Annotated in this window: 47 protein-coding genes and 2 tRNA genes (1 of these 49 running past the window's edge); 24 read left to right on the top strand and 25 right to left on the bottom strand. The window is 55.3% G+C overall.

The window, feature by feature from the left end:
* Positions 1 to 115, top strand: the final stretch of a protein-coding gene (locus EV680_RS01165) for an O-methyltransferase (RefSeq protein WP_165870884.1). Its footprint begins 470 nt before the window's first position; the window shows 115 of its 585 coding nt (coding positions 471-585); the start codon falls outside the window, past its left edge; its stop codon occupies positions 113 to 115.
* A 512-nt stretch (positions 116 to 627) separates the two neighbouring features.
* Here the strand turns inward: EV680_RS01165 and EV680_RS01155 are convergent.
* Together EV680_RS01155 and EV680_RS01150 are read right to left on the bottom strand one after the other, a co-directional pair.
* Entirely contained in the window at positions 628 to 1,662 is a 1,035-nt protein-coding gene (locus EV680_RS01155) for a hypothetical protein (RefSeq protein WP_132952354.1), read from the bottom strand.
* A gap of 420 nt (positions 1,663 to 2,082) precedes the next feature.
* Positions 2,083 to 2,325 carry a hypothetical protein gene (locus tag EV680_RS01150; RefSeq protein WP_132952352.1) on the bottom strand — a complete coding sequence of 81 codons (243 nt, stop codon included), beginning with the start codon at positions 2,323 to 2,325 and terminating at the stop codon, positions 2,083 to 2,085.
* Positions 2,326 to 2,631: 306 nt separating this feature from the next.
* On the opposite strand from EV680_RS01150, the gene EV680_RS12075 reads away from it, so the two are divergent.
* The 3 genes from EV680_RS12075 to EV680_RS01130 all read left to right on the top strand — a co-directional run bounded on the left by EV680_RS12075 (position 2,632) and on the right by EV680_RS01130 (position 8,791).
* Positions 2,632 to 6,048, top strand: coding sequence for an ATP-binding cassette domain-containing protein (locus tag EV680_RS12075; protein WP_243650315.1), 3,417 nt, complete (start codon positions 2,632 to 2,634; stop codon positions 6,046 to 6,048).
* Between the two features lies 1 nt (position 6,049).
* Entirely contained in the window at positions 6,050 to 7,174 is a 1,125-nt protein-coding gene (locus EV680_RS01135; protein WP_132952350.1) for an ABC transporter permease, read from the top strand.
* Positions 7,175 to 7,321: 147 nt separating this feature from the next.
* On the top strand, positions 7,322 to 8,791 hold the full coding sequence (locus tag EV680_RS01130) for an efflux transporter outer membrane subunit (protein WP_132952348.1): 1,470 nt from the start codon (positions 7,322 to 7,324) through the stop codon (positions 8,789 to 8,791).
* A gap of 85 nt (positions 8,792 to 8,876) precedes the next feature.
* On the opposite strand, the gene EV680_RS01125 is transcribed toward EV680_RS01130, so the two are convergent.
* From EV680_RS01125 to EV680_RS01100, 6 genes are all read right to left on the bottom strand, one after another.
* The gene (locus EV680_RS01125; RefSeq protein ID WP_132952346.1) at positions 8,877 to 9,410 is read right to left on the bottom strand and encodes an RDD family protein; all 534 of its coding nucleotides are present in this window, start codon (positions 9,408 to 9,410) and stop codon (positions 8,877 to 8,879) included.
* Between the two features lie 153 nt (positions 9,411 to 9,563).
* Positions 9,564 to 10,508 carry a tRNA (adenosine(37)-N6)-dimethylallyltransferase MiaA gene (gene miaA, locus EV680_RS01120; RefSeq protein WP_132952344.1) on the bottom strand — a complete coding sequence of 315 codons (945 nt, stop codon included), beginning with the start codon at positions 10,506 to 10,508 and terminating at the stop codon, positions 9,564 to 9,566.
* A 141-nt stretch (positions 10,509 to 10,649) separates the two neighbouring features.
* Positions 10,650 to 11,153 (bottom strand): hypothetical protein, encoded by a 504-nt coding sequence (locus EV680_RS01115; RefSeq protein WP_132952342.1) that lies wholly within the window; start codon positions 11,151 to 11,153, stop codon positions 10,650 to 10,652.
* Between the two features lie 9 nt (positions 11,154 to 11,162).
* A complete protein-coding gene (locus EV680_RS01110; RefSeq protein ID WP_243650314.1) occupies positions 11,163 to 12,098 on the bottom strand; it encodes a CsgG/HfaB family protein in 936 nt (311 codons plus the stop codon).
* Positions 12,099 to 12,112: 14 nt separating this feature from the next.
* Positions 12,113 to 12,709, bottom strand: a complete 597-nt coding sequence (locus EV680_RS01105; protein WP_132952338.1) for a hypothetical protein — start codon at positions 12,707 to 12,709, stop codon at positions 12,113 to 12,115.
* Positions 12,710 to 12,895: 186 nt separating this feature from the next.
* Entirely contained in the window at positions 12,896 to 13,240 is a 345-nt protein-coding gene (locus EV680_RS01100) for a hypothetical protein (RefSeq protein WP_132952336.1), read from the bottom strand.
* Between the two features lie 603 nt (positions 13,241 to 13,843).
* Here EV680_RS01100 and EV680_RS01095 point away from each other — a divergent pair.
* From EV680_RS01095 to EV680_RS01070, 6 genes are all read left to right on the top strand, one after another.
* Complete coding sequence (locus EV680_RS01095; protein ID WP_132952334.1) at positions 13,844 to 14,860, top strand: AI-2E family transporter; 1,017 nt, start codon at positions 13,844 to 13,846, stop codon at positions 14,858 to 14,860.
* A 505-nt stretch (positions 14,861 to 15,365) separates the two neighbouring features.
* Positions 15,366 to 19,832 (top strand): glutamate synthase large subunit, encoded by a 4,467-nt coding sequence (gltB, locus tag EV680_RS01090; RefSeq protein ID WP_132952332.1) that lies wholly within the window; start codon positions 15,366 to 15,368, stop codon positions 19,830 to 19,832.
* A 114-nt stretch (positions 19,833 to 19,946) separates the two neighbouring features.
* Positions 19,947 to 21,377 carry an FAD-dependent oxidoreductase gene (locus EV680_RS01085; protein WP_132952330.1) on the top strand — a complete coding sequence of 477 codons (1,431 nt, stop codon included), beginning with the start codon at positions 19,947 to 19,949 and terminating at the stop codon, positions 21,375 to 21,377.
* 136 nt (positions 21,378 to 21,513) lie between these two features.
* Positions 21,514 to 22,122 carry a DUF4230 domain-containing protein gene (locus EV680_RS01080; protein ID WP_132952328.1) on the top strand — a complete coding sequence of 203 codons (609 nt, stop codon included), beginning with the start codon at positions 21,514 to 21,516 and terminating at the stop codon, positions 22,120 to 22,122.
* Positions 22,123 to 22,143: 21 nt separating this feature from the next.
* Positions 22,144 to 22,638 carry a thiol peroxidase gene (tpx, locus tag EV680_RS01075; RefSeq protein WP_132952326.1) on the top strand — a complete coding sequence of 165 codons (495 nt, stop codon included), beginning with the start codon at positions 22,144 to 22,146 and terminating at the stop codon, positions 22,636 to 22,638.
* 192 nt (positions 22,639 to 22,830) lie between these two features.
* Complete coding sequence (locus EV680_RS01070; protein WP_132952324.1) at positions 22,831 to 23,829, top strand: agmatine deiminase family protein; 999 nt, start codon at positions 22,831 to 22,833, stop codon at positions 23,827 to 23,829.
* Between the two features lie 115 nt (positions 23,830 to 23,944).
* Here EV680_RS01070 and EV680_RS01065 read toward each other — a convergent pair whose 3' ends face one another.
* The 5 genes from EV680_RS01065 to EV680_RS01045 form a co-directional block, all read right to left on the bottom strand.
* Positions 23,945 to 24,739, bottom strand: coding sequence for a basic amino acid ABC transporter substrate-binding protein (locus EV680_RS01065; protein WP_132952322.1), 795 nt, complete (start codon positions 24,737 to 24,739; stop codon positions 23,945 to 23,947).
* 376 nt (positions 24,740 to 25,115) lie between these two features.
* A complete protein-coding gene (gene mfd, locus EV680_RS01060; protein ID WP_132952320.1) occupies positions 25,116 to 28,577 on the bottom strand; it encodes a transcription-repair coupling factor in 3,462 nt (1,153 codons plus the stop codon).
* 123 nt (positions 28,578 to 28,700) lie between these two features.
* Positions 28,701 to 29,705, bottom strand: coding sequence for an FUSC family protein (locus tag EV680_RS01055; protein ID WP_132952318.1), 1,005 nt, complete (start codon positions 29,703 to 29,705; stop codon positions 28,701 to 28,703).
* An 83-nt stretch (positions 29,706 to 29,788) separates the two neighbouring features.
* Positions 29,789 to 30,745 carry an AEC family transporter gene (locus EV680_RS01050; protein WP_132952316.1) on the bottom strand — a complete coding sequence of 319 codons (957 nt, stop codon included), beginning with the start codon at positions 30,743 to 30,745 and terminating at the stop codon, positions 29,789 to 29,791.
* An 89-nt stretch (positions 30,746 to 30,834) separates the two neighbouring features.
* Positions 30,835 to 32,475 carry an NAD-dependent malic enzyme gene (locus EV680_RS01045; protein WP_132952314.1) on the bottom strand — a complete coding sequence of 547 codons (1,641 nt, stop codon included), beginning with the start codon at positions 32,473 to 32,475 and terminating at the stop codon, positions 30,835 to 30,837.
* A 285-nt stretch (positions 32,476 to 32,760) separates the two neighbouring features.
* Here EV680_RS01045 and EV680_RS01040 point away from each other — a divergent pair, with 285 nt between their 5' ends.
* Complete coding sequence (locus EV680_RS01040; RefSeq protein ID WP_132952311.1) at positions 32,761 to 33,117, top strand: helix-turn-helix domain-containing protein; 357 nt, start codon at positions 32,761 to 32,763, stop codon at positions 33,115 to 33,117.
* Positions 33,118 to 33,167: 50 nt separating this feature from the next.
* Here EV680_RS01040 and EV680_RS01035 read toward each other — a convergent pair whose 3' ends face one another.
* Together EV680_RS01035 and plsY are read right to left on the bottom strand one after the other, a co-directional pair.
* On the bottom strand, positions 33,168 to 34,694 hold the full coding sequence (locus EV680_RS01035) for a patatin-like phospholipase family protein (protein ID WP_132952309.1): 1,527 nt from the start codon (positions 34,692 to 34,694) through the stop codon (positions 33,168 to 33,170).
* 131 nt (positions 34,695 to 34,825) lie between these two features.
* Positions 34,826 to 35,431 (bottom strand): glycerol-3-phosphate 1-O-acyltransferase PlsY, encoded by a 606-nt coding sequence (gene plsY / locus EV680_RS01030; protein WP_132952530.1) that lies wholly within the window; start codon positions 35,429 to 35,431, stop codon positions 34,826 to 34,828.
* 57 nt (positions 35,432 to 35,488) lie between these two features.
* On the opposite strand from plsY, the gene folB reads away from it, so the two are divergent.
* Positions 35,489 to 35,851 carry a dihydroneopterin aldolase gene (gene folB, locus EV680_RS01025; RefSeq protein WP_132952307.1) on the top strand — a complete coding sequence of 121 codons (363 nt, stop codon included), beginning with the start codon at positions 35,489 to 35,491 and terminating at the stop codon, positions 35,849 to 35,851.
* Between the two features lie 463 nt (positions 35,852 to 36,314).
* Here the strand turns inward: folB and rnr are convergent, their stop codons facing one another.
* Positions 36,315 to 38,762: a ribonuclease R gene (rnr, locus tag EV680_RS01020; protein ID WP_132952305.1), complete on the bottom strand. Its 2,448-nt coding sequence runs from the start codon at positions 38,760 to 38,762 to the stop codon at positions 36,315 to 36,317.
* Positions 38,763 to 38,849: 87 nt separating this feature from the next.
* Here rnr and EV680_RS01015 point away from each other — a divergent pair.
* Positions 38,850 to 38,936 (top strand) — tRNA-Leu (locus tag EV680_RS01015).
* Positions 38,937 to 38,987: 51 nt separating this feature from the next.
* Positions 38,988 to 39,074 (top strand) — tRNA-Leu (locus EV680_RS01010).
* Positions 39,075 to 39,273: 199 nt separating this feature from the next.
* Here the strand turns inward: EV680_RS01010 and purE are convergent.
* The 4 genes from purE to EV680_RS00990 all read right to left on the bottom strand — a co-directional run bounded on the left by purE (position 39,274) and on the right by EV680_RS00990 (position 41,489).
* Positions 39,274 to 39,765 (bottom strand): 5-(carboxyamino)imidazole ribonucleotide mutase, encoded by a 492-nt coding sequence (purE, locus tag EV680_RS01005; RefSeq protein WP_132952303.1) that lies wholly within the window; start codon positions 39,763 to 39,765, stop codon positions 39,274 to 39,276.
* A gap of 70 nt (positions 39,766 to 39,835) precedes the next feature.
* The gene (locus EV680_RS01000; RefSeq protein ID WP_132952301.1) at positions 39,836 to 40,516 is read right to left on the bottom strand and encodes a tetratricopeptide repeat protein; all 681 of its coding nucleotides are present in this window, start codon (positions 40,514 to 40,516) and stop codon (positions 39,836 to 39,838) included.
* A 14-nt stretch (positions 40,517 to 40,530) separates the two neighbouring features.
* Positions 40,531 to 41,199, bottom strand: coding sequence for an O-methyltransferase (locus EV680_RS00995; protein WP_132952300.1), 669 nt, complete (start codon positions 41,197 to 41,199; stop codon positions 40,531 to 40,533).
* Positions 41,200 to 41,300: 101 nt separating this feature from the next.
* The gene (locus tag EV680_RS00990) at positions 41,301 to 41,489 is read right to left on the bottom strand and encodes a DUF3460 family protein (protein WP_132952298.1); all 189 of its coding nucleotides are present in this window, start codon (positions 41,487 to 41,489) and stop codon (positions 41,301 to 41,303) included.
* 224 nt (positions 41,490 to 41,713) lie between these two features.
* Between EV680_RS00990 and EV680_RS00985 the strand changes: the two genes are divergently transcribed.
* Positions 41,714 to 43,093: a polynucleotide adenylyltransferase PcnB gene (locus EV680_RS00985; RefSeq protein WP_132952296.1), complete on the top strand. Its 1,380-nt coding sequence runs from the start codon at positions 41,714 to 41,716 to the stop codon at positions 43,091 to 43,093.
* Between the two features lie 175 nt (positions 43,094 to 43,268).
* On the opposite strand, the gene EV680_RS00980 is transcribed toward EV680_RS00985, so the two are convergent.
* The 3 genes from EV680_RS00980 to EV680_RS00970 all read right to left on the bottom strand — a co-directional run bounded on the left by EV680_RS00980 (position 43,269) and on the right by EV680_RS00970 (position 46,477).
* Entirely contained in the window at positions 43,269 to 44,060 is a 792-nt protein-coding gene (locus EV680_RS00980; RefSeq protein WP_132952294.1) for a 1-acylglycerol-3-phosphate O-acyltransferase, read from the bottom strand.
* Between the two features lie 525 nt (positions 44,061 to 44,585).
* Positions 44,586 to 45,032: a dihydroneopterin triphosphate diphosphatase gene (nudB, locus tag EV680_RS00975; RefSeq protein WP_132952292.1), complete on the bottom strand. Its 447-nt coding sequence runs from the start codon at positions 45,030 to 45,032 to the stop codon at positions 44,586 to 44,588.
* Complete coding sequence (locus tag EV680_RS00970; RefSeq protein ID WP_207894262.1) at positions 45,029 to 46,477, bottom strand: mechanosensitive ion channel family protein; 1,449 nt, start codon at positions 46,475 to 46,477, stop codon at positions 45,029 to 45,031. The genes nudB and EV680_RS00970 overlap by 4 nt, the downstream gene beginning before the upstream one ends.
* Before the next feature lie 330 nt (positions 46,478 to 46,807).
* Between EV680_RS00970 and rpsF the strand changes: the two genes are divergently transcribed.
* The 7 genes from rpsF (at position 46,808) to EV680_RS00935 (ending at position 51,997) form a co-directional block, all read left to right on the top strand.
* Positions 46,808 to 47,194, top strand: a complete 387-nt coding sequence (gene rpsF / locus EV680_RS00965) for a 30S ribosomal protein S6 (RefSeq protein WP_132952290.1) — start codon at positions 46,808 to 46,810, stop codon at positions 47,192 to 47,194.
* A 2-nt stretch (positions 47,195 to 47,196) separates the two neighbouring features.
* Complete coding sequence (gene priB / locus EV680_RS00960) at positions 47,197 to 47,493, top strand: primosomal replication protein N (protein WP_132952288.1); 297 nt, start codon at positions 47,197 to 47,199, stop codon at positions 47,491 to 47,493.
* A gap of 6 nt (positions 47,494 to 47,499) precedes the next feature.
* Positions 47,500 to 47,730: a 30S ribosomal protein S18 gene (rpsR, locus tag EV680_RS00955; RefSeq protein ID WP_132952286.1), complete on the top strand. Its 231-nt coding sequence runs from the start codon at positions 47,500 to 47,502 to the stop codon at positions 47,728 to 47,730.
* An 18-nt stretch (positions 47,731 to 47,748) separates the two neighbouring features.
* Positions 47,749 to 48,201, top strand: coding sequence for a 50S ribosomal protein L9 (gene rplI / locus EV680_RS00950; protein WP_132952284.1), 453 nt, complete (start codon positions 47,749 to 47,751; stop codon positions 48,199 to 48,201).
* Positions 48,202 to 48,398: 197 nt separating this feature from the next.
* Positions 48,399 to 49,469 (top strand): lytic murein transglycosylase B, encoded by a 1,071-nt coding sequence (gene mltB / locus EV680_RS00945; RefSeq protein WP_132952282.1) that lies wholly within the window; start codon positions 48,399 to 48,401, stop codon positions 49,467 to 49,469.
* An 11-nt stretch (positions 49,470 to 49,480) separates the two neighbouring features.
* A complete protein-coding gene (dnaX, locus tag EV680_RS00940) occupies positions 49,481 to 51,580 on the top strand; it encodes a DNA polymerase III subunit gamma/tau (RefSeq protein WP_132952280.1) in 2,100 nt (699 codons plus the stop codon).
* A gap of 81 nt (positions 51,581 to 51,661) precedes the next feature.
* Entirely contained in the window at positions 51,662 to 51,997 is a 336-nt protein-coding gene (locus EV680_RS00935; protein WP_132952278.1) for a YbaB/EbfC family nucleoid-associated protein, read from the top strand.
* A gap of 502 nt (positions 51,998 to 52,499) precedes the next feature.
* On the opposite strand, the gene hemA is transcribed toward EV680_RS00935, so the two are convergent.
* Entirely contained in the window at positions 52,500 to 53,753 is a 1,254-nt protein-coding gene (hemA, locus tag EV680_RS00930) for a glutamyl-tRNA reductase (protein WP_132952276.1), read from the bottom strand.
* Between the two features lie 205 nt (positions 53,754 to 53,958).
* On the opposite strand from hemA, the gene pdxH reads away from it, so the two are divergent.
* Positions 53,959 to 54,591: a pyridoxamine 5'-phosphate oxidase gene (gene pdxH, locus EV680_RS00925; RefSeq protein ID WP_132952274.1), complete on the top strand. Its 633-nt coding sequence runs from the start codon at positions 53,959 to 53,961 to the stop codon at positions 54,589 to 54,591.
* A 77-nt stretch (positions 54,592 to 54,668) separates the two neighbouring features.
* Positions 54,669 to 55,493, top strand: a complete 825-nt coding sequence (thiD, locus tag EV680_RS00920; protein ID WP_132952272.1) for a bifunctional hydroxymethylpyrimidine kinase/phosphomethylpyrimidine kinase — start codon at positions 54,669 to 54,671, stop codon at positions 55,491 to 55,493.
* A gap of 426 nt (positions 55,494 to 55,919) precedes the next feature.
* Here thiD and EV680_RS00915 read toward each other — a convergent pair whose 3' ends face one another.
* Positions 55,920 to 57,230 (bottom strand): sulfate adenylyltransferase subunit 1, encoded by a 1,311-nt coding sequence (locus EV680_RS00915; RefSeq protein ID WP_132952270.1) that lies wholly within the window; start codon positions 57,228 to 57,230, stop codon positions 55,920 to 55,922.
* Between the last annotated feature and the right edge of the window lie 441 nt (positions 57,231 to 57,671).

The following is a 57,671-nucleotide window of genomic DNA, read 5'->3' as shown; positions in this document are numbered from 1 at the left end:
GTTGTCGCATGCCGATGAAGTGCAGGCATTTATCGCGCTGGTGGAAGCGGATAAAAACTTCAGCAGCATGGTGTTGGACATTGGTGCGGGTTTGTTGTTGGCGAGTAGTGTTTGAGGCCGTCTGAAAAGGAAAAACAATGAAAGCTTTATTAATCGGTGCGACCGGCGTGACGGGCAAAGAATTGTTGCTGTTGCTGCTGGCCGATTCAAGCTTTAGCCGCCGCGCCGGTGAAGTGTGGCGTTGAAAGTGATTAAAGGCTTGAACAAACTGGGTTTGTTGCGCAAACAAAGCCCTTTGCCCACACCGCAACTGACGCAGGCTTTGCTTAAGGCGTTTCAGACGGCCTCAAAGGGTGAAACCGCTTATGAGGCGGCGGATATTTTTGCTTTGTTGGCAAAATAAGCAGATTGGTTATAAGGCAAAGCAACGCCGTTATACCCATTCTAAAAAAATAACCTTACAAAATAAAAGCGCTTCGGCAGCATCATCCGCGTAGGTCGGATTCTTGAATCCGACGTTTGGCCAACGGCCAAAGCGATGTGCGCGCCTTGTTCTGCGAACAAGTGTCGGATTCGAGAATCCGACCTACAGGCTGCCTGTTTGTATATTATTTTTTTGAATGGCTATTACGGCAATTCAAAATAGCTCAAACCGTATTGTTGTTCGTTTAATTGGCCGATGCGGGCGGTTTCGAGATAGTCGTCAATGATGATTTGATCGGGTGTGGCCGGGGGCGCGGCTCGGCTGGCTTGTTGTGCAAGGGTGAATTGCAGCTGCGTGTTGTTGTTGCGGTAGGCGGCAAGATGGCGTCTGAAATCATAATGTTGCAGTTGGCGGTAGCTTTCGGGGGTGCCAAACACGGTGATGCGGTAATGATAGAGCGTCCAGCCATCGGCGGTTAGCGGCATACGGTTTCCATCTCTGAGCAGGCCGTCTGAATGATTGTCGAGCCGGTAAAGATTAGGTGCGGTGGCGGTGCTGCTCCAGAGATTGCGGTTGACATTGCTCATATCAAAGCCGGCTGCATCGAATTGCTGCTCAAGGTCTGCCTTGATTTGTGTGTAAAGCTGCTGCCCCAAAACGTATTCGTAAGGCTGGTGATCTATTGCGTTATCTTCATTGCTGCCGTGAAACACGGCCACCGAGGGCAAATCGATATGGAAAAAATATTGAAACGGCTGAACTTCGCTTTGCTGGTAAACCCACACGTTTTCTTGTGCCTGCAAGCGGGTGAGCCTGGCCAGATAGGGCGCTTTCGGCTCGCCATATGTGCTTTTGCTAACCAGCGGCTGCGCATGCTCGGGCAGGCTGCCGGCGTCGAAATCCCGGTATATCCGCGCCTGCATAGATTTAATCAGGCGGCGGTGCTGAAACAGATAAAGCTTACGCTGATCACCACCCTCACCGGGCAACATGTTGAGCCAAACATGAGGCTCGGCACGCAACACTTGCTCGTGTGCCTGCAAAATGTCCTGTTGCGCCACCAGCGAAGCTTTGCCTTCTTTATCGACGATAACCAGTGCATAGCCGCCTTGCCGCCAATCCGTGCCGCTCAGAAAATAATTGGGTTGGCTGTTTTCAGGCGCATTGCATCCCGTTGCCGACAGCAACAGAAACAGGCTGATTAAAACAAGCCGGCAATGATGTGCATATTTTTTCATGAGTGTTCCCTTTTATGCTGATTCATATCCATTCTAAAAAATCAGATACAAGGCGGGCCAATGCAGTTAGGTTATTTTTTAGGATGGGTATAACCCAATCCCCGCTCATGTAGGAGCGCTTGTCCCGACTTGTCGGGTAAAGAAGAGGGCTGCAAGCTGCAAGGCTTATACCCATTCGAAAAAATAACCTAACTGCGTTGGCTCGCCTAGCCGTACTAGGTGTACTGTCTTCGGCTCGCCGCCTTGTTATCTTATTTTTTCGAATGGGTATTACTAAAGATTTGTTTGTCGGATATGGCTATCCGACAAACACCAAGGCTACCTGAAACGTTGGATAAAACAGCTAGGTTGGCAAGGCTTTCTGAAACCGGAGGAAAGCTCGGATAGTTGTATCCGGCGCTTGTTCGCAGAATAAGCTGCTCATTTATCCGCTTCGTCAAACGGCGTTTTGCCTTGCTCTTTGCGGGTGAGGTAAGTTGCCACAATGGGGAATACCGCCGCCAGCACGCAACACATGCCGATGCCGATAAGTGCCAAGCCGCCGATGGGCTCGTCGAGCAATTCGTGCACCCACGCGCCAAGCCCGACCAGCACCATCAAACCGGGAATCAGGGCGGTGAGCCCGCACACCAAAATGATAATCGAACCGATAGGCAAACGCATGGTACTCCTCCTTTTTCAAGAGTTGGTGCACTTATTCTAACATGATGTGTTATTTATAATTATTTGATTTATTAATATAAAAATAAAAAGCTATCGCAATCGTAGGTCGGATTCTTGAATCCGACATTTGGCCGCTAGGCCGAACATAGGCTGCAATCTTGTTCTGCGAACAAGCGTCGGATTCAAGAATCCGACCTACAGGCTGCATGGTGTCCAGTAAGTTGTTTTTGCAATAACAACGGAACACCAGCTCGATTTTTAAACCCTTATTGCAAACTAAGGCCGTCTGAAAATAAACCGATGGATATGAACAAACCAACCCCTGCTGTGATTGTTAAGGCCGTTTCCCACCGCTACGGCAAAACCGAAGCCTTGCGCGATGTTTCGTTTGCGCTGCCTGCGGGCGCCACCGTGGGCTTGATCGGGCCTGATGGCGTGGGCAAATCCACGCTGCTTTCGCTGATTGCGGGCGTGAAGATCATTCAGGCAGGCTCGGTAAACGTGCTTGGCGGCGATATGGCCGATAAGCAAGCGCGCCAGGCGTTGTCGCACCGCATTGCCTTTATGCCGCAGGGTTTGGGGCGCAATCTTTATCCCACTTTGTCGGTGTATGAAAACATTGATTTTCATGCGCGCCTGTTTGGCTTAAACGCGCAAGAGCGCAAAGCGCGCATTCAGCGTTTGCTTGATGCCACGGGTTTGGCGCCGTTTCCCGAACGCGCCGCCGGCAAGCTTTCGGGCGGCATGAAGCAGAAGCTGAGCCTTTGCTGCGCTTTGGTGCACAACCCCGATTTGCTGATTCTCGACGAGCCGACCACCGGTGTCGACCCTTTATCGCGCCGCCAATTCTGGGCGCTGGTGGACGAGTTGCAAAAAGAAAGCCGCGGCATGACGGTAATCGTGGCCACCGCTTATATTGAAGAAGCGGAGCGTTTTGCGCATTTGCTGGCGATGGACGACGGCAAATTGCTGGTCAACGCGCCCACTCAAGAAGTGATGCGCCAATACGGTGTGAACACGCTGGAAGAGGCCTATATCAAAATGCTGCCGTCTGAAAAGCAGCAAGGCTCGGGCGGATTGGCCATCACCCCGTTTGTGCCCGACCCCGCTTCGCCGCCGGCGATGGAAGCGCACGGGCTCACCAAGCGTTTCGGCGACTTCACTGCGGTAGACAATGTGAGCTTCCGCATCGAAAAAGGCGAAATTTTCGGCTTTCTCGGCTCCAACGGCTGCGGCAAATCCACCACCATGAAAATGCTCACCGGCCTTTTGCCTGCTACGGAGGGCGAGGCCGAATTGCTCGGTAAACCCATCGACGCGGGCGGCATGGCGGTGCGCATGCGCGTGGGCTATATGTCGCAGGCGTTTTCACTATATGAAGAATTGAGCGTGCGCCAAAATCTACTGTTGCACGCGCAGCTTTACCAAATGCCGGATGCGGCGGGCAAACAGGCCGTGGCCGATGCGCTGGCGCAGTTTGATTTGGCCGAAGTGGCCGACACCCGCCCCGCCGATCTTTCGCTGGGTATGCGCCAGCGCCTGCAATTGGCCGCCGCCTGCCTGCACAAGCCCGAGGTGCTGATTCTCGACGAGCCCACTTCGGGTGTCGACCCTGCCGCGCGCGATATGTTTTGGCGCCATCTGCTCAAGCTTTCGCGGCAAGACAAAATCACCATTTTTATTTCCACCCATTTTATGAACGAAGCCGCGCGCTGCGACCGCATTTCGTTTATGCACCGCGGCCGCGTGTTGGCGGTGGGCACACCCGCCGAATTAACCGAGCGCCAGCATGCGCCCGATTTGGAAGAGGCGTTTGTGCAATATCTGCTGGATGACGAACAAGCGGAACACGCTGCACGTTCAGACGGCCTCAATCTTTCCGGCAAGCCCGAAAACGCGGGCAGGCCGTCTGAAACAGCGGCAGCCGAACAAAGTTTGCCGGAAAGCGGAAAAGCGCTTTCAGACGGCCTTGGTGCAGAAAACAGGCCGTCTGAAACAGCGGCAACATTCCGCACAGACGATGACAAAGCCAAGCAAACGCTGCCCGCAAGCGAGGGCTTGGCTGCCAAAGCCGCACGCATTGTCCGCGCCGATCAGCAAGCCGATGGCCGCCAAGCGCTGCCAAGCGCCGCTGCCGATGCGCAAGATAAATTATTTTCAGACGGCCTTCACGAAGAAAACAGGCCGTCTGAAGAAGTTTCTGTTCATCAACAATATTTATCTGAAAACGAAGCAGCGCTTTCAGACGGCCTTCACGAAGGAAACAGGCCGCCTGAAGAAATTGCTGTTCGTCAACAAAATGTATCTGAAAACGAGGCGGCGCTTTCAGACGGCCTTCACGAAGAAGGCAGGCCGTCTGAAGAAGTTTCTGTTCATCAACAACATTCATCTGTAAACGAAGCAGCGCTTTCAGACGGCCTTCGCGAAGAAAGCAGGCCGTCTGAAGAAGTTTCTGTTCATCAACAACATTTATCTGAAAACGAAGCAGCGCTTTCAGACGGCCTTCGCGAAGAAAACAGGCCGTCTGAAAAATCAGCAGTCAAACCAAGCCAATTTGAAACCAATCAAGCGCCTGCGCCGCACACCGACTCGCTGAAATATTGGTTTGCCACCGTGTTTACCTTTGCCATGCGCGAGGGCAAGGAATTGCTGCGCGATAAAATCCGCCTTTTCTTTGCGGTGTTGGGGCCGGTGATTTTGATGTCGGCTTTGAGCTGGAGCATTTCGTTTGACGTGCAAAACCTCACTTTTGCCGTGCTCGACCGCGACCAAAGCAGCGAAAGCCGCGCGCTCACTGAATATTTTGCCGGCTCGCGCTATTTTGTCGAGCAGCCGCCGCTCGATTCGGCCGCCGATATCGACCGTGTGCTCAAAAGTGCGCAAACCAAGTTGGTGATTGATATTCCGCCCGGCTTCGGCCGCGATTTGCTGCGCGGCAATAAGCCTGAAGTGGGCTTTTATGTGGATGGCTCGGCGCCGTTTAATGCGGAAAACATCAAAGCTTATGTGGGTGGCATTTTAAGCCTTTATGCGCAAGACCAAATCCGCGCCACCGGCCTGCCGATTGCATTGCAGCCGGCTGCGGGCGTGGAAGCGCGCTTTATGTATAACCAAGATTTCAAAAGCATGTATGCGGTGGCGCCGGGCATTATGATGCTGGTGTTGATGCTGATTCCGGCGATGATGACGGCCATCGGTGTGGTGCGCGAGCGCGAAATCGGCTCTATTGCCAACCTTTATGCCTCGCCCGCCAGTGTGCCGCAATATTTAATCGGCAAGCAGCTGCCTTATATTGCGGTGGGGTCGGTGAATTATCTGGCTTTGTTGCTGATGATGCTTTTTTGGTTTCAAGTGCCGCTCAAAGGCTCGTTTATGGCTTTGAGCCTGGGCACATTGCTGATTGTGTGTGTGTCTACCGCGCTGGGCTTATTGGTGTCGAGCTTTGTGCGCTCGCAAGTGGCGGCGATTTTCGTGACCGCCATCATCACGCTGATTCCCACCATCAATTATTCGGGCTTTCTCTACCCGATTTCCACCATGACCGGCAGCGCTTATTGGATAGGCACCATTTTTCCCGCTTCGTGGTATTTGAAAATCAGCGTGGGCACGTTTACCAAAGGGCTGGGCATGGCCGATTTGCAACAGGAATTTTGGGTGCTGGCGGCGGCTTTTTGCGTGCTGCTGTTGGCCGCCTGCATGCTCTTGAAAAAGCAGGAGAAATAAAATGCGCACTCTGAAAACCATTTGGCATCTCACCGTGAAAGAATGGCGCAGCCTCTTTGGCGACCCGATGCTGGTGCTGATGATTGTGTTTGTGTTTTCCGCCACGATTTATTCGGTGGCCAAAGGCGTGAGCAGCGATGTGAAAAACGCCACCGTGGCGATTATCGATGCCGACCGCTCGGCGCTTTCCTACCAAATCCGCGATGCCATACAAGCGCCGTTTTTCAAGCCGCCGGTGGATATCCGGCGCGAAGAGGTGGATAAAGCGATGGATGCGGGCGACTATATTTTCGTGCTCGATATTCCGCCCGGTTTCCAGCGCGATGTGCTCGCCGGCCGCAGCCCTGATGTGCAATTGCTGATTGATGCCACCACCATGACGCAGGCGGGCGTGGGCGCGTCTTACCTCACGCAGATTTTCCAGCGCCAAATCAGCAGCTTTTTGCAGCAGCAGGGCGCGGCTGCGATGATGCCGGTGCAGCCGGTGATCAATATCGAATTCAACCCCAATAGTTTAAGCGAATGGTATATGCCGGTGATGGAAGTGGGCAATATGATTACTCTGCTCTCGCTGGTGCTGGTGGGTGCGGCGGTGATACGCGAGCGCGAGCGCGGCACCATCGAGCATTTGCTGGTGATGCCGGTGAACGCGTTTGAAATCATGATGGCCAAAGTGTTGGCCAACGGCGTGGTGATTTTGGCCGCTTCGCAGTTGTCGATGTGGTTTATGGTGCACAAAATCATCGGCGTGCCGATTAACGGCTCGCTGGCAATGTATGCTTTCGGCGTGGGCGTGTATTTGTTTTCCATTGCTGCGCTGGGCATTATGCTGGCCACCATCGCGCCCACCATGCCGCAATTCGGCCTTTTGATGCTGCCGGTGTTTATGGTGTTGCTGCTGTTTTCCGGCTCGGCAGCGCCGCGCAGCAATATGCCCGGCGCTGCGCAAGGCATCAGCGAATATTGGCCCACCACCCAATTTGCGGCCTTTGCGCAAAACGTGATTTACCGTGGCGCGGGGTTGGATATTGTGTGGCCGGAATTGCTGGTGATGGCCATCACCGGCGCCGTGTTTTTATTGTTTGCGCTGTTTCGCTTCCGCAAAATGCTGGAGCAGCAGGGGTAGGATATGTCCACATTCTGCTTTGCTGCCCAATCAAATGTGAATAAATTTCAGGCCGTCTGAAAAGTTGGGTAGCGTGGGCAGAATCCGACCTACGAACTGAATGGCATTGTTAAGTTTTTTAGTTAGAGCAAAGAAAAGAAATCAATCATGAACAAACAAATTAAAGCCTGGTCGTTCAGTCTGATGGCCGCCTGCACCTTGGCGGCCTGCCAAAACACCACCGTGTCGCTCGACGGGCGCATTGATGTGCCGCCACAATTCAGCCAAGCCGAAGCGGCACGCGGCAGCGTGGATATCGGCCATTGGTGGCAAAGCTGGCACGATCCGGTGTTGAGCGCTTTAGTCGAACAAGGTTTGCAGCAAAGCCCTGATGTGCAGATTGCCGTGAGCCGCCTCAACGAAGCGCGCGCCACCAGCCGCATGGCGCGCGCCGATTTGGGGCCGCAAGCCGGTTTGAGCGGCTCGGCAGGCATTGTGCGCGGTAATGTGGATAATCCGCTCAACGACAACACCCGCGCCTTGCTCGGCCAATTCCCGCAAACCGCCGGCTTGACCGATGGTAGCCAAGATATCAAGGGCAACAGCTTGCTCGGCGGCGCATCGGCTTCGTGGGAGCCGGATATTTTCGGCGGCAAACGCAGCGATGCCGATGCCGCCGCTTATGCCGCGCTGGGCGTGCAAGAGCAGCTTTACGGCGCGCAAATGCTGGTGGCGGGCGATATTGCCGATCATTATTTCAGCGCCCGCGCCGCACAAAAACGCCTTCAGACGGCCTCGCGCAATATCGCCACCATGCAGCGCATGGCGCAATATGTGCAAGGCCGCTTTCAAGCCGGGCAGGCCACGCGCTATGAAGTAAACGAAGTGCAAAGCCGGCTGGCCGCCGTGCGGGCGCAGCAATCTACCATTCAATCGGAATACGATGCCGCCGCGCGCGCCATTGCCGTGCTCACCGGCCAAACCCCGCAAAGCTTCAGGCTACCTGAAAGCAGCGTAAACGTGTTGGCACAGCAGCCCGCCGCGCCCGAGGGCCAAACCCCGCAAGGTATGCTCGAGCGCCGCCCCGACATCCGCGCCCATGCCGCGCAAGTCAACGCTTATGCCGCCAAACTCGCCAGCGCCAAAGCCGATTTGCTGCCGCGCTTTACGATTAACTTTTTGGGGCAGGGCGGCCGCATCGAAGTGGATGGCGACAGCGCGCTCAAAGGCTGGGGCAGCCTCTTGAGCGTGGGCATTCAAATGCCGATATTCACCAACGGGCGCATCCAAGCCAATATCGCCGCGGCCGATGCCCGTCTGCAAACGGCGCTGCTGCAATACGACCAAACCGTGTTGCGCGCGCTGGGCGAAGTCGACAACGCCTATCAGGCACAAGCCGCACTCGAGCGCCAAAACCGCCTGCTGGCCGATGCGCAACAACAAGCCGCGCGCCAAGCGGCCGACGCGCAAAAACTGTTCCGCCACGGCAATAAAACCCTCGATGAAGCTCTGCGCGCGCAATTGGGCGAGCAAGAAATGGCCGACAGCCTCACCCGCTCGCAGCTCGCCCGCGCGCAAATGACGGTGAACCTTTATAAAGCGCTCGGCGGTGGTTGGAACGAGATGCAAACACCGTAAATGTAAATACTTTAAAAAAGGCCGTCTGAAAGCTTTCAGACGGCCTGAATATGATTTTCATCATGCTTTGATGTAATCGGTTTGCTTAATCGGCATCGGCCGATTTGCGCGGCTTTTTCACATCCACCAGCCGTGTGCCGGCCAGATAATCGTATAAAAACCGGCGTTCCTGATTGAGCAGGGCAAAGCCCCAGGGCAATATCCACCAAATCAGCGCTGCGCCGAAGGCGGCTTTGGGCGGCACGCCGCCGAAGTGGCGCAGACCGACATAGGCCAGAAGCGGCACAAACACCACAAACACGCAGGCCCACATAAAGCGCAGGCGCAGCTGCGGCAGCGGCGGGCGACGGCCTTGATCGTCGGCCAGTCCGATCTGCCACACCCGCATCGGCAGCGTTTGCCCCTGCCGCGCCCAATTGAGTTTGAAATAAAACCACCAAGCGGCCAACATCCACACGCTCACCGCCAAGCTGGATAAAAGCGGCGAGAGCGTGTTGAGCACGGTGGCGATGATGCCGGCAATAAGCGCGGCCACGGCGGTGACGGCGCCGATAAGCAGCGCTTCGTAAACCAGTGCGGCCAGGCGGCGTTTGAGAGGAGCGGTGGGCAATGTGTGCATAATGTGGGCTTTGGCTGAAGTTGCGCGGATATTATCAGAAAGCGCTTATTGAGGCAGCTTCTTTCAGACGGCCTTTGAGAACCTGTTCACATTTCATCACGCGGCAATCTTGCCGTTTAAAATTGCATTCTCGGTTGAAATATAAATAAGCGCTCATTCAAACATAAAATGCCGTTTGGTTAAACTGATGGCCGTCTGAACCCAATCGCTGCCGGCATAAGGGTCGAGGCTGTGCGCCAGCGGCAATTTGCGCAACCAGGTGAGCTGGCGCTTGGCGAGCTGGCGGGTGGCGGCAATGCCTTTTTCGGTGAAATCGGCGTAATCGCCCGCGCCGGCCAAATAATCCCAAGCCTGGCGGTAGCCGACGCAGCGCATCGAGGGCATGTCGGCGCTAAGCGCGGGATAAGCGGCTTGCAGCTGCTGCACTTCATCCAAAAAACCTTGAGCGAGCATGGCGTGGAAACGCTTGGCAATCTGCGCATGCAGCAGGGTGCGATCGACGGGAATGAGCGCGAGGGTGCATAAATCGAGCGGCGCTGTGTGCGGCGTGTGTTCGGCAAAATGCGCGCTCAAAGGCCGGCCGGTGAGCTGCCACACTTCGAGCGCGCGCTCGATGCGCTGGCTGTCGGCAGGCTTCAGGCGCGCGGCGGTGGCCGGGTCGATTTCCTGCAAACGTGCATAAAGATGGGCCAAACCATGCGCGGCTTTTTCGGCCTGCAAAGCGGCACGGGTGGCGGCATCGGCTTCGGGGAGCGCATTGAGCCCCTGCGTGAGCGCATGAAAATACATCATGGTGCCGCCCACAATCAGCGGCAATCGGCCGCGCGCGTGGATTTCGCCCGCCAGGCGAGCGCAATCGGCCACAAATTCGGCGGCGCTGTAGGCTTCGAGCGGTGAAATAATGTCGATTAAATGATGCGGGCAGGCCGCGCGTTCGGCCGCGCCGGGCTTGGCGGTGCCGATGTCCATGCCGCGATACACCAGCGCCGAATCGAGGCTGATGATTTCCACCGGCAGATGCGCGGCGATTTCAAGCGCCAGGCCGGTTTTGCCGCTGGCGGTGGGGCCGAGCAGGGCGAGGGCTTTGGGTGGGTGCATAAAAGTTTTAGACGGCCAAAGAAAAGGAATATTATAACGTATGAAATGGATAACAGGCCGTCTGAAAAAAAGTAGGAAAGCTTTTCAGACGGCCTGTTGATGACGATGGGTTCGGCCGGGCAATATCGGCATGGCAATGGTTTAATCGCCGGGCAAGCTTGCCGGCTCGGACGGGCTCGGGGAAGGTGCCGCGGCGGAGAGTGCGGCCGATTTTTGTTGGAGCGCGGTCAGCAGGGCCGCATTTTCCTGCTCTGCCTGATAAAGCTGCTTGAATTCGGGCAGGGTAAAGGGCGATAAAAATGCCAACGATTCTTGCGTGGCTGCTTGCAGCTGCCGGATTTGCCCGTCCAGCAGGGTGAGCGTTTGCTGATCGGTGCCGCTTTGCGCCAAAGTGTCTATTTGTTGCGCCAAATTCATAATGGTTTGGCGGCGGTTTGCAACGGCATCCTGGCGTTCGCTGTAGTGGTAGTATTCAAGCTGCACGGCGCGGTTGGCTTTTACATCGCTCAGAGAATGGCCGCCGCCGGTGCCCAGTTGCTCCGGGTCGAGGGTTTGGGTGTTGATAATGTAAACTTGAGCCTGTGCGGCATGAATGCTGAATAAGCAGCAGGTCAATAGCGCGGATTTTATTGTTTTTGAAGGCATTTCCGGTTCCTAGCAAGTTTGTTGGCTGATTTGGTAGGGGCGTAGGAATTTTTCCAGCAACTGATATACACCTTTGTCCACCATTTTTTTCACGGCGGCGGTTTTCGGGTCGCCCACTTCCACTGAATAATCAATACCGTAATCTTTGGTGCCGATCAGGCGGAAAAAATTGTTGCCGGTTTTGATGGTGTAAAAAGTGTTGGTCATGCTCACGCTGGCCAAATCGTTGCTTTCGGGCATTCGCACCACGGCGCCGGTCCACGAATCAATCAGGCGCAGGTTGACGGTGGCGGTGATGGCCTGGGTGTTGTGCGAAAACTGATATTGGTAAATGTCGATGCCGATGTCTTTATTAGTAGGCAATACGTTGGTTTCGTCGTATTGGGTAACGGCGCCGCTGATGTAATAGTTGGACGGAAAAATCGTGCCCACCGGCAAATGCTGCAAGGTGGTCATGGTGGCGGAAAAATTCTGAACGATGCCGTTGGGCATAATATAGCGCGGATCCAGAAAATTGTTGCGCGAATCAATGAGGCCGTCGGGATAGAGCGGGGTTTCCACCACATCGAAATATTTGAAGTGCGCCAGCGAATCCATCACCATATCCGATAACACGGTGGAATTAATGTCGAACACTTTGCCGGTTTTGTCGCGAATCGGTGCTACTGCCATGCGGAACCAACCATCGCCTTTGGCTTCGCCCGATTTCACCAAAGCTTCGCGCTGCGCCAAAAAGAAATCTTTGTGCAAATCACTCAAACATTGCAATTTTTTGCCGTAAAAAGTGCTGCCGTCGCTGATTTGTTGGGCGCGGGCATCGGCCACACGTTGGGCTTTCTCGCGGCTGTGTTCAGAAGCATAATACGAACGCGTGGCTTGCAGCGTGGCGGTGCTGCAAGCATTGAGCGTGAGCAGGGCGCCGCAAACGGCAGCCAGGGTTTTCAAGATAGGCCGTGCGCTCATTTGGAGATGGCCTCGAAAGTATTGTTGCCGCGGATATGCACGGTCATGTTGCTGTCGTCATCATCACCGAAACCGGTGCACACCACACCCGCACAGGCGCTGCCGCCGCTGGTGGATTGGGCGCGTATGGTGCTGTTGCGCGCTTCCACACGCACATTATCCACCTGCACGCGCGAGTGGCTGTTGCCTGCTTGCTTTTGATTGTTTTCAATCACCACGATGCCTGCGCTGCCGTTTTTATTGTTTTGCGTAACGCCGTCTGAAAGAATGCGGGTGTTTTGAATCAAAATCTGCTTGTTTTGTGGGTTTTCAATGCGGATAGCAGGCTCTTTATCGCCTGCTTTGGAAACGATGGTGCCGCCTTGCACGATGATTTTATTGCCTTTGGTGGTGATTTTGCCGCCTTGCAGGCCGTTGATTTTTACCTGCTCGGTGTTGATTTTGTTGTGTTTGTTGGCCACAACGCTGGATTTTTGGCTGACAGAGCCTTTGTCGGTAATGGGGTTGGGGGCAGAGATTGCGGTGTAAGCCGTAACAAGCAGAGCGCCGCCTAAGGCGCTTAAAGCCAGTTTGCGTCGGAAATTCATACTCATGATTTACTCCTGCGAAACGGAAAGGGGTTAGCCGGAATGTTTATCCGAACCACATCAATCATGCCGAATCGGAAAAAATACGGCGCAAGCCGAGGCTAAGGCAGACAATGCCCGGCCTGCAACGTATTGATAGTTCAGATAAAGATAAACAGAGCGGCTGCGGCAGATGCCGGAAGCCTGTTGAAATTATTTGGAAATGACGCCGCCTGCGTAGGCGCCACTACCTTTGCCGTCGGCTCTTGCTTTGGCATTGATGGTGGAATTTTCGATAACACCGACAGTTGCTTTGGCATTGATGCCCTGTTGGCCTTTCGGGGTGGCAGAAATCACACCACCAGCCATGGCTTCCGAATCTTTGCCGGTTGCTTCTGCATCAGCATTGATTTCTGAATCTTTGATAACGCCTACGGTGGCAGAGCCATTTATGCCACCGGCCGCACCTACTAATTTAATTGCCTCACCTACACCGCCAGCCTGCGCACCGGCAGCCGCCAGCATCAAGCCTACAAACAAAATAGAACGCTTTTTCATGATTCAAACCTTTCTTGCTGTTTAACCAGTTTGGAAAACGTTTCGTTTAAAATGAAAAATGTCACTTAATTGAAACGTGTATCCACTCATCAAAGCAAGACTGCTGCACCCCGAATGGCAGAGCTATGGTTAGAAAAATCTTCCAACTTATTTTTAGTAATCATAAGTTTATAAAAATACAATTACCGCCTTGCAGGTTGATTTTTCTGTTTGTATGAGTGAGGGCGGTTAAGAAAAGTTCAGAAAAAATTGCTAAAAGGCAGAAAACAATAAAATATTATTTTCAAATAAATATTGGGATTTTTAGAGGATTTATTGTCGGCATGGCCATTGTAGGCGGGTTGATAAAAAGAGATAGAATAGCCATTCGGTTTATCGGAATGATGTCGATATGGGCATTAAAATTTCAGGTTGCCGTTGAAACACGGCTGAGTGGCAGGCCGTCTGAACAGGATGCAAATGCCGGCCTGGCGATGTGTGGTTTATATTTTATTGGCACCAATATCTTGCTCTGCAAATGATTTTTTGTTCAAAATTTACTTGAATAGCCAAGGCAGATAGAGTCACAAATCAAGCCGGCGGCAAACATAGAAAGCAAAATGTATGGATAAAACAGAAAAATTCAGCTTCGGCACTTTTTTGGCGGCCTTGGGCGGTGTGTTGGCCGTGTGGCTGCCGGTGTTGCTGCTGCATTTAACGGTGGTGCTTTTCAGCGCGCTGATCACTTATGCGGCCGCGCGCGCGGCGGCTTCTTGGCTGAGCCGCCGCCGGCCGGATATGCCGCGTGCTGCTTTGTGGGGGCTGTTGCTGGTGTTGGTGCTGATGGCCGCAGCGGCGGGCTTACTCGGCTTTTGGCTGGAGCACCGCGCAGACGGCCTGGCCATCGGCAGCCTGTCGGAAAAAGCTGCTGCCGTGCTCGAGCAGCTGCACACCACGTTGCCGGCGGGCGCGGCCGAATATGTGCCGGCTTCGGTGGCAAACTTGAAAGAAAGCTCGGTGCATGTGCTCAAATCGCATGCGTTGGCGCTGCAAACGGCGGGTGCGCACACTTTGCGCGCCATCGGCTATGCGTTGGCGGGGGTGATTATCGGCGGCATTGCCGTGTTGCAGGTGCCGACCGTGCCGCCGGCCGGTGCGCGGCCTTTGGCGCAAATATTGCGGGGGGGCTTTGATGAATTGCTGCGCAGCTTTACCGATGTGTTTTTTGCGCAAATCCGCATCGCCGCCATCAACACCGCGCTGACCTCGGTTTATCTGCTGGTGATTTTGCCGTTGATGGGGCGGCCGCTGCCGATGACTGATTCGCTGGTTTTGCTCACTTTTTTGGCGGGGCTGATTCCGGTGGTGGGCAATTTGGTGTCCAACAGCTTTATTGTGGTGCTGAGCCTGGGCGACAGTATGGGCATCACTTTGTTGTCGTTGGCTTGGCTTATCGGCATACACAAGCTGGAATATTTTCTCAATGCCCATATCATCGGCCACAAAATCAAGGCGGCGGCATGGGAATTGCTGATTGCCATGCTGGTGATGGAAGCCGCATTCGGCTTGGCCGGGCTGGTGAGTGCGCCGGTGGTTTATGCGCAAATCAAGCGGGTGATGGCTGATAAAGGCTGGGTGTGATATCCGTTTTCTTACTGAGGCCGTCTGAAACTTTGCTTTCAGACGGCCTGTTTTTTAGCAGGAAAAAGAATGTATCTTAATTACAAAAGCGATGGGCTCTGATTTTGAACCGAGCCGATTTCGGTGTTTGGGGCATGCGGTTTCGGGTGCCTCGGCCTGCCGGGCGGGGGAATCTGGAAAACGTGTGGTTTTTGAGAAATTTCAGCATGTTGTTAATTACTGTTAATTTGAAAAGATATTCTATATTCTTGCCAATTTTGGAAATCAAAATCCAATAGCGGTTAAATATAAGAAATATAGCGCTATTTAATAGTGGTTAACACTTGTTTCCTGTTGTGTAAAATTAAAAAAAATCTTTGACGATTGCCAACAATTTCCGTATTTTAGTCAGACCTAAAGCTTAATATAAGATTGCCCCGGGCGCGCGAAGATAAGCGAGTATTTTTACTACAAGCGCCGCCGGAAGCGCCTCTACCAAAATCGTTTTTGCAGGAAAGGTTTTATCATGTCTAAGCTGTATGATCGCACGCTGGAAAAAGAAAATTGCGGTTTCGGCCTTATCGCCAATATCGACGGCGAGCCGAGCCATAAAGTGGTGCGCACCGCCATTCTCGGTTTGTCGCGTATGCAACACCGCGGCGCTATTTTGTCTGACGGCAAAACGGGCGACGGCTGCGGCCTGCTGCTGCAAATGCCGAAAACCTTTTTTCAGGCGGTGGCGGCCGAAGCGGGCTTCACCTTGGCGCAAAACTTTGCCGTCGGCCAGATTTTCCTGCCGCAAGACGAAGCTTTGGCGCAAGAATATATCGACATTATCAATGAAGAGCTGATTAACGAAACCTTGGGCATTGCCGCTTGGCGCGATGTGCCGGTGAGCGTGCCGGTGCTCGGCTCGATTGCGGCGGCCGATATGCCGAAAATCAAGCAGGTGTTTATCAATGCGCCCAGCGGTTGGCGCATTCAGGATATCGAGCGACGCTTGTTTGTGGCGCGCCGCCGCATTGAAAAACGCATCGAGCACGATGATTTTTATATTTGCAGCTTGTCCAACCGCACCATTATCTATAAAGGCTTGTGCATGCCGAAAGACTTGCCCAAGTTTTACCTTGATTTGGCCGATTTGCGCATGCAGTCTGCCATCTGCCTGTTTCACCAGCGCTTTTCCACCAACACCATGCCGCGTTGGAAGCTGGCGCAGCCTTTTCGCTATCTGGCGCACAATGGCGAAATCAACACCATTTCCGGCAACCGTGCCTGGGCGCGCGCGCGCGCCTATAAATACCGCACGCCGCTGATTCCCGATTTGGCCACGGCCGCACCGTTTGTGAACGAAACCGGCTCCGATTCGAGCTCGCTCGACAATATGCTCGAATTGTTTGTAAACGGCGGCATGGATTTATTCCGCGCCATGCGCCTGTTGGTGCCGCCGGCCTGGCAGCAAAACCCGGACATGAGCGATGATTTGCGCGCTTTTTACGATTTCAACTCTATGCACATGGAGCCGTGGGACGGCCCCGCCGGCATCGTGCTTTCAGACGGCCGCTATGCTGCCTGCAACCTCGACCGCAACGGCTTGCGTCCGGCGCGCTATGTGATCACGCAAGACCGCTTAATCACCATTGCTTCGGAAGTGGGCATTTGGGATTACGCGCCTGACGAAGTGGTGGAAAAAGGCCGCGTCGGCCCCGGCCAATTGCTGGTGATCGACACCAAAAAAGGCAAGCTGCTGCATTCAGATGAAATCGACCAAGAGCTGCGCACCCGCCACCCTTACCGCGTTTGGTTGGATAAAAACGTGCAGCGGCTGATTCCGTTTGAGCAGCTGCCTGAAGACGAAGTGGGCGAGGCGGCGATGGATGCCGAAGCGCTGGCCGTGTATCAAAAGCAGTTTCTGTATGACCGCGAAGAGATTGAAAGCGTGGTTCGCGTGATGGGTGAAAACGGCCAGGAGCCGGTGGGCTCGATGGGCGATGATGCGCCTTTTGCCGTGCTCAGCGAGCGCCCGCGCCTGATTTACGATTATTTCCGCCAATATTTCGCGCAAGTCACCAATCCGCCCATCGACCCTTTGCGTGAAGCGCATGTGATGAGCCTGGCCACCAGCATCGGCCGCGAAATGAGCGTGTTTTTCGAAGCCGAGGGCATGAGCCACCGTGTGAACTTCAAATCGCCGGTGCTGCTTTATTCCGATATGCAGCAATTGCTGCGCCTGCCGCAAGAGCATTACAAACATGTGGTGTTCAACGCTGTGTATAACCCCGCCGAAACCGGCCTGAAAGACGCCATCGAGCGCTTGTGTAACGAAGTGGAAGCCGCCGTGCGCAATGGTGCGGTGTTGTTGGTGTTGTCGGATAAAGCCATCAGCAAAGAAATGCAGCCGATTCCGGCGCCCTTATTTGTGGGCGCGGTGCAAAAACGCTTGGTCGACACCAATCTGCGCTGCGATGCCAATATGATCGTGGAAACCGCTTCTGCCCGCAACCCGCACCATTTTGCCGTGTTAATCGGCTTGGGCGCCACGGCGGTGTATCCTTATTTGGCTTATGAGAGCCTGGCGCACATGGTGAATGTGGGCGCGATTACCAAGCCGATGCGCGTGGTGATGGCCAATTTCCGCAACAGCGTGAACAAAGGCCTTTACAAAATCATGTCGAAAATGGGCATTTCCTGCGTGTCGTCTTACCGCTGCGCGCGCCTGTTTGAAGTGGTGGGGCTCAATAGCGAGATTGTGGGCTTGTGTTTCCCCGGCATCACCAGCCGTGTGGAAGGTGCATCGTTTGCCGATTTACACGACCAATTGTGCGCCATGCGCAAACGCGCCTGGCAGCGCAGCAAAGAGGTGGATGCCGGCGGCTTGCTCAAATTCAAGCCGCAGGGCGAATACCATGCCTACAACCCCGAAGTGGTCAACACCCTGCAAGCTGCGGTAAACAGCGGCGACTACAGCCAATACCGCCTTTACGCCGATGCGGTCAACAAGCGCCCCGTGGCCACCATCCGCGATATGCTGTGCGTGAAAACCGCAGAGCGCACACCGATTTCTGTTGACCAAGTAGAGCCGGCGGAAAACCTCTACAAACGCTTCGACAGCGCCGCCATGTCGATCGGCGCGCTCAGCCCCGAAGCGCACGAAGCCTTGGCTGTGGCGATGAACCGCTTGGGCGGCTATTCCAACTCGGGCGAAGGCGGTGAAGACCCGAAACGCTACGGCACCGAAAAAGTGTCGCGCATCAAGCAAGTGGCTTCCGGCCGCTTCGGCGTGACCGCCGCTTATCTGATGAGCGCCGATGTGATTCAGATTAAAGTGGCGCAAGGTGCGAAGCCCGGCGAAGGCGGCCAATTGCCGGGCGACAAGGTTACACCTTATATCGCACAGCTGCGCTATGCCGTGCCCGGTTCCACGTTGATTTCACCGCCGCCGCACCACGATATTTATTCCATCGAAGATTTGGCGCAATTGATTTTCGACTTGAAGCAAGTCAACCCCAAAGCCTTGATTTCAGTAAAACTGGTGTCGCTGCCCGGCGTGGGCACCATTGCCACCGGCGTGGCCAAAGCTTATGCCGACCTGATTACCATTTCCGGCTACGACGGAGGCACGGGCGCATCCCCGCTCACCAGCGTGAAATATGCGGGCAGCCCGTGGGAATTGGGCTTGGCCGAAGCGCAACAAGCCTTGGTGGAAAACAATCTGCGCCACAAAATCCGCCTGCAAGTGGATGGCGGCCTCAAAACCGGGCTCGACATCATCAAAGCGGCCATTCTCGGCGCCGAGAGCTTCGGCTTCGGCACAGGGCCCATGGTGTCGCTCGGCTGCCGTTATTTGCGCATCTGCCATCTGAACAACTGCGCCACCGGCATCGCCACCCAAGACGACACTTTGCGCAGCAAGCATTACCACGGCCTGCCCGAAAAAGCGATGAATTACTTTAAATTTATCGCTCAAGACGTGCGCGAATTGATGGCCGGTTTGGGCGTGGAAAAGCTCACCGATCTGATCGGCCGCACCGATTTGCTGGAAATCATCGAAGGCAAAACCGCCAAACAGCGCGGGCTGGATTTGAGCCGCCTTTTGTATGCGCCCAAAGTGCCCGAAGGCAGCGCGCGCTTCTGCACCCAAAACAACGCCCCGTTTGACAAAGGCTTGCTCAATAAAGCCATTGTCGAGCAGGCGCAGCAGGCATTCGAGAGCGGCGGCAATGCCGATTTGAGCTTCGACATCAGCAATCTCGACCGCTCGGTGGGCGCCACCTTGTCGGGCATGATTGCTCAAGAATACGGTAGCCGCGGCAATGCCGGCCAAACGTTCAACATCGACCTCAACGGCACTGCCGGGCAGAGCTTGGGCGTGTGGCTGGCCGGCGGCGTCAACCTCAACCTCACGGGCGATGCCAACGATTATGTGGGCAAAGGCATGAGCGGCGGGCGCATTGTGATTAAGCCGCATAACGGCGCGGCCTTCAAAGCCGAAGAAGCCACCATTGCGGGCAACACCTGCCTTTATGGCGCCACCGGCGGCGAATTGTTTGCCTCGGGGCGCGCAGGCGAGCGCTTCGGCGTGCGCAATTCGGGCGCCACCACCGTGGTGGAGGGCATCGGCGACAACGGCTGCGAATACATGACCGGCGGCGTGGTGACGGTGTTGGGCAAAACCGGCATCAACTTCGGCGCAGGCATGACCGGCGGCTTCGCTTATGTGCTCGACACCGACGGCCGCTTCAAAGGGCGCATCAACCCCGAAATGGTGGAAGGCTTGAGCATCGCCGATCTGCCCATGCACCAAGAGCATTTGCGCGGCCTGATTTCCCGCCATGTGGAGCTCACCCACAGCCCCATCGGCGAGCGCATCCTGTCGCATTGGGAAGACTATGTCGACCGCTTTGTGCTGGTGAAGCCCAAAGCCAACGATGTGAACGCGCTGCTCGGCCACAAGCGCCGCACCGTAACCGAATTGCGCGCTGTTACCCAATAAGCCTGAGGCCGTCTGAATGTTTCAGACGGCCTGAAGAAGCCACAACAAAATGTTTCAGACGGCCTTTTCAATAAAGGCCGTCTGAAAGGAAAAATCAGTTTGTAAGGACCTGCCATGAGCCAACATGAAAATGTATACCAATTTATCGACCTGCCGCGCGTAGATCCGCCGAAAATTCCCTTAACCAGTCGCAAAACCACGTTTGTGGAAATTTATCAGGCCTTCACCGACACGCAGGCGCAAGCACAAGCCGATCGCTGCTTAGGCTGCGGCAACCCTTATTGCCAAAACAAATGCCCGCTGCACAACAACATCCCCAACTGGCTGCGCCTGGCCAACGAAGGCCGCATTATCGAAGCGGCGGAGCTGGCACATTCCACCAACAGCCTGCCCGAAGTGTGCGGCCGCGTGTGCCCGCAAGATCGTTTGTGTGAAGGCGATTGCACGCTCAATGCCGAATTCGGCGCCGTAACCATCGGCAATGTGGAAAAATACATCACCGAAACCGCCTTTGAAATGGGCTGGCGTCCCAATCTGCACCATGTGCCCAAAGCCGGCAAAAAAGTGGCCGTCATCGGCGCGGGGCCGGCCGGCCTGGGCTGCGCCGATGTGCTCACCCGCAACGGCGTGGATGTAACCGTGTATGAGCGCCAGCCCGAAATCGGCGGCCTGCTCACTTTCGGCATTCCCGCCTTTAAGCTGGAAAAAGAAGTGATGGTGCGCCGGCGCGAAGTGTTCGGCGAAATGGGCATTCAGTTCAAACTGGGCGTGGAAATCGGCCGCGATGTGAAGCTCGATGATTTGGCCGCCGAATACGATGCCGTGTTTCTCGGCGTGGGCACTTATCAGGGCATGAAAGCCGACATTGCCAATGAAAACGCCCAAGGCGTGTATTCGGCGCTGCCGTTTTTGATCGGCAACACTCAAAACCTGCTCGGTTTCGACAGCCCCGATTTCGTGAGCATGGCCGGCAAGCGCGTGGTGGTGCTCGGCGGCGGCGATACCGCCATGGATTGCGTGCGCACTTCCGTGCGTCAAAATGCCGCCGAAGTGACTTGCGTTTACCGCCGCGATGCCGCCAATATGCCCGGCAGCCGCAAAGAATTCACCAATGCGCAAGAAGAGGGCGTGGCATTCCAATTCAACGCTCAGCCCGTGGCCATCGAAGCCGAGCCGGTAGCGGTGCAAACCGATAGCGAAGGCAAAGTGGCGGGTTTGCGCATCGTGAAAACCCAAATGGGCGAGCCTGATGAACAAGGCCGCCGTCGCGCCGAAATCATTCCCGGCAGCGAAGAAGTGATTGCCTGCGATGCCGTGATTGTGGCCTTCGGCTTCGCCCCGCACGCCATGCCGTGGCTGGAAAGCGTGGGCGTAACCACCGATAACCGCGGCCGCATCGAAGCGCGCGGGCAATATAAGCAGCAAACCGCCAACCCGAAAATCTTCGCCGGCGGCGACATCACCCGCGGCTCCGATTTGGTGGTTACCGCCATTGCCGAAGGCCGCGATGCCGCCGAGGGCATTTTGGATTATCTGGATATTTGATGGTTGCCAGCTGATGACTGATTCAAGGCCGTCTGAAAAGTTTTCAGACGGCCTTTATTTTATTTGGCGCTTGAAATATTCAAAATAAACGCCAACTGCAAATTGATTTAATCTTTTTTGAACAAACAGCCCGCACATGAAAACCTTATTCCGTTTACTCGTTTTAATCATCGTGCTGCTCGCGGCAGGTGCAGGTGTGTGGTATGTTAAGCAACCCGATCATGCCCGGCCGCAGCAAGCGCTCACCCGCGAGGGCGTGCTCACGCAGATTCAAAATCTAAACCGGCTGGAGAGCACCGCTTTTTATATCGACACCATCATCAAAACCGAAAAGCCCGGCAATTGGTATGCGCTGTGGCAAGATGCGCAAAGCGGCCTTTTTATGGCAAAAGGGCAGGTGGTGGCCGGCATCGATTTGAATAAATTGAGCGCCGAAAATGTGAACGTGGTCAACAATAAAGTGATCATCAGCCTGCCGCCGGTGGAAATTCTGAGTGTGAATCTCGACAATATCGAAGTGTACGACCTCAAAACCGGCTCGCTCGGCCTGCATCCCATCGATAAAAGTGTGTTTGAAACCGTGCAGCAGGCGGCCAAAAAGCAGGTGTTGGAAAGCGCCTGCAAAGCCGATATTTTAGCGCATGCGCAAAATCAGGCGCAGCAGCAGCTCGAAACCCTGTTTGCCTTGGCGCAAACCCAAGCTTCCGTTTACCCCGCCGCCTTGCCGCCGTGCAAAGCAGCCTAACCCGTAAAGAGAGGAAATAAAATGTCACAAGTTACCCTGCAAGGCAACCCGGTTGAAGTGGGCGGCCGCTTTTTAGAAGCCGGCCAAAGCGCGCCCGATTTCAAGCTCACCGCCGGCGATTTGTCGGAAAAAACCTTGGCCGATTTTGCCGGCAAACGCAAAATCCTGAATATTTTCCCCAGCGTAGACACCGGCGTGTGCGCGAAATCGGTGCGCACATTCAACGAAAAAGCCGCCGCGCTCGACAACACCGCCGTGCTGTGCATTTCCGCCGATCTGCCGTTTGCCCAAGCACGCTTTTGCGGCGCGGAAGGCATCGACAATGTGGTGATGCTCTCCACTTTCCGCAGCGGCTTTGCCCAAGATTACGGCGTGGCGCTGCAAAGCGGCCCGCTCGCCGGCCTCACCGCCCGCTCGGTGGTGGTGCTCGATGAACACAATCAAGTGCTTTATAGCGAATTGGTGCCCGAAATCGCGCAAGAGCCGGACTACAATTCGGCATTGGCAGCTTTGTAATCGAACTGTAAGCCTGATAAAAAAGGCCGTCTGAACGCTTTAGAGCTTTCAGACGGCCTTTTGTGTGAATAAAAGTAATTGCATGTAATTTTGATGCGAAAGGCATATTCACCCGGCCTGCCGCGCTTGACGTATCAATAAGCCGCCCCTAGAATCGGCGCCGCCACTTCGGACACTTTTTACGGATAATATATGCAATATTGCTACCCTAGCGAGCACGAGCGCCATCATGCCACTTGGCTCTCATTTTGCGCCAACCATGCCGTGTGGCAAGACCTGCGCATCACCGCCGCCATTCAAGCCAATATCAGCCGCTTGGCGTTAAACATCGCCCGCTTCGAGCCGGTGAAAATATTGGTGCGGCCGGAAGAAATGGTGCAGGCCAAAAACCTGATGGGCAGCGATGTGGAATACATCGAAGCGGCGCTCGACGATATCTGGCTGCGCGACAGTGGCGCGGTTTTTGTGAAAAACAGCCACAGCGGCGAGAAAACCGCCGTGAACTTCAATTTCAACGGCTGGGGCAACAAGCAGGCGCACCGGCAAGATGCGCATGCGCCCGCCATTATGGCTGAGGCCGCCGGCGTGCCGCTGGTTCGCGCCGACATCTGCTTGGAAGGCGGTGCGCTGGAAGTGGACGGGCGCGGCAACGCGATTTTAAACGAAAGCTGCATTCTCAACGACAACCGCAATCCGGGCATGAGCAAAGCCGAATGCGAAAAAGCCTTGGCGCGATTTTTGGGCATCGAGCACATTATTTGGCTGCCCGGCATGAAAGATGCCGACATCACCGATTCACACATCGACTTTTATGCCAAATATATCAACGGGCAAACCGTGTTGATCAATCGGGAACACAATAGCACCAAGCCCGACCACATCATCACCCGCCAAACGGCTGCGGCATTGGCCGAGCATTTCGAATTAAATGAAGCGAATATTCTCGACAACCCGCAATCCGTGCGCGTGGATACCGATGAATTTCCCGATTTTGCCGCCAGCTACATCAATTACTATGCCTGCAACGGCGGCGTGATTGTGCCGGAATTCGGCGATGCACACACCGATGCCGCCGCCAAAGAAAAATTGCAGCTTTGGTATCCCGATCGGGAAATCGTTGCCATGAATATCGATTGGATTGCCATCGGCGGCGGCGGCATTCATTGCGTGACGCAACAGGAATTTGGCTGATGCCGGTTTGAAAAACACGTTTTGCAAGCATGGCAAACCAAAGGCCGTCTGAATATTTTTTCAGACGGCCTTTGGTTTGTAAACAAAGCGGCTTTAAGCAAAACAGCTTTCAACTTTAATGTGCAAAATATTTTTTGGAAATAGCCTCATATTCGCCGCTGTCGCGCACTTTCTGCAAGGCATCATCGATTTTTGCCAGCAATTCTGTGTCTTCCGGGCGCAGGGCGATGCCGTATTCTTCCACCGGGAAATCGGGCACATCGATGACGGTGAAATTTTGCTTGCTGTTGTTTTTCACATAATTGCCCACCACCGCGCTGTCGCTGATCATCGCCTGCGCGCCGCCGGTTTCCAGCGCTTTGATGGTGAGCGGCAGGTTTTCAAAACGCGCTACTTTCGGGCTGGTGGCACCAAAAAGCTTTTGCGCCGCATAATCGCCCGTGGTGCCTGTGCTCACCGCGATTTTGTCTAATTTAGTCAAATCGTTAACCGATTGGATATTTTGGCCGTCTGAAACCAACACCACTTGTTTCACCTCAAAATAAGGCCGGCTGAATGCCATGGTTTGGCGGCGCTCATCGGTGATGGTGATGCCAGAAATCAGAATATCGTTGTCTTTGCTTTTCAGCGAAGCAAACAGGCCGTCCCACGGCTGGTTTTTATAGCGGATATTCAAATCACCCGCCTTGGCAATGGCGTTCATCAAATCCACATCAAAGCCGTGCACATTGCCGGCGCTGTCGGTGAATTCAAATGGTGCGAAATTGGCATTCATCCCCACGTTGTAAACCGTGGCTGCATGATGAGTGTCGCTGGCGGCGTTTTGTTGGCTTTGGGCATCGGGTTGGCAGGCTGCGAGTAGGGCAGCAGCGGCAAGCGTGGCAAAGCGGGCGGTGTGTTTGGCAAACATGGCGGGTTTCCTTTCGGCGTGGATAAGCGGATGGGAATAGTGTATGCCGATTGTTGACACAATGATAGTGCGCAGGCCGGATTTGAAAATCCGATGCTTGTTTGCGGCTGCGTAGTTACGATTAGTTTTGTTAAAACAAAGCGTAATCGTCGGTATGATTCCTACGGCAAATGTCGGGGGCAAGTATTCGAGCCACCACTTAAAATCTGAATCCGTGGCCGTTTGAAAGCTTTTAGGTGCTTTTGTATTTTATGCTGTGTGGATTTTCATGCGTACGATTACGCCGTAAAAGCGCGGCTAATCGTACCTACGGCCTGCTTCAACTTTCTTGGCCGTCCGAACATATTTTCAGACGGCCTTTATCATTCAAGCACACTCACTTCCCCTGCAATTTCTTCAACACCGCCTTCACCGTTTGAATGCGTGTTTCCACATCTTCCATCACCGCGTTTACCCGCAATTTATCCGGCCCGGCGAGGCGGTAGTTTTTGTTGGTTTGCATCAGCAGAATAATTTCGGCGGGGTCGATGCTGTGGCCTTTGCCGAAGGTGAAGGTGGCGGCTTCGGCGGTAGCGTCGATGGCGGCGATGCCCAGCTCTTTGGCGGCCAGGCGCAGGCGGTGGCTTTCGAGCAGGGTTTTCACCGGCTGCTCGGGCAGGCCGAAGCGGTCGACCAGCTCTTCGTGCACGGCGTTGATTTGCTGCTCGGTTTCGCAAGTGGCCAGGCGCTTGTAGAGCACCAAGCGCTCGTGGATGTCGGGGCAATAGCCGTCGGGCAAAAGGGCGGGGCTGTGCAGTTTGATGTCGGTGGTCACGCCCAGCGGCGCATCGAGGTCGGGCACGCGGCCTTTTTTGAGCTCGCGCACGGCTTGTTTGAGCATTTCGGTGTAGAGGCTGAAGCCGACCTGCATCATTTCGCCGCTTTGGCCTTCGCCGAGAATTTCGCCGGCGCCGCGGATTTCGAGGTCTTGCATGGCCAGCGTGAAGCCGGCGCCCAAATCATCGGCGGCGGCAATGGCATCGAGGCGTTTTTCGGCATCTTTGGTGATGTATTCGGGCGTGAGCAGATAGGCATAAGCCTGATGGTGGCTGCGGCCGACGCGTCCGCGCAATTGGTGCAGCTGCGCTAGGCCGAATTTATCGGCGCGGTTGATGATGATGGTGTTGGCATTGGGAATGTCGATGCCGGTTTCGATAATGGTGGAACACAGCAGCACATTAAAACGCTGTTGCAAAAAGTCGCGCATCACTTGCTCGAGCTCGCGTTCGCGCAATTGGCCATGCGCCACGCCGATGCGGGCTTCGGGCAGCAATTCGGCCAAGCGCTCGTGCATGTTTTCGATGGTGTCTACTTCGTTGTGCAGGAAAAACACTTGGCCGCCGCGCTTGAGCTCGCGCAGCATGGCTTCGCGGATGCTGGCTTCGCTGAAAGGCTTCACAAAGGTTTTCACGGCCAGGCGGCGGCTGGGTGCGGTGGTGATAAGCGAGAAATCGCGCAGGCCTTCGAGCGCCATACTCAGCGTGCGCGGAATCGGCGTGGCGGTGAGAGTGAGAATATCCACATTGGCGCGCAGGCGCTTGAGCTGCTCTTTTTGGCGCACGCCGAAGCGATGTTCTTCATCGATAATCACGAGGCCGAGGTTTTTAAAAGTGATGTCGGGCTGCACCAATTTATGCGTGCCGATTACGATATCCACCGTGCCATCGGCCATGCCTTTGAGCGTTTGCTGGGTGGCTTTGCCGGTGTTGAAACGGGAAAGCTGCGCCACTTTCACCGGAAAGTCGGCGAAGCGGTCGGCGAAGTTTTGCGCATGCTGCTCCACCAGCAAGGTGGTGGGCGCGAGCACGCACACTTGTTTGCCGCCCATCACCGCCACAAAGGCCGCGCGCAAGGCCACTTCGGTTTTGCCGAAGCCCACATCGCCGCACACGAGCCGGTCCATCGGCTTGCCTTGGGTGAGGTCTTTGAGCACCGCGCCGATGGCGGCGGCTTGGTCTTCAGTTTCTTCATAGCCGAAGCCGTCTGAAAAAGCCTGATAATCCTGCTCGTTTAAATCGAATTTATGACCTTGTTGGGCGGCGCGTTGGGCATATAAATTCAACAATTCGGCGGCGGTGTCGCGCGCTTTTTCGGCGGCGCGGCGCTTGGCTTTGCCCCATGCGCCGCTGCCGAGTTTGTGCAGGTGCACATTGTCGGCGGCGTGGCCGGCATAGCGGCTAATCAGATGCAGCTGCGACACGGGCACATATAATTGCGCTTCATCGGCATATTCGAGCAACATCATTTCGTTGCCGCCTTCGCCTAAATCCATGTTCACCAAGCCCATATAGCGGCCGATGCCGTGCTCTTCGTGCACCACCGGGTCGCCGATATTGATTTCGGCCAAATCGCGCAACAGGCCGTCTGAAACGGCATTGTGTTTGCGCCGCGCTTTGTTGCGGCTGCGGGCAACATATTGATAAAGATCAGATTCGGTAATCACGGCGATATTGCTGATTGGCATATCGGCTGCCGCAAGCCCGTTCCCTAAGCCTTTCCCGCAAGCGGAGGCGGGAAGCGTGGCATCTGCCAATTGAAAGCCGTAGGCCAGCGGGGTAACGGTGAGGCAAAGCGGCGCATCGCTGCTTAAAAATGCCTGCCAGCCGGCCACGGTTTGCGGCTTCAAGCCGTGCTGCTGCATAAAACCGAGCATGGTTTCGCGCCGGCCCAGGCTTTCGGCGCACAATAATATTCTGCCGTTAAAGGCCGTCTGAAAATCTTGCAGCGCCTGCAAAGGCATTTCCGCCTGGCGGTTTACCGCCACATCGGGCAAGGTGTGCGTCGGGCTGCTGAATTCGGGCAACACTTGCGGATAAGGTTTCAGACGGCCTGAGAATTCGCTGTCGTTTAGATACAGATGCTGTGGCGGTAAAGGCGGGTAGGTTTCATCGCCTTGCGCCATGGCAAAGCGGGTTTTCACATCGCCCCAAAAGCGCGCGGCTTCGGCGTGCACATCGCCGATGCACACGGCTACCGCGTTTTTGCCGATATAGTCAAACAGCGTGGCGCATTCTTCTTCAAAGAAAAGCGGCAGATAATATTCCACCCCCGCGCCGAAATGCCCTTTGCTCACCGCTTTATACACGGCGGCATCGGCGGGGTTGGCTTCGATTTCTTCGCGAAAGCGCGCGCGGAAGATTTTTTGCGCATCTGCATCGGTGGGAAATTCGTGCGCAGGCAGCAGGCGGATTTCGCTCACCGGCGCGAGCGTGCGCTGGCTGTCGGGGTCGAAGGTTTTGATGCTGTCGATTTCATCGTCAAACATATCGAGCCGATAAGGCGCTTCGCTGCCCATCGGGAAAATATCCAAAATGCCGCCGCGCACCGCAAATTCGCCCGTGGCCACCACATTGGTGACGCTGCTGTAGCCCGCTTCCACCAGGCTTTCGCGCAAAGCCTCGATATTGAGCGTTTGCCCCGCTTTGAGCCAAAACGTGCGCGCCGCCATAAAAGGCAGGGGCGCGAGCTTCTGCATGGCGGTAGACACGGGAACAAACAACACATCGGCCTGGCCGCTTTTCAATTGCCACAAGGCCGAGAGCCGCTCCGACACCAAATCCTGATGCGGCGAAAAGCGCTCGTAAGGCAGCGTTTCCCAGTCGGGCAGAAACACGGCATGCTCTTGCGGGCGGAAAAACTGCCATGCCGTTTGCAGGCGCAAAGCTTGCTCTACATCTTGGGTGAACACCACTTTAAGCGTGCCGGCCGGCAGATTTTCGGTGAGAAAAAGCGGCAGGCTGCCGCGCGAAAGGCCGGGCCAAACGGCTTTTTGGGCAGGGGCGGGAAGAATGGGTTTCATAAAGGGCACGCGCAAGTATGCCGTCTGAAAAGGTTTCAGACGGCTTGGGATCATGAATAAGAGCGGCTATTTTAGCAGAAACAGCGCCGGCGTGTTCAGGCCGTCTGAAACCCTGTGTCTTCATCACAGGCGAAACACACGTCCCAGTGCGATTGCCACGGCGCCGCCGAGAAAAGTGGCTGCCAAACGGTGCTCGGTGGTGGCGAGCGGGTCGCCGTGGCCGATGGCGAGCAGAAACACGATAGAAGCGGAAATCATGCTGGTAAGCAAGGCATAATGGGCTTTTTGCATGGAAAAAGCAGCGGCAGAAGTGAGGGTGAGACACAGCACCAAGGCGTGTGCTGATTCGTGAAAGGCATACACCAGCAGCGTGGCCAGCGCGCAGCCTGCCAGCGTGCCGATCAAGCGGCTGCTGCCGCGCACCAAGGTGTCGTGCGCCGCCGGGCGCAGCACCAGCAGCACCGTCATCGCCGCCCAATAATTGTTTTTCAGCCCCATGCTTTCGGCGGCATAAAGCGCCAGCGCCACCGCCAACGCCGTGGCCAGGCTGAAACGGAATAAATGGCCGTCGGGCAGCGGCGTGGCGGCAGCCGGCGGCAAAGGTTGGGCGCTGGCGGGGGTGAGGCGGGCAAGCGCCATAGTGATGGCGATTTGCAGACCGCCGCCCAGCAGCACCAGCAAGCCGCGCAGCGCGGCAAATTCAAAGCTGTTGGGGTAATAGCCCGCCACCAAAAAAGCAATCACGATTTGCAGCGCCACCCACCACCAGTCGTTATTGTAGCTGCTCAAAGCGGCGCAGCCGGCCGCCAACAGCGCCGCCACGGCCAAGGCTGTCGGCGGATGGATGCCGATAAGAGAGCCGCCGAATGCGGCCAGCGCCATGCCCAAAGTGGCCATGCCCATGGCGCCCCAGCGGCGGCCGGTGAGCGTGCGCGCCGCGCCAAAGCCCACCGAAAAAGCCGCGCTCACCATAATCACGGCGATAATGGGCTTGAGCTTGAGGCTCACGGCCAGCACAATCAAAATCGCCGGTGCGCTCAGCACGGCCTGGCGCCAATAAATGGTGCCGCAGCTTTGTTGCAGGCGTTTGAACCAAATATGGAGATGGGAGCTGGGTAAAGGCTGCATGGTTGCCGCTATAGCTTATTTCAAATTGGATGTGAGCGGCCGTCTGAAACTTTTCAGACGGCCTGAGGATTAATAAAACCTGCTTAAAACATTTGCAGCAGCGTATCCACCAAAGGCACCACAATCATAAACAAAATGGTGCTGGTGGTGACCACATTAGTGGCAAAGCGCACATCGCCCTTGGCTTCGTTGGCCAAAATCGGCAACACCGCCAAGGCCGACACGGAAGATTGCACAATCAGGGTTTTCGCTTCCAATGAGGGCAGCGGCAAAATAGAGTGGCCGGCCGCAATCAGCGCCACCATAATCACCGGCGCGAGCACGAATTTGCCCAGCAGCGCGGCGGTGGTGTCTTTATCGAAGCGGATGCTTTTCAGCCCCGCATCGGCCAGCGTGATGCCGATATAAAGCAGCGAGAGCGGGGTGACGATGCTGCCCACATAACCCAGCGTGGAATGGATAAACGAGGGCACGGGAATATCGGCCAGCAAAAACACCAGCGCCACCAAAAAGCCCAGCAGCGGCGCGGGCAAGAGTTTTTTCCAGTTGAATTGCTGCCGGTGCGCCGGCTGCGGCTCGGTGCTGTCGTTGGCAATCAGAAAAGCGCCGAATGCCCAGGTGGATACGGTGTTGAGCACGTAATACACCAAAAAATAAGGCATGCTGGCCTCGCCGAACAAAGCGATATTGAGCGGCAGGCCGATGAAAATGGTGTTGGCGTTTACAATAGTGTTGATAAACACACCGCGCCGCCCGCGCCGCACTTTCAGCACTTTCACCATCAGCCAGGCAATGAAATAGCCAAACACGATAGAGAGCGCGCCGTAGATGAGGCCGTCTGAAAGCGCCATTAATTTGTCGCGGGTGAGATAAGTGAGCACCGACACAAAAATCGAAGCGGGCAGGGCGATGTTCATAATCAGCTTGGAAATATTGCCGGCGAAGCTGTCGGCAAACCAGCCTTTATTGCGCAGGTAAAACCCCAGCGCGATAATCAGCACGATAGAAAGCACGCTTTCCACAGCGGTGAGAAAAATCATAGGAAGCTCCTTAAAAAGACAAAAGGCCGTCTGAAACAATACGATGGTTTTTCAGACGGCCTTTTGCGTATCACCGATAAGCGTTTGGCTTAATCGCGGTAAACCGGCTGCCACATCGCGTCTTGCACCGCCTGAATCAGATTCGGGTGCTCGATGGTGGCCACGCCGTCGGCTTTGGCCTGCTTGGCCACAGCCACGGCAACGGTGGCCGAGCTGGCGCGCAGATTGTCTACCGGCGGCAGCAATGATGCGCCCGGTGCCGACACATCCACCTGGCCGGCCACGGCTTCGGCAGCGGCCAAAAGCATGCCGTCGGTAACGTGTTTGGCGCCCGACACAATCACGCCCAGCCCCAAGCCCGGATAAAGCAAGGCATTGTTGCCCTGGCCGATGTGGTAGCGCACGCCTTGGTATTCCACCGGCGCCACCGGAATGCCCACCGCAATCAGCGCACGGCCTTTAGACCACGGCACCAAATCGGCGGGCATCACTTCGATGCGCTCGGTGGGGTTGGAAAGCGGCAGCACAATCGGGCGCTCCACGCCGGCGCACAAGGCTTCCACCACTTCTTGCGTAAACGCGCCGTGATCGGTGGAAGTGCCGATTAAAATAGTGGGCTTCACCTGCTGCACCACGGTGAGCAAATCGATTTTGCCGTTGCGGCGCGGCCAATCTTTCACTTCGGCGGCGGGGCGGGCATAGGCTTGCTGATAATCGGGCGCGTCTTGCATGTCGTCGCTCACCAAGCCGTTGATGTCCACCAGCCACACGCGCTGCTTGGCTTCTTCGGCGCTCAAACCGCTGCGCATCATGGCCGCGTGGATTTGATCGGCCATGCCGGTGCCGGCGGTGCCTGCGCCATAAACCAGCAATCGCTGCTCGGCAAAGCTTTGTTTCGTTACTTTGAGGCCGGAAATCACCGCCGCCATCACAATCGCGCCGGTGCCCTGCATATCGTCGTTGAAAATGCGGTATTTATCGGCATTGTTCACCAAAATGCGGCGGGCGTTGCCGGGGCCGAAATCTTCAAAATGCAGCAAGGCATTCGGGTAAAGCTCGCTGGCGGTTTTGAGGTATAAATCGATAAAATCGTCATACGCTTTGCCGCTCACGCGGGCATGGCGGTTGCCCAGATAGGCCGGGTCGTTGAGCAGCGCTTCGTTATCGGTGCCCACGTCCAAATTCACCGCAATCACGCGCGCGGGGTCGATGCCGGCAGCGGCGGTGTAAACGGCCAGCTTGCCCACGGAAATATCGGTGCCATTCACGCCCCAGTCGCCGATGCCGAGAATTTCCTGCGCATCGGAAACCACCAGCAAATCAATATCCTCGGGGCCAAAGCCCAGCGTTTCAAACGAAGCGCGCACGTCTTCGGGGCGGTCGATCGATAAATACACCGCGCGCGATTGGCGGTAGTCGCCGCTCCATTTTTTAATCGCCTCGCCGATGGTGGGGTCGTACACAATCGGCAGCATTTCGGCCAAATGGTCGGTAATCACGCGGTAATACAACACTTCGTTGCGGTTTTGCAGCTGGTCGAGATAAATGTATTTTTCCAAATCGGTTTCATATTCGCTGATTTGCTTATAGGCACGGGCCGCTTGTTGATCGAGCGTTTCCACCGCAGCGGGCAAGCGGCCGACCAAGCCGAGTTGGGCACGCTGTTCATGCGTAAAGGCGGTGCCTCGGTTGGTGAGCGGGTTGGTGAGTATTTGCGGTTTTTGCGGCATAACAAACTCCTTGGATTAAGTTGATAAAGCAGCGGAAAAGTTTTTGTTTGCGTGCGTAGCGTTTCTGATGTTTGTGTGTTTGGAAATATTATTGATATTCATGTGCTTATATTTGTATGTATAATGAATACACGCACATTTTGCCCGAATTTTCTTCAATCGGGTGAATATTGCCCGATTCATGGAATTATACACATAATTCTTATTGATAAGAATTTTACGCTCTTTTTATTGTGGTTCGAATGTTTGATAGTAACCACCTTTTATTAAGGCAAGACGAGTGTTGTGAAAAATCAAAATAAAACGCACAAGTTCGGGGCGGTGATTGCTAAATACCGCAAAGCAGCAGGCATCACGCAAGCCGAATTGGCCGAAAAGCTGGAATTGAGCAATGATGCGGTATCCCGGCTCGAGCGCGGGCATATTGCGTTATCGGTGTCGCGCCTGTTTGAGCTGGCGGAAATTTTCGAATGCGATGTGGCGGATTTGCTCAACACCGGCAGCCACCGCATCCAAGATCACGAACGCCAGCTCATGGCCATGCTCAATAAACTCGACAGCAAAGAAAGAAAAAAATTGTTCGATCTGATCGAGCATCTGATTCAGTGGAAAACCAATACGCTGGAGCAAGAGCCGGAATAAAAAAGGCCGTCTGAAAAAAGTTTCAGACGGCCTTTAAATAAACCCTTCGATTATTGAACCGTTTCCACCTGCTCAAACAATTCATGCGGCTGCGCAGCATCGGCATCCGGTTTGGGCAGCGGCCCCTCGCCCACAAACCACAATGCACCCGCCGTGGCTTCCGGTGCGGCGGCCGGCGCAGCCAGTGCATTTAGCAGGCGCTTGTATTCGCCCGATTGGCGCATCAGCACGCCGGCGGCTTGCTTGGGGTCGTCCACCCGATAATGGGGCAGGTAAAAGCTGGTGGGTGTGTTGAGGGTGTTTTCGCGCAGCTGAGATTCGGGCAAGTCGCGCAGATTGAGGCTCACGAAAAACATATTCACTTCATGGCCGCCCACGCGCGCGCGCGCCTGCTCGTTCCAATAATCCACAAAGGCGCGGAAGCGGCGCAGTGATTCTTGCGAATATTGGTCGATGGGGATATTGATAATCGCATTGAGCACTTCGCTCACACCCGGCACGGCAGCGGATTTGTCGATATGGGTGTCGATTTGGTTTTGCGCATTCACATTGATAATCACCACTTTGTTGACTTTGCCTTCGCTGAACTGGCGGTAAACCGAATTGCCGGAATACACTTCGGTGCCATCCAGCAGGCTGCGCAAGCCGAGCTTGTCGGTGAGGCCACCGTCAAGCAGATGGATATAGCGGCGGTTGGGGTCTTCGTAGGTTTTGAAGCTGCTGCTGATTTCGCGCTGGGTTTGGCTCTGCAGCCGGTTATGATCGGCCGCCGCCTGCTCCGCTGCCTGGCGGATTTGCACAGGCAAAGTGTAGCCGCAATTGCCGCCATTGTTGTTGAGTGTAACCGGTGCAAATAGCAAAGGCACCGCGCTGGAAGCCGCCACGGCGCGCGCCAGCGGCAAATCAGAAAGATTCAGGCACATCGCATCAAAATATTCCTGTGTGAAATCGAGCCGCCGCCCTTGCGACATATCAGTGGCGCTGATCACAGCAAACGGGCCTTTGCGGCGCGCGGCCAAATCGCCGAAAGTGGCATCGCGGAACAGGCCGCTTTCAAACTGCTCTTGCAGCAAATCGCCGCGGCCGAATTCGGGCGAGCTCAAGCGCGGCAGGTTGGCAAACGAAAACACTTGCTTGGCCACTTGGCGCTGGAAATTCTGCTTTAAAAAGCGTTGCTCGAAAGAGGGAATGGTGTCGGCGCCGTAGAGCGAGAAATACACGGCCAGCACCGAGCCGCCCGACACGCCGTAAACCAAGTCAATTTGGTCTATCAAGCGGGTTTCCTTGCCGTTCATCCAGATTTTCTGCCGCTCCAATTCTTCCAGCACACCATAGCCCAGCGCTGCCGCGCGCGTGCCGCCGCCGGAAAACATCAAAATTACCATCATATCGCTGGTGCCGGAATCGCGCTTGTGATCCAACGCCGTCTGAAAACGGTAGCCGCTGTTCAAATCTACCTCGGAAATGGTTTCCAAAGGTTGATATTTCACCAACGAGCAGGCCGACAGAGCCAGCGCCGTGGCGGCAACCAGGCTTTTTTTAAACAGGCCGTCTGAAGAAAAGAAGCATGTTTTCATCGATATAAACTTTCAAGATGGGTTTGTAAAAAATAATTAATGCTATTTGAATGGAAAATGCCCATTCAAATAGCAAACCGGCCAAACGGTTAACGCAGCCGAGTTGCTTTTTTGATTTTTTTGAATGGGCATTATTCGGTTTTACTGCCGATTTTGCCTTCTTTGCCGCCCAGCAGATTTTTGATGTTGCTCTGATGCCGGTAGAGCACCAGCAGCGCAATGATCATCGTGGCCACCACCCAAGAGCCGTGCGGCATCAGGAAATAAGCGGCAATCGGGCTCACCAGCGTGGCCGCCAGCGCCGCGAGCGACGACACTTTAAAGCCAAACGCCATCACCAGCCACACCAGTGCGCAAATCAGCGCCACCGGCCACGATAAAGCCAAAAGCACGCCCAGTGCCGTGGCCACGCCTTTGCCGCCTTTAAAGCCGAAAAACACCGGCCACATATGCCCCACCAGCACCGCCACCGCCACCGCAGCAATGGTGGCATCGCTCAAGCCCAGCGTGTCTTGCAGCGCGCGCGCCAAAAGCACCGCCACCAAGCCTTTGAGCGCATCGCCCAACAGCGTGAGCGCCGCCGCTTTTTTCTTGCCGCTGCGCAATACATTGGTGGCACCGGGGTTGCCCGAGCCGTAGCTGCGCGGGTCGGCCATGCCGTAAAATTTAGACACAATCACGGCAAACGAGAGCGAGCCGATTAAATAAGCGGCCGCCACAGCCAATAAATTTAGCAACATAAGCATACTTTTGATTTAGAATGAGGCAACAATTCTAACGTGAAATAAAACAAAATGGATAAAATCTTTTTGCACGGTATGAAAGCCGATACCTTAATCGGCGTGTATGACTGGGAGCGCGAGCAAATGCAAACGCTGCTGCTTGATCTCGATATCGGCGTGGCCGAGCAATCTGCTGCCTCGGATCATATCGACGACACCATTCATTATGGTGATGTGTGCGAAGCGGTGCGGCAAAGCCTGCGCGAGCAGAGCTTTTTGCTGCTCGAAGCGCTGGCCGAGCACATTGCCGAATTGATTTTGCAGGATTTCGGCGCCTTATGGGTGCGCGTGCGCGTGGTGAAGCCGGGCATTTTGGCTAATGTGCGCGAAGTGGGCGTGGAAATCGAGCGGCGTGCCGATGCGGATGGCGAATAAACACACAAGCACCCGTAAAATTAATGCAGAATAGGCCGTGCCGGTGCAAGGCTTTATGCATGAAACAGGCCGTCTGAAACTTTTCAGACGGCCTGTTTGGTTGTTAAGCGAGGGCGAGTTTCATGTGTACGATTACGCCGCAAAAAGCGGGGGCGGGCGTATCTATAGTGGAATGTAAGAAAAAGTGATACGGCAGGTAGGTTGGGTTGTAAACCCAACAAATCCATGAGCCGTCTGAAACGTTGGGTTTATCAACCCAAGCCACGCCGTTGCAAAATGTAGTTTTGTGTAACTTTTTCTTGCATTTCACTATACTGCTTTGTGGAGAGCCGATGCACAGATCAGAAAACAAGTGCCGGGTTCAATAATCCTGCTCACATTTGCTGCGCAGGGTTTAAATTTGACAAAGGCCGTCTGAAAGGTTTCAGACGGCCTGCTTGATGGCTCGGCACTTGCCGGCAGATTATTTCCTGCGCTTGCGTGGTGCCGGTTTTTTCGCTGCCGGCGCGGCGGCGGTGCGGCTTTTTTTGTGTTCATCTGCGGCTTGGTTGTGCTCTTTGCTGACCAAGGTGATTTTGCCGTCGACCATTTTCAGTGCTTTGCTCTGCTTGCCCGAAGCGGCGGCTTTGGCGCTGCTGCTTTTGGCTGTTTTGGCTTGGCCGGCTTTAGCGGCGGCGGCTTTGGCGGGTGCGGCATTTTGCGGCGGCGTCTGCTTTTTGCCGCGGCCGGGTTTCTTGCCTTCACTCTCGCTGCTGATTAAGGTTAAATCAATTTTGCTGGTGTCCAAATCGGCACGGGCCACTCTGACGGTAACTTCATCGCCCATATTGAAGCGGATGCCGCTGCGCTCGCCCACCATGGCCATGATTTCGGGGCGGTAGTTGAAATAGTCTTCACCCAAATCGCTCACATGCACCATGCCTTCGATGTGGATATCGTTGAGGGTGACGAAAATGCCGAATTGCGCCATGCCCGACACGCGGCCGGTGAACACTTCGCCCACTTTGTCGCGCATGTAATAGGTTTTGAGCCAGTTTTCCACATCGCGGCTGGCATCATCGGCGCGCCGCTCGTTAAACGAGCAGCTCACGCCCAGCGCCTGCCAGGATTTCGGCGCATATTTTTCGCCGTTCAATACCGCTTTAATGGCGCGGTGCACGGTGAGATCGGGATAGCGGCGGATGGGTGAGGTGAAGTGGGCGTAGGCTTCGTAAGCCAGGCCGAAATGGCCTTCATTGCTCGGCTCGTATGCTGCTTGCTGCATCGAGCGTAGCAGCATCACTTGCAGCAGCTCTTGGTCGGGGCGGTCGGCGATTTTTTCTGCCAACGTGGCGTAATCTTTCGGCGTGGGCTTGTCGCCGCCGCCCAAATGCAGGCCGAGCAGGCCGAGCTGCTCGCGTAGGGTGGCGAGCTTTTCGGGCGTGGGCCCCAAGTGGTTGCGGAATAGCGCCGTGTGTTTGTTTTTCAGCAAAAATTCCGCCGCGCACACATTGGCTGCCAGCATGCACTCTTCAATCAGCTTGTGTGCATCGTTGCGCACCACCGGCACGATGCGCTCGATTTTGCCGCCATCGTCAAACAGCATTTGTGTTTCGGTGCTTTCAAATTCCATGGCACCGCGCTGTTGACGTTTTTTCTGCAAAATCTGAAACAGTTTATATAAAGGCTCGATTTGGGCTTTGTGCGGATAATCGCCGCCTTTTTCAATCCAGTTCCACACCTGTGTGTAGGTGAGGCGCGCATGCGAGCGCATCACGGCCGGATAAAATTTATACTCTTTGATATTGCCGGCATAAGTGACCACCATGTCGCACACCATGCACAAGCGATCCACATCGGGGTTGAGCGAGCAGATGCCGTTGGACAATTTTTCCGGCAGCATCGGAATCACGCGGCGCGGGAAATACACGCTGGTGGTGCGCTCCAGCGCGTCGGTGTCGATGGCATCGCCGGGGCGTACATAATGGCTCACATCGGCAATGGCCACAATCAGGCGGAAATTGCGGCCGATTTTTTCGGCATACACGGCATCATCGAAATCGCGGGCGGTTTCGCCATCGATGGTCATCAAGGGCAAATCGCGCAAATCCACCCGGCCTTTAATATCATTCGGGCGCACTTCATCGGGAATTTTCGCCGCTTCTTGCAGGCAGGCTTCGCTGAACACATGCGGCAGATGATGCTTGCGCACGGCGATTTCGATTTCCATGCCGCTGTCGGCATAATCGCCCAACACTTCGATAAGCTTGGCTACGGCCGGGCGGTGGCCGTCGGGATAGCTGTCGATTTCCGCCACCACCACTTGCCCTTGCTCGGGCTTGAATGCGGCTAAGCTGTCGGGCTCCAGCATAATGCTTTGGTTCAGGCGCTTGTCTTCCGGCTCCAAAATGGCGATGCCGCGTTCGATATAAAAGCGGCCGACCACTTCTTTTTGCGCCCGCTCGACAATATCGAGCACCTGGCCTTCGCGGCGGCCGCGCCTGTCGATGCCGGCCGGGCGCACGGTAACGATGTCGCCATGCATCAGCCCGCGCATTTGGCGCTCATAAAGCACGAAATCGCCCTGGCCTGTAGGGGTGAGCGGCACGGCAAAGCCAAAGCCGTCTTTATGCGCTTCCACGCGGCATTTCACCAATTCCAGCTTGTCGGCCGCACACACGGCACCGCGCCGGTTGATCAACACCTGACCGTCGCGCGCCATCGCTTTGATGCGGCGCTCGAAAAATTCTTGCTCCGCTTCGGTAATCGAGAGCTTGTTTGCTAAGGCTTCGATTTTGAGCGGCACGCCTTCTTTTTGCAGCAATTCAATCACCCACTCGCGGCTGGGGAGGGGGTGATCGTAGCGCTGTTGTTCGCGTGCCAAAAACGGGTCTTTTTCCCGCAGGCTGGGAGAGTTGGATTTTTTTTGCATTTTAGTGATTGACAATCTTTCTTTTAAATATATAATGCTCATCTTTGTTGAGGCAACACTTTAACGCAAACAACAAATTAAAGCAAAGCCCAGGTGGCGGAATTGGTAGACGCGCTAGCTTCAGGTGCTAGTATCCTCACGGGTGTGGAAGTTCGAGTCTTCTCCTGGGCACCATTTGTTTTAGTTTACACGTTAAATTTGATGTTTTGATAAATTATTTTGCAGGCCCAGGTGGCGGAATTGGTAGACGCGCTAGCTTCAGGTGCTAGTATCCTCACGGGTGTGGAAGTTCGAGTCTTCTCCTGGGCACCAGGTTAAAAAAATAAAACCGGCTTTTAGAGCCGGTTTTATTTTTTAATTTTGAAAACCGTGTGCAGGTTTTATCGGATTTTAAATATCGAAAGCCATATAAACAGGCCGTCTGAAAGATTTCAGACGGCCTGTTTATATGGCTTTTATGCTTGATTGGCTTGAATCGGTGCAACCAACCAAGGCGGCGATGTTGCCGGCATCAATCCATTATTTCGGGTAGCGCCATTTCCAGCACGGCTTCTTGTTGCGCGTGGCGGAAATCGGCCAGCTTTTGCGCCAACTTTGCGTTTTCATTGGCCAAAAGCGATATGGCAAACAAGGCGGCATTGGCCGCGCCGGCTTCGCCGATGGCAAACGTGGCCACGGGCACGCCTTTGGGCATTTGCACGATGGAGAGCAGCGAATCTTCGCCGCGCAGGTATTTGCTCGGCACGGGCACACCGAGCACGGGCACGGTGGTTTTGGCGGCCACCATGCCGGGCAGGTGGGCTGCGCCGCCGGCACCGGCGATAATGGCCTTGATGCCGCGCGCGCGTGCAGTTTCGGCATATTCAAACATCAAATCGGGAGTGCGGTGGGCGGAAACCACGCGGGCTTCGAAAGCCACGCCGAATTGCTGCAAAAATCGGGCGGCGTGCTGCATAACCGGCCAGTCGCTGTTGCTGCCCATAATGATGCCGACTTGAATCATGTGCTGCTCCTTAAGTTAATGTTATGAATAAATGAATGAGAGATAAAAGCTTTCAGACGGCCTGTTTGGTTTAACGCGGGTTCATCTGTCGGTAGGCACGTTTGGCGGCGGGGCTGTCGGGGTAAATCTGAATCAACCGGCGCCAGGTGTCGCGGGCAATGTCGCGCTGTTGCAGGCGGGTTTGGCATTGGGCCACGCTATAAAGGGCTTCGGGTGCTTGGGCGCTGCTGCGAAAGCGGTTGGCATAGCGGTTGCCGATGTTGATCACCGATTCGCAATTGGCCAAGCGCTGATGGCTTTGTAGGAGCAGATACATGCTTTGGCGGGCGGTGTCGCCGCCATTGCCGCCGCTCTCGGCATGGCGTAAAAGGGTGATGGCGGCGGCATAGTTGCCGCTGCGGTATTGTTGTTGCGCTTGTTGGTAGCGTTGCTCGGCGCTGTTGGTGTTAGGCGTGGCTGCGGGTAGGGTTTCAACGCTGCCGGCAACGGGCGGGCGGCGCGGTGCAGCTGCGGCGGCGCGCGGCGCGCTGCTTTGACGCTCGAGCTGCTGGATGCGGGTATGCAGGCTTTCCAGCTGATTTTCAAGTCGGGCAACTTGGATGCCGAGGCTGTCGATTTGTGCCTGCATATCTAGGCTGGGATAGGGAACAGAGGGCTTGGCCGGTTCGGCCGGTTGGGGGGGCACAGGCGCGGGCAGGGTGGCGCAGGCGCTGAGCAGAAGGGCAGTAGTGAGCAGGGCGGCGGTTTTCATGGCATATTTCCCTGTTATTTTTTCAACAATAAGGTGAGGCCGTCGCCCACCGGCAGCGTGATCGGCACGATGCGCGGGTCGTGCGGCAGTGCGGCGTTGAAATCCTGCAAAATGCGCAGGCTAGGCGGGCTGTGGCTGTCGGCCGGCTGCATCACGCGGCCGCCGAGCAGAATATTGTCGATGGCAATCAGGCCGCCGGGGCGCACCAATTGCAGGCAATATTCGTAATATTGCGGTGTAGGCGCTTTGTCTGCATCGATAAAGGCGATGTCGTAGCTGAGCGCTTCGCCTTGCTCGAGCAGCTCGGCCAAAGTGAGCAGCGCCGGTTGCAGATAAAGGCTGATTTTGTGCGCCACGCCGGCATCGGCCCAGCTTTGGCGGGCGATGTCGGTGAAGCTTACGTTGATGTCGCAGGCGCTGATGCGGCCGTGTTCGGGCAGGGCTAATGCCATAGCGGTGCTGCTGTAGCCGGTAAACACGCCGATTTCGAGATAGCGCTCGGCGCGCATCAGCCGGGCAAGCCAAGTGAGCAGGGCGGCCTGCTCGGGGGCGATGGCCATTTTGCCCAAGCGGTGGCCGGCGCTGCGGGCGCGCAAAGCAGCAAGCGCCGGATGCTCCGGCTCGCTGATGTTGCGCAAATAATCGGTGAGCGCCGGGTCGATATTATGGGTGTGGAGGGTCATAATCAGGCCGTCTGAATGGGTTTGGCCGGCGCTGGTGTGAATCAGGCCGCCAAGCCTTGCCGCTTGGGTGTCCGGCTCAAAAACAAACCGGCAAACCGGCCTTATTCGTCGGCCTGATAAGCGTAGGGTGGTTTGGGCAGCTCAGCGGCTTCAAAGCCGGCCTGCTCTTCGGGGCTGAGCTCGACATCCCACAGCAAAGCGCGGTTTTTCAGGCGCTGCTCGGCTTCTTGCGGGTGCTTTTCGATATAGTCGTCGATAAATTGGGTGGCGTCGGATTTATAGTGGTACATGAGGTTCTCCTTATGGGTCGCGCGTATTATAGCCGATATATTTTTTTGCGGGCAGCCTTTCGGGTATAATCATGGGCTGGTTTTTTTGATTAATGTTGTCGGAGCGTAAGCATGCTCTGAGGCCGTCTGAAACCTTTGCACGCTTATTTGCATCAGATAAGCGCGCAAAGGTTTTAATGAAACCGCTGCGTTTCAGACGGCCTGTTTTAATTAAAGTGAATATTATGTTGAAAAAATGGCTACACAAAGTGTTGCCGGGCAAAAGCGCCAAAGCGCGTGCCCATAAAGATGTGCTCGATTTCAGCGAACACGGTATCCGTGCCGATATGCTCAGCTTTGCGGCGGAAAAAGTGGTGCGTCGTCTGCATCATGAAGGCTTTGAGGCTTATGTGGTGGGCGGCGCGGTGCGCGATTTGCTTTTGGGCATCGAGCCGAAAGATTTTGATGTGGCCACCAATGCCACGCCCGAAGAGGTGCGCAAGGTGTTTCGCCGCAGCCGCATTATCGGGCGACGCTTTCAGATTGTGCATGTGATGGTGGGGCCGGAAACGATCGAAGTAACCACTTTCCGCGGTGGCGGCCAGGTGCAGCAAAACGAACACGGCCGCATTATGAAAGACAACACCTATGGCAATATGGAAGAAGATGCCATGCGGCGCGATTTCACCTGCAATGCGCTCTATTACGACCCGGTGCGGCAGAAAATCGTTGATTTTCACGACGGTGTGGCCGACATCAGGGCGCGCCGGCTGGTGATGATAGGCAACCCCGCCGCGCGCTATCAGGAAGACCCGGTGCGCATTTTGCGGGCGGTGCGCCTTTCGGGCAAGCTGGGCTTTGAGGTGGATGAAGCCACCGCCGAGCCGATACACGGTTATGCAGGCCGTCTGAAACAAGAGCCGGTGGCGCGGCTTTTCGATGAAATCATGAAGCTTTTGTTTTCCGGCCATGCCCGCCAATGCCTGAAGCAATTGCACAAGCTGGGCGTGGATGCCGATATCCACCCGCTGCTCACCGCCTTGCAGCAAAGCGGCCAACACAAGCAGCAAAACATTGTGGCGCTGGCGCTGAACAACACCGATGAGCGTTTGCGTGCCGATAAATCGGTGTCGGTGGGCTTTGTGCTGGCGGCGGTTTTGTGGCCGCAGCTCGACGGCCATTGGCAAAACAATCTGGCGCAAGGACAAAAAAGCGCGGCGGCCATGAATGCGGCCATCATCGATTTGCGCGACGATATTGAAAAAGGCTGGGGCGTGCCGCAGCGCTTTGCCGCCACCATGCGCGAAATCTGGACCTTGCAGCCGCAGTTTGACAACCGCAAAGGCGCGCGCCCGCATCGTTTGCTGGCGCAGCCGCGTTTTCGTGCTGCTTACGATTTTTTGATGCTGCGCGATCAATTAGGCGAGGTTGAGGAAGGCTTGGCGCAATGGTGGACCGTATTCCAGCATGCGGCGGATGACAAGCGCAACGAAATGAGCGCCGGCAGCGGCCGCAGCCACGAAGCCGCCATGCCTTCGGCTGACGGCAATCTTGGCGACGCACCCAAGAAAAAGCGCCGCCGTAAACCGCGCAAACGCAAGCCGGCCGGTGCGGCGGCGGAATAATTTGCTGTGTAAACAGAGTTGGATGTTGTCGGCAGTTTGATAAAAGAGCGCACTTTTCAGGTGCGCTTTTTTTGTGGAGAGGCCGTCTGAAAAGGTTTCAGACGGCCTTTGGCTGAATAAATGCCCATGAAGAAATAATCTGTTTTAATCTGCACACTTCATCGGCTTTTGCCATTCAGGCGGCGGCATCGGCGGTGAGCGGGCTGTCTTCCATCACTTTGCTGCGCACAAATTGCTCGGATTGTTCTTTGAGCATATAGCGGTCGATGCCGGGATAATCCTGCGGGTTCAGCGGCTTGGCAAAGTCAACGCGCACATGGATTTCGGGCATCGACACAATGCGCCACAGCGAGCGGAATAAATTCATGCTTCCGGCATAGGATGGTGCGGTGGTGCGCCGGCCTTGGTGGTCGTAATAGCGCAGGGCGATGCTTTGTATGGCCGAGCCGCTGTCGATGGCGGCTTGATAAAGCGCGGCCTTGAAAGGCAGCACTGCTTCGCCGTTCGAGGTGCGTGCTTCGGGGAAAAAGCTCACGTTTTGACCTTGCTGCAAGGCGGCGGTAACGGCTTTTTTAATCGGCTCGATGTCTTTGCGCGAGTTGCGGTTGATAAACACAGTGCCGGCGTTGCGCCCCATTTTGCCCAGCACCGGCCAGCGGCTGATTTCCTGCTTGGCGATAAAGCTGCTCGGATAAAGTGCGCTGAGTGCGAAAATATCCAGCCAGGAAACGTGGTTGGCCACCACGAGCGTGCCCGACACATGAAAATGCTCGGGCGGCGTGGCCACATCCAGCTTGATGCCCAGCGCTTTGAGTGCGCCGCTGCCCAGCTTGATAATGGCTTGGTCGCGCTCTTGGGGGCTGTCGCCGTCGATTTTACGCAGATCGCAACCGGTGGCAAACAGCCACGCGGCCATGCGGGCAAGGCGGAGGAAACGGAGGCGGAGCGGGGCTTTGTTGGCAGACATTGAATGGGCTTGAATGAGTGATAAGGTTAAACGTGAGAAAACATATGGCTTTTGCATGGCGCTTTCTTTAAGGATTTGTTTGCATTTCATCCGCGCTTTTGAGCCAAAATGTTGCCGTTTGATGAAATGCAGGTAGAGCCTAGGGTCTGTTCACATTTCATCACGCGGCAATATTTTGGCTCAAAAACGCGCCTGCTGCGTTGAAAATGCTCGCAAGGTGTCCAACCTTGCTGTGCTTTTCGCCTTGCAGCCACGCTTTTGCGCTCAAAATCTTACTCGCGGATGAATTGTGAACAGACCCTAATGCGGCGGTAAGTATATTATAAGCAGATGGCTTTTGCTTGCCCAAAGCGCCCGACCGGCATTAAAAAAGTGTTAAGAAGCCTTTAAATCGGTATTGCGGCAAAAGGCTTGTTTTCGAGTGGCGATTTTGACGGCGTGGAAAAAGGCCGTCTGAACATATGATGCGGAAAGCTGTTCAGACGGCCTCGGATATGATGTATCGGTTATGATGTATCGGTTAAATTAAAGATGTTCGGCTAATTCCAAAATAGCCTGGCGGTTGGAGGGGGAAAACACTGTTTCTGCCGCAGCTGTGTGCTCCAGCCAGCAAAAAGCGGTGTGCTCTTTGCTAAGCTTAATGACGGTGTCGGGCGCAATGCGGGCGGAAAATACATGCTCGGTGTTGCGGGTGATGCCGGGCGGGTAGCGGTGGCGCCAATGCGGATAAATTTCGTATTGCCGGCTTTGCTGCCAATCGTGCAGCTGGCCGTCTGAAAGGGTGATGCCGGTTTCTTCCTGCACTTCCCGCAGAGCGGTTTGGCTCAAGGTTTCGCCGGCTTCGATGCTGCCGGTGACCGATTGCCAAAAGCCGGCGCGATCGGCACGCTCGATCAGCAATATGTTGCCGTTGCCGTCGTGCAACACCACCAATACTGACACGGGCTGTTTTAATGGTTTGGCCGCGCTCATGAATGCGCTCCGTGCTCATTATCGGGCTCGTCTGAGCGCGTGCTGCTGCGGGCTTTCAGGCCGGCGTGCAACATGGCGGCATCGCTCGGCTCGGGGGCGTCGTTGAGAATACGTATTTCGCGTTGCGGAAACGGAAACTCAATGCCGTTTTCATTAAAGCGCGCCCAAATATCCAATAAAATAGCGGAAAACAAACCCAAAAAGCCGTTTTCCGGGTCGCGCACCCAAAAGCCTACGCGCAGGTTTACGCCGTTGTCGGCAAATTCAACCAAAAAAGCTTTGGGCGCAGGGTCGGTTTCCACCCGCTCTTGGGCGGCAGCGGCTTCTTCAAGTATGCGCATGGCTTGTGTCAAATCGGTGTGGTAGGCTACTTGGATGTTGAGGTTTTGCCACAGCGATTTGCCGGTGTACGATTCATTAATCACGGTGGAAGTAACAAACGTTTCGTTCGGAATCAGCGCTTCAGAGCCGCCGGCGCTGCGCAACACCACAAAACGAGAGGTGATTTTGGTAACGTAGCCGGTGAAGTCGTTAACAGTCAGGCGGTCGCCCGGGCGGATGGAGCGGTCGCCCAAAATGATAAAGCCCGAAATATAATTGCTGGCCACTTTTTGCAGGCCGAAGCCGATGCCCACACCGAGCGCACCGCTAAACACCGACAACACGGTAAGATTGATGCCCACCAGCGGCAGCGCAATCAGCACTGCCAGCGTCACCAGCACCGTGGTGACCACTTTCGAGAGCACGATGCGCAGATTCATATCGAGCCGGTTGCTGTTCATCAGCCGGCTGTTGATGGTGCGCGAAAGCCAGAGGGCAAACACCATAATCACCGCCACCCACACCAAGCCGGTGAGTATGGTGTAGAGATTGAGCGTGATGGAGCCGATGGGCAGCTGCACGCTTTTGAGCATATTGATTACCACATCATCGATGCCGGAAATCCACAATACAAAAGACACCCACAACACCCCTGAGAGCGTGCTTTCGAGCATATCGGTGATTTTATTGTTGGGCAGCGCCGCATGCACCACGGCCAGCAAAAGCCGGATAATAATCATCCAGCGCGCCGCCATCACCAAAAGCTGCAACCACACGCCATTGAAGCCCAGAGCCGTCCAAGTAAACAAGGCGGCAACGGCAGCGGCCAGCAGCATCAGCGGCCACAACACCCGCCTGCCGATGTGGCTCAAGGCCGCCCATTTCGTGGGCTTTTGCGCACGGCGGCCGATTAGATAGCCCGAGAGCCAATAAGTGAGCACCATCAGCGCAATGCAAGTGCCCAGCTCTATCCAGCCCAGCGGCTGATTGAAGCTGCGCTCGAGCAGATGAGAGGCAAAGCGCTCGCGGGCAAACAAATGGGTGAAGAAATCCACCAGATTGGCACCGGTGTTTTTGATGATTTCCGTGCTTTGGGCGGAAACCTGGTTGAGGGTGTCGGACATAATTATGTTTATGCTTCAAAAATAAATGTGTGTTCAAGCTGCAAAACGCAGCGGCTTTCAGACGGCCATCATTATAAGCGCCGTACAATGCGCTCGGATAGCATGCCTGCGTAAAGATTTTGCCGGTGCAGGCAAGCGGCGGCGCTTGGTCATCCGAGCCTGTTTTGAGCCGGATAGGGCGAAAGTAACACAAATAAGCCGCATTTTGAGATTTTAACAGTGTTAATCCTTGCGTTAAAATGCGGCGGCAATTATAATCTTTCGTTTTGCAACCTTGCCTTTTGCTTTTCGCATGGCCAAAGGCTGTTTGATAAACCGTAAGGAGATAACATGCGTCATTATGAGATCGTGTTTATCGTTCACCCTGATCAAAGCGAGCAAGTGCCCGCTATGGTTGAACGCTACAAAACCATGATTACCGAAGCCGGCGGCACCATTCACCGCCTGGAAGATTGGGGCCGCCGCCAACTGGCTTACCCGATCAACAAAATCCACAAAGCACACTATGTTTTGATGAACATCGAAGCCACGCCTGAAGTGGTGGAAGAGATTGAAACCGCTTTCCGCTTCAACGATGCGGTGCTGCGTCATCTGACCATCAAAACCAAACATGCCGTTACCGAAGCTTCTCCGATGATGAAAGACGAGAAGTCTAAAAGCCTGCTGAGCAACAGCGGCGCGGCTGAAGAAGCTAAAGAAGAAACTGCCGAAGCTTAAGATTGAACAATCTTTTCACCCTTACCGCACAAATCGCCCAAACCGGCGAAGTGCGCTACACACCCGCCGGCATTCCTGTGCTGGATATGGTGCTCAAACATGAATCTTGGCAGCAGGAAAACGGCCAGCAATGCCTGGTGAAGTTTGAAATGCCGGCCAAAATCATCGGTAAGGAAGCTTTGCAGTGGCAGCATGGGCAAAACATGATGGTGGAAATCACCGGCTTTCTCGCACAGAGAAGCCAGCGCTACACCCGGCCCGTGCTGCGGATACAGAACATTCAAGAATATAAAGGTTAAACGACAATGGCTCGTCAATCATTCAAACGCAGAAAATTCTGCCGTTTTACGGCTGAAAAAATCCAAGAAGTGGATTACAAACAAGTAGACCTGTTGAAAGATTTTATCGCTGAAAACGGCAAAATCATTCCCGCCCGCATCACCGGCACCAAAGCAGGCTACCAACGTCAACTGTCTGTTGCGGTTAAACGCGCCCGTTTCCTGGCGCTGTTGCCCTACACCGACCAACACAAATAATTGACGGAGAAAAGTAACATGCAAATCATTCTGTTAGAAAAAATCGGCGGCCTGGGCAACTTGGGTGACGTGGTAACCGTGAAAAACGGCTACGCCCGCAACTTTCTGATCCCCAGCGGCAAAGCCAAGCGCGCTACCGCAGCCAACCTGCAAGAGTTTGAAGCGCGCCGCGCCGAGCTGGAAGCCAAGCAAGCCGAAATTTTGGCCGATGCGCAAGCCCGCCAAGAAAAACTCGACGGCCAAACCATCACCGTGGCTCAAAAAGCCGGTGTAGACGGCCGCTTGTTCGGCTCCGTAACCAATGCCGACATCGCCGATGCGATTCGCGCTGCCGGTGTGGAAGCCGCTAAAGCCAATGTGCGCCTGCCCGAAGGCCCTTTCAAAGCCGTGGGCGAATACGAAGTGGAAGTGGCGCTGCACACTGATGCCGTAGCCAAAATCACCGTTGCCGTGGTGGCTGCTGTAGAATAATCTGCGCAGATTAGCAGTTTATATAAAAGGCCGTCTGAATCTTTCAGACGGCCTTTCTGTATTAAAGATTGCCGTTCAGATGCGCTGCACGAAGCGGCGCAAACAAAGCTGTTTAGGCGTAATCTGTGCTTTAACCCCCACGGTAAATTTGATACACTGCGTGCTGATTGAGTTTAATGAAAACCGGATGTGACGATATGAAAAAATTCGCCATAGGGCTGTTGGCGCTGGCCTTGGCCGCCTGCAGCAGCCAGCAGCAGCCCGCCGAAACATCGGAAACCCTGCTGCCGCCGATCGGCGGCAAACGCCCCGTGTTTGACGCTGCCGCCGAATCGGTGGCCATCAGCGGCTTCAACGGCAATGCCAATGTGCAGCGCTTTATTGATTATGAAGTGCAAAGCGGCCAATTCACACGCCACGAGCTGGAAAACTTTTTCGGCGGCGTGGAATACAAAGGCAATATCGTCAATATTATGAACCGCCCCGGCACCTCGCGCCCGTGGTATGAATTTCGCCAAGCCAATGCAGGCGGCACCCGTGTGAGCGCAGGCCGGCGTTTTTATGCCCAGAATAAAGGCGTGATCGACGCGGTGGCGAAAAGCTACGGTGTGCCCGCAGAAATCATCGTGGCGATTGTGGGCATCGAAACCAACTACGGCACCAATATGGGCAGCTTCCGTGTGGCCGATTCTTTGAGCACGTTGGCATTTGATTATCCGCGCCGAGCCGAATTTTTCCAAAAAGAATTAAACGAATTCCTATTGATGACCAAAGCGGAAAAGCGTGATGTCTACAGCTTTAAAGGCAGCTATGCCGGCGCCATGGGCATGCCGCAGTTTATGCCCTCGAGCTTTCGCAAATATGCCGTAGATTACGATGGCGACGGCTTTCACGATATTTGGAACAATGTAGGCGATGTGGCCGCATCAGTGGCCAATTATATGAAAGCGCACGGCTGGCAAACCAACGGCAAAATGGTGGTGCCGGTTACGCTCACCATCAATCAAGAGCTGCAAGGCATTATCGATGAGAAAACCGCGCTCACCCGCACCGTGGCCGATTTCAAACGTTTGGGTGTACAGCCGCAGGAAGTGGTGGGTGACCACGAAAAAGCCATTCTTTATCGGCTCGAAACCAGCCCAGGCGTGTATGAATACTACCTCGGCCTCACCAATTTTTATGCGGTTTGGCAATATAACCACAGCCGCATGTATGTTACCGCTGTGCGCGACATTGCCAACGGTGTCAGCGGCGATTACCGCCTGTAAAACGGAGCAACATGGCTTATCAAGTTCTCGCCCGTAAGTGGCGGCCGAAAACCTTTGCCGATTTGGTCGGCCAAGAGCATGTGGTGAAGGCTTTGCGCAATGCGCTCGACAAAGGCCGCCTGCATCATGCTTATCTGCTCACCGGCACGCGCGGCGTGGGCAAAACCACGATTGCGCGCATTTTGGCCAAAAGCCTTAACTGCGAGCAGGGGCAGCACGGCGAGCCTTGCGGCGTGTGCGCCAGCTGCACCCAGATCGATGCCGGCCGCTATGTGGATTTGCTCGAAATCGATGCCGCATCAAACACCGGTATCGACAATATCCGCGAAGTGCTGGAAAACGCCCAATATGCGCCCACCGTCGGTAAATATAAAGTTTATATCATCGATGAAGTGCACATGCTCTCGAAAAGCGCGTTTAACGCCATGCTCAAAACGCTGGAAGAGCCGCCCGAGCATGTGAAATTCATTCTCGCCACCACCGATCCGCACAAAGTGCCGATTACTGTGCTCAGCCGCTGCCTGCAATTTGTGTTGCGCAATATGACCACGCAGCAAGTGGCGGCGCATTTGGCGCATGTGCTGGAAAGCGAACAAGTGCCGTTTGAGCCCGCTGCCGTGCAGCTGCTCGGGCGCGCGGCCATGGGCTCGATGCGCGATGCTTTGAGTCTTTTGGATCAGGCGATTGCCATGGGCTCGGGCAGCGTGGCCGAGCAAGATGTGCGCCAGATGATAGGCGCGGTAGACAAGCGCTATCTTTATGAATTGCTGCAATATATTGTGAACCAAGATGGCGAAGCGCTGCTGGAAAAAGCGCAGGAAATGGCTGCGCGCGCTATCGGCTTCGACAGCGCATTGAGCGAATTGGCGATGCTGCTGCAACGCTTGGCGCTGCTCAAAACCGTGCCTGCCGCGCTGGCTGACGACCCCGAACATGAAACCCTTGCCCGCTTGGCACAGTATTTGAGCGGCGAGCAGATTCAGCTTTATTACCAATGTGCCATTCACGGCAAACAGGATTTGAGCCTAGCGCCCGATGAATACGCCGGCTTTGTGATGACGTTGTTGCGCATGCTGGCTTTTGCGCCGATGGCGGCCAAGGCGCATAGCAGCGAGGGCATTATCGAGGGCACGCAGCTGCATAATCCGCAGGAGGATGCCGCCGCAAAAAAGCCCCTGATTCTGCCGGATAGCCCGGCGCTGCCTGCGGTTGCGCGGCCGTCTGAAAACCTTGCCGCCAATGAGCCGCTTAAGCCTGCAGCAGAAGACACCTCGCCGTGGGAAGCGCCGCCTGAGGCAGAAGTGGCGATGCATGCCGAAGCGGCCATATCTGAACTTGAGCCTGCTACATCCGCCACACAAACCCTGTCGGATGAGCCGACGCCCGTGGTTGCGGAAACAGAAGAGCTACCGGCAGAGCCGCTGATAGAGCCGGTACAAGCTTGGGCGGAAGCATCGGACATGATGCCGTCTGAAAGCGTGGGCGAGCTTGCGGATGTTGTGGCGGCCGATGAGTTTTCTGCGGCCGAAGCGGTGCAAGAAGCGGTTTATTTCGGCGATGACGAAGTAGATGAGGAATATGCCGATTATCCGCACCTTGATGCCGCGCCCGTTTTGGCGGCTTTAAATGAAAGCGGCGACAACAGCGAAAATGAAGAAGAGGCCGAAGCCGAAGCGCCTGAATTCGAGCCATTGCCTGCTTTTGACGGCGAACATTGGGCCGCGATGGTACGCCGCTTGGCGCCCAAGCTCGGCGCGGCGCAAATGGTGGCGCAGCATGCCGCGTGGGTGCGCTATGATGAGCCGCAACAATTGCTGATGCTCTCGCTCACCGATGAGGCGCGCGCCACCAGCAATAAAGAGCGCCTAGATAAAATCCGCGACACGCTCTCCGATGCTTACGGCGTTGCCCTGAAGCTGCAAACCGAGCCTTGGCGTGATGATGCGGGCTGGGAAACACCGCTTATGCGGCGCAAGCGTTTGCAGCAAGAAGGCCGCCGGCAAGCGCAAATGCTTTTGGAAGCAGATGCAGCGGCACAAGATATTTTGCGTTTGTTTGATGCGCAATGGCTGCCGGACACATTGGAATTGGCCGGGCAGGACGAGCAATAAGCGCAATACAAACCATGCCGTCTGAAACGGGATATGGCTTTCAGACGGCCTTAATCATGATTTTTTAAACAGGAGTAAAACATGTTCGGAAAAGCCGGATTGGGCGGGCTGATGAAGCAGGCCCAGCAAATGCAGGAAAATATGAAAAAAGCGCAAGCCAAGTTGGCGGAAACCGAAGTGTCGGCCGAAGCGGGCAACGGCTTGGTGAAAGTGACCATGACGTGCAACCATGTGCTGCGCCGCCTTGAAATCAGCGAAGAATTGATTCAGGAAGCCGCTGATGATAAAGAAATGCTGGAAGATCTGATTCTGGCTGCCATCAACCAAGCCGGTGCGTTGGCCGAAGAAACCACCAGCAAAACCATGGGCGCATTCACCCAAGGCCTGCCGCCGGGCATGGGCGATTTTTTTAAATAAAAATGAAAAGCAGGCCGTCTGAAAATGTTTTCAGACGGCCTGCTTGATGCCTGAGGGCTGCACTCTGTTTTTCTGCACTCAATGCATTTTGTGCAGCACCGTAATAAACGCGCATACGCTTTTTTGTTCAATAACAAGGCCGTCTGAAACATTTATTGTTCAGACGGCCTTGGCTTCTGTTATACCAATTCAAATATACCAATTCAAAAAAAGTAAGCTAACAAGGCGGCGAGCCGTAGACAGTACAGATAGTACGGCAAGGTGAGATAACGAAGTTAGGTTATTTTTTTGGATTGGTATTATTGGAAAGTTGATTGAGGTGCCGATAGTGAAATGCATAAAAAACGGCTGCGAATGGTAGCTTGGTTGATAAGCCCAATGTTTGAGACGGCTTGTAGATTGGTGGTTTTCAACCCAACCTACCCGCTGTATCACTTTTTTATGCATTTCACTATAGGTTGGGTTTGGCAACCCAACCTACGCCGGTGATTTTCTACTGCCGTTATTCCGGATGCTCGAGGTGGTAGATTTGCGCCACGGCCTCGACCAAATCGCTGTCGTTGGCACCGGCTTTATTGAGCGTGCGGGTGGGGGAATGCAGCAGCTTGTTGGTGAGCTGCACGGATAAGCGCTCGAGCACTTCTTCGGGCGGCGTGCCTTTGGCCAGCTGCTTCATGGCGTTTTCCAGCACTTGGCGGCGGGCGCGTTCGCCCTCGTCGCGCAGGGCGCGGATAAGCGGCACGCTTTGGCGGCTTTTTTGCCAATCGATAAATTCGGCCACTTTTTGCGACACCATCACTTCGGCTTCAGCAGCGGCTTTTTGGCGCGCTTCTTTGCCTTGCTGCACGATGCCCATCATATCGTCGACGGTGTAGAGATAGGCATCGTTTAATTCGCCCACTTCTTCTTCGATGTCGCGCGGCACCGCCAAATCGAGCATAAACACCGGCATATGGTGGCGCTGGCGCAATGCGCGCTCGACCATGCCTTTGCCGACAATGGGCAGCTGGCTGGCGGTGGACGACACCACCACGTCGTATTCGTGCAAAATGGCCGGCAATTCGGCCAGCAAATGCGGCTCGGCATTAACGCCCAGCTTTTCGCACAATTCTTGCGCCCGTGGCAGGGTGCGGTTGGCCACGGCCATCAGCTTGGGATTTTTGGCGGCAAAATAAGTGGCCACAAGCTCAATCATTTCACCTGCGCCGATAAACAGCACATTCAAATCGGCCACATCGGGGAAAATCTGCTCGGCCATTTTCACCGAAGCGGCGGCCATCGACACGGAATTTTCGCCCACCGCCGTGCCGGTGCGCACTTCTTTGGCCACGGCAAAGGTTTTTTGAAACAAGGCATTAAGCCAAGTGTCGAGCGCGGCTTGCTCTTGCGCCACGCGCACGGCATCTTTAATCTGCCCTAAAATCTGCGGCTCGCCCAACACCATCGAATCGAGCCCGCAGGCCACGCGGAAAGCGTGGCGTATGGTGTCGCTGCAACCGTAGGTGTAAAGATAGGGGCGGATTTCGTCGATGTTGAGATTTTGATATTCGGCCAGCCATTCGATCACACGCTCGGCATCGCCCACGCAATAAAGCTCGGTGCGGTTGCAGGTGGACAAAATCACCGCTTCGGCGGCGGCGCGGCTTTCAATCAGCCCGCGCACGGCATCGGGCAGCGTGACTGCGGCAAACGCGAGCTTTTCGCGTATGCTCAGCGGCGCGGTTTGGTGATTGAGGCCGATGGCGGTGAGTTGCATGATGAGGCGGGCAGGTTGGAAAACGCGCTATTGTACCGCAAAGTGCGATTAATTTAAATGCTTGGCCCGATAGTCGGAAATAAAAACAGACCGGCAAAATATCTGAAAACAAAAGGCTTTCAGACGGCCTATTGATTAATGACGCACGGCTGGTTATCCTGTTAACAAAATATGGCCAAAGAGGCCGTCTGAAAGAAAGCTGAATATGGATTTACACAATATCCGCGCCGATTACAGCAAGCAGGAATTATCGGAGCAAGAATGCGATGCCAGCCCGCTGGTGCAATTTGAACGCTGGCTGAATGAGGCGGTGCGCGCCGAGGTGAACGAGCCCACCGCCATGAATGTGGCCACGGTGGGCGAAGACGGCCGCCCGAGCAGCCGCATGGTGTTGCTGAAAGAAGTGAATGCGCAGGGCTTTGTGTTTTTCAGCAATTACTTGAGCCGCAAGGGGCGCGCGCTTTCGGCGCATCCGTTTGCCGCTTTAACGTTTTTCTGGCCCGAATTGGAGCGGCAGGTGCGCGTGGAAGGGCGGGTGGTGTTGCTGGATGAGGCCGCATCCGACGAATATTTCAAAAGCCGCCCCTACACCAGCCGCATCGGCGCTTGGGCGAGCGAGCAGAGCAGCGTGATTGCCGGCAAATCGGTGCTGGTGGCGCGCGCCGCCGCCGTCGGCCTCAAGCACCCGATCAGCGTGCCGCGGCCGCCGCATTGGGGCGGCTATGTGGTGCTGCCCGAGCGGCTGGAATTCTGGCAGGGCCGGCCCAGCCGCCTGCACGACCGCATTCAATACCGCCTCGAAAACGAAAGCTGGCTCAAAGAGCGGCTGGCACCTTGAGTAATTTCAGACTGCAGGCCGTCTGAAACTTTTTGTTTGCAAAGGCTTATCGAGTAAAGAATAAAAGGAATCCACCCATGCAGCAAAGCAAACCTTTTCCGCGCGTGTTGACCATTGCCGGCTCTGATTCCGGCGGCGGCGCAGGCATACAGGCCGATTTGAAAACCTTTGGCGCGCTGGGCGCTTACGGTGCCAGCGTGATCACTGCGGTGACCGCGCAAAACACGCAAGGCGTGCAGGGCGTGCATGTGGTGCCCGCGGCCATGATTGCCGCCCAATGCGATTCTGTGTTGAGCGACATCCGCATCGATGCGGTGAAAATCGGCATGCTGCCCGATGTGGAGAGCATCAAAGCCGTGGCGCATGCTTTGCGCGAATATCCGGTGCCGTTTGTGGTGTTTGATCCCGTGCTGGTGGCCACTTCGGGCGATTCGCTGGCGCTGGAAAACACGCTGGATGCCTTATGCGGCCTGTTGCTGCCGCTGGCCGATGTGGTGACACCCAATCTGAACGAGCTCGCGCAGCTCACCGGCAATGCTTTGGCGCAAGACGAAGCCGAAATGCTCGCGCAAGGGCGGCAGCTGCTGGCCAAAGGCGCTAAAGCGGCGCTGCTCAAAGGCGGCCATTGGCAGGGCTGCGAAGAGGCGCGCGACTGGCTGGTGCAAGAAGCGGCCGACCCGCAATGCTTTGTCAACGCCCGCGTGCCCACCGCCAACACCCACGGCACCGGCTGCACGCTGGCTTCGGCCATTGCCGCACTCTATCCGCACCGACGCAACCTGAATTTCGCCGTGGCCGCCGCCAAAAGCTATTTGCACGGTGCGATTGCATCGGGGCAATATTGGCATGTGGGGCAGGGCGCGGGGCCGTTGGCGCATTTTTGGCGCACCGTGCGCGATTAGAATTTGAATGCAAGGCCGTCTGAAAGAGCGGTTTCAGACGGCTTTTGTGTGTCATGCGTACTACGGTTGCTGCATATAAGGTAAGGCTGTCTGAAAGAGAAGTTTCAGACGGCTTTTGTTCGTCATGCGTACGATTACGCTTTGTTTTCACAAAGCTAATCGTACCTACGTTTGTTGTTCAGACAGCCGGGACGTTGTAGGTCGGATACTTGTATCCGACATTTTCTCAGCTCCGGAAAACTTGTTCTGCGAACAAGCGTCGGATTCGAGAATCCGATCTACGCCTACGCCTTCAATGCTGTAAACAAAACGATGCCGTCTGAAAAAATGTTTCAGACGGCTTTTGTTCGCCATGCGTACGATTACGCTTTGTTTTCACAAAGCTAATCGTACCTACGCTTGTTTTCAGACGGCCTGTTTGACCGTTTAAATATCGAAATCGCTGCGCTCGTGGGTGGCGGTGATCATGCCGGCGGCTACGGTGTGGTGGCTGGCTTCATCAATCAGGATAAAGGCACCGGTGGCGGGGTTTTCGGCATAGGTGGTGGCGGTGAGCGGCTGTTGCAGGGCAAGGCTGAGGCTGCCGATGTCGTTGATGGCGAGCTTTTCGGCGGCTTTCACGTTGCTCAGTGTGTGCACATCCCACACATAGGCGATTTGCTTCACTTTGGCGGCGGTGGTTTGCGTGCCGTGTTTGAGCAGGTATTTGCGCTGCGGGTTGAGCGCGCGCTCGTCAAACCAGCACACCGATGCCTGAATGTGGCGGGTGGGCAGGGCGGGATTGTTGGCGGCCAGAATGCTGTCGCCGCGCGAGATGTCGACATCGCTGTCGAGCGTGAGGGTGAGGGCGCTGCCGGCTTCGGCGCTTCGGGCTTCGCCTTGCGGGGTGTAGATGGCGGCGATGCGGGCGCTTTTGCCTGAGGGCTGCACGCGGATTTCGTCGCCCACGCTCAAGCGGCCGGCTTCGAGGCGGCCTTGGTAGCCGCGGAAATCGTCGCTGCTGCTGCCGTCTTGGCGGGCCACGCGCTGCACGGGAAAATGGGCGCTCAAACGGGCGGCGCGGCTGCGTTCCACCGGTAGGCTTTCAAGCAGCGGCAAAAGCGGCAGGCCGCGATACCACGGCGTGTGTGCGCTGGCGGCCACGATATTGTCGCCGGCCAATGCGCTCACGGGCAGGTAGTGGATTTGTGCGGCTAGGCCGATTTGCGCAGCGAGCGTGCGGTAGGCCTCGGTGATGGCGCGGTATTTTTGTTCATCGAAATCAAGCAAATCGAGCTTGTTGACGGCCACAATGATGTGCGGCGTGCCCAAAAGCTTCAAGATGGCGCTGTGGCGGCGGGTTTGCGGCAATAAGGCGGGGCTGCTGCCGGAAAAATCGACGCGGGTGGCATCAATCAGCACAATGGCAGCGTCGGCGGTGGATGCGCCGGTGACCATATTGCGGGTGTATTGCTCGTGGCCGGGAGTGTCGGCGATGATGAATTTGCGTTTGGCGGTGGCGAAATAGCGGTAGGCCACATCAATGGTGATGCCTTGCTCGCGCTCGGCGGCGAGGCCGTCGGTGAGACCGGCAAAGTCGGGCGCTTGGCCGTTGGCGGCGGATTGCGCGAGCTTGTCGGCTTGGTCGCTCAAGAGCGTGCGGCTGTCGTAGAGCAGGCGGCCGATCAGGGTGGATTTGCCGTCGTCAACGCTGCCGGCGGTGATAAAACGGAGCAGGGGGGCGGTGGATTGGGTCATGGTTTCCTCAGATTCGGGCGGCTTTTGAATGCTGCTTACTTTAGCGAGGCCGTCTGAAAAAGGGAAAGAATGCTTTGTTGTAATCAAATGCGCTTTGGTTATATAGTGGAATGTAAGAAAAAGTGACACGAACTGCATTCTGAAACAGCGTAGCTTGGGTTGCCAAACCCAACATTTCAGACGGCTTGTGGATTTGTTGGGTTTTCAATCCAACCTACTTGCCGTATCATTTTTTATGCATTCCATTTTTTATGCATTCCATTATTTATGCATTCCATTATTTATGCATTCCATTATTTATGCATTCCATTATATGTGGTGTATATGTGGTGCGGGTGGGGAAACCCTAGGGCGTCCTGACAATTACTTGTCATAAAGGCAGCCATAGCATAATACAAGCTAAAGCAACTACGCTTTCATAATGCCTTTTCAAACGATCGT

Origin of the sequence: Uruburuella suis (genome assembly GCF_004341385.1) — a bacterium.
Lineage (GTDB): Bacteria > Pseudomonadota > Gammaproteobacteria > Burkholderiales > Neisseriaceae > Neisseria > Neisseria suis.
This window is presented reverse-complemented; position numbering and strand designations above follow the sequence as displayed.

Coding starts and splice junctions, on each gene's coding strand:
- EV680_RS01155 (WP_132952354.1), bottom strand. CDS start 1,662: ATGAAAAAATATGCACATCATTGCCGGCTTGTTTTAATCAGCCTGTTT.
- EV680_RS01150 (WP_132952352.1), bottom strand. CDS start 2,325: ATGCGTTTGCCTATCGGTTCGATTATCATTTTGGTGTGCGGGCTCACC.
- EV680_RS12075 (WP_243650315.1), top strand. CDS start 2,632: ATGAACAAACCAACCCCTGCTGTGATTGTTAAGGCCGTTTCCCACCGC.
- EV680_RS01135 (WP_132952350.1), top strand. CDS start 6,050: ATGCGCACTCTGAAAACCATTTGGCATCTCACCGTGAAAGAATGGCGC.
- EV680_RS01130 (WP_132952348.1), top strand. CDS start 7,322: ATGAACAAACAAATTAAAGCCTGGTCGTTCAGTCTGATGGCCGCCTGC.
- EV680_RS01125 (WP_132952346.1), bottom strand. CDS start 9,410: ATGCACACATTGCCCACCGCTCCTCTCAAACGCCGCCTGGCCGCACTG.
- miaA (WP_132952344.1), bottom strand. CDS start 10,508: ATGCACCCACCCAAAGCCCTCGCCCTGCTCGGCCCCACCGCCAGCGGC.
- EV680_RS01115 (WP_132952342.1), bottom strand. CDS start 11,153: ATGCCTTCAAAAACAATAAAATCCGCGCTATTGACCTGCTGCTTATTC.
- EV680_RS01105 (WP_132952338.1), bottom strand. CDS start 12,709: ATGAGTATGAATTTCCGACGCAAACTGGCTTTAAGCGCCTTAGGCGGC.
- EV680_RS01100 (WP_132952336.1), bottom strand. CDS start 13,240: ATGAAAAAGCGTTCTATTTTGTTTGTAGGCTTGATGCTGGCGGCTGCC.
- EV680_RS01095 (WP_132952334.1), top strand. CDS start 13,844: ATGGATAAAACAGAAAAATTCAGCTTCGGCACTTTTTTGGCGGCCTTG.
- gltB (WP_132952332.1), top strand. CDS start 15,366: ATGTCTAAGCTGTATGATCGCACGCTGGAAAAAGAAAATTGCGGTTTC.
- EV680_RS01085 (WP_132952330.1), top strand. CDS start 19,947: ATGAGCCAACATGAAAATGTATACCAATTTATCGACCTGCCGCGCGTA.
- EV680_RS01080 (WP_132952328.1), top strand. CDS start 21,514: ATGAAAACCTTATTCCGTTTACTCGTTTTAATCATCGTGCTGCTCGCG.
- tpx (WP_132952326.1), top strand. CDS start 22,144: ATGTCACAAGTTACCCTGCAAGGCAACCCGGTTGAAGTGGGCGGCCGC.
- EV680_RS01070 (WP_132952324.1), top strand. CDS start 22,831: ATGCAATATTGCTACCCTAGCGAGCACGAGCGCCATCATGCCACTTGG.
- EV680_RS01065 (WP_132952322.1), bottom strand. CDS start 24,739: ATGTTTGCCAAACACACCGCCCGCTTTGCCACGCTTGCCGCTGCTGCC.
- mfd (WP_132952320.1), bottom strand. CDS start 28,577: ATGAAACCCATTCTTCCCGCCCCTGCCCAAAAAGCCGTTTGGCCCGGC.
- EV680_RS01055 (WP_132952318.1), bottom strand. CDS start 29,705: ATGCAGCCTTTACCCAGCTCCCATCTCCATATTTGGTTCAAACGCCTG.
- EV680_RS01050 (WP_132952316.1), bottom strand. CDS start 30,745: ATGATTTTTCTCACCGCTGTGGAAAGCGTGCTTTCTATCGTGCTGATT.
- EV680_RS01045 (WP_132952314.1), bottom strand. CDS start 32,475: ATGCCGCAAAAACCGCAAATACTCACCAACCCGCTCACCAACCGAGGC.
- EV680_RS01035 (WP_132952309.1), bottom strand. CDS start 34,694: ATGAAAACATGCTTCTTTTCTTCAGACGGCCTGTTTAAAAAAAGCCTG.
- folB (WP_132952307.1), top strand. CDS start 35,489: ATGGATAAAATCTTTTTGCACGGTATGAAAGCCGATACCTTAATCGGC.
- rnr (WP_132952305.1), bottom strand. CDS start 38,762: ATGCAAAAAAAATCCAACTCTCCCAGCCTGCGGGAAAAAGACCCGTTT.
- purE (WP_132952303.1), bottom strand. CDS start 39,765: ATGATTCAAGTCGGCATCATTATGGGCAGCAACAGCGACTGGCCGGTT.
- EV680_RS01000 (WP_132952301.1), bottom strand. CDS start 40,516: ATGAAAACCGCCGCCCTGCTCACTACTGCCCTTCTGCTCAGCGCCTGC.
- EV680_RS00995 (WP_132952300.1), bottom strand. CDS start 41,199: ATGACCCTCCACACCCATAATATCGACCCGGCGCTCACCGATTATTTG.
- EV680_RS00990 (WP_132952298.1), bottom strand. CDS start 41,489: ATGTACCACTATAAATCCGACGCCACCCAATTTATCGACGACTATATC.
- EV680_RS00985 (WP_132952296.1), top strand. CDS start 41,714: ATGTTGAAAAAATGGCTACACAAAGTGTTGCCGGGCAAAAGCGCCAAA.
- EV680_RS00980 (WP_132952294.1), bottom strand. CDS start 44,060: ATGTCTGCCAACAAAGCCCCGCTCCGCCTCCGTTTCCTCCGCCTTGCC.
- nudB (WP_132952292.1), bottom strand. CDS start 45,032: ATGAGCGCGGCCAAACCATTAAAACAGCCCGTGTCAGTATTGGTGGTG.
- EV680_RS00970 (WP_207894262.1), bottom strand. CDS start 46,477: ATGTCCGACACCCTCAACCAGGTTTCCGCCCAAAGCACGGAAATCATC.
- rpsF (WP_132952290.1), top strand. CDS start 46,808: ATGCGTCATTATGAGATCGTGTTTATCGTTCACCCTGATCAAAGCGAG.
- rpsR (WP_132952286.1), top strand. CDS start 47,500: ATGGCTCGTCAATCATTCAAACGCAGAAAATTCTGCCGTTTTACGGCT.
- rplI (WP_132952284.1), top strand. CDS start 47,749: ATGCAAATCATTCTGTTAGAAAAAATCGGCGGCCTGGGCAACTTGGGT.
- mltB (WP_132952282.1), top strand. CDS start 48,399: ATGAAAAAATTCGCCATAGGGCTGTTGGCGCTGGCCTTGGCCGCCTGC.
- dnaX (WP_132952280.1), top strand. CDS start 49,481: ATGGCTTATCAAGTTCTCGCCCGTAAGTGGCGGCCGAAAACCTTTGCC.
- EV680_RS00935 (WP_132952278.1), top strand. CDS start 51,662: ATGTTCGGAAAAGCCGGATTGGGCGGGCTGATGAAGCAGGCCCAGCAA.
- hemA (WP_132952276.1), bottom strand. CDS start 53,753: ATGCAACTCACCGCCATCGGCCTCAATCACCAAACCGCGCCGCTGAGC.
- pdxH (WP_132952274.1), top strand. CDS start 53,959: ATGGATTTACACAATATCCGCGCCGATTACAGCAAGCAGGAATTATCG.
- thiD (WP_132952272.1), top strand. CDS start 54,669: ATGCAGCAAAGCAAACCTTTTCCGCGCGTGTTGACCATTGCCGGCTCT.
- EV680_RS00915 (WP_132952270.1), bottom strand. CDS start 57,230: ATGACCCAATCCACCGCCCCCCTGCTCCGTTTTATCACCGCCGGCAGC.